The organism is Planococcus liqunii, from assembly GCF_030413595.1.
GTDB lineage: Bacteria > Bacillota > Bacilli > Bacillales_A > Planococcaceae > Planococcus > Planococcus liqunii.
The window spans coordinates 1,614,805-1,672,305 of sequence record NZ_CP129238.1 but is presented as its reverse complement, the minus strand read 5'-3'; the positions used below and the strand labels follow the sequence as shown (position 1 = coordinate 1,672,305).

General features: G+C 47.4%; 59 protein-coding genes (2 of these 59 cut by a window edge). 9 read left to right on the top strand and 50 right to left on the bottom strand.

Going from position 1 to position 57,501, the window contains the following annotated elements; all coding sequences use genetic code 11:
- Positions 1-614, bottom strand: partial view of a competence type IV pilus ATPase ComGA gene (comGA, locus tag QWY22_RS08455; protein WP_300983970.1) — the 5' portion only. It extends 430 nt beyond the left edge of the window; 614 of the gene's 1,044 nt are visible here — the first part of the coding sequence; it begins with the start codon at positions 612-614; its stop codon lies beyond the left edge, outside the window.
- A 305-nt stretch (positions 615-919) separates the two neighbouring features.
- Here comGA and QWY22_RS08450 point away from each other — a divergent pair, with 305 nt between their 5' ends.
- On the top strand, positions 920-1,162 hold the full coding sequence (locus tag QWY22_RS08450; protein WP_036809349.1) for a DUF2626 domain-containing protein: 243 nt from the start codon (positions 920-922) through the stop codon (positions 1,160-1,162).
- 60 nt (positions 1,163-1,222) lie between these two features.
- Here the strand turns inward: QWY22_RS08450 and QWY22_RS08445 are convergent, their stop codons facing one another.
- Positions 1,223-1,858 (bottom strand): MBL fold metallo-hydrolase, encoded by a 636-nt coding sequence (locus QWY22_RS08445; protein ID WP_300983969.1) that lies wholly within the window; start codon positions 1,856-1,858, stop codon positions 1,223-1,225.
- A gap of 140 nt (positions 1,859-1,998) precedes the next feature.
- Between QWY22_RS08445 and QWY22_RS08440 the strand changes: the two genes are divergently transcribed.
- A complete protein-coding gene (locus QWY22_RS08440) occupies positions 1,999-2,178 on the top strand; it encodes a DUF2759 domain-containing protein (RefSeq protein ID WP_036809368.1) in 180 nt (59 codons plus the stop codon).
- A gap of 90 nt (positions 2,179-2,268) precedes the next feature.
- On the opposite strand, the gene QWY22_RS08435 is transcribed toward QWY22_RS08440, so the two are convergent.
- From QWY22_RS08435 to QWY22_RS08375, 13 genes are all read right to left on the bottom strand, one after another.
- A complete protein-coding gene (locus tag QWY22_RS08435; protein ID WP_300983968.1) occupies positions 2,269-4,212 on the bottom strand; it encodes an LTA synthase family protein in 1,944 nt (647 codons plus the stop codon).
- Positions 4,213-4,375: 163 nt separating this feature from the next.
- Entirely contained in the window at positions 4,376-4,561 is a 186-nt protein-coding gene (locus tag QWY22_RS08430; RefSeq protein ID WP_300983967.1) for a YqgQ family protein, read from the bottom strand.
- Positions 4,558-5,133: a 5-formyltetrahydrofolate cyclo-ligase gene (locus QWY22_RS08425; RefSeq protein ID WP_300983966.1), complete on the bottom strand. Its 576-nt coding sequence runs from the start codon at positions 5,131-5,133 to the stop codon at positions 4,558-4,560. Before QWY22_RS08425 ends, QWY22_RS08430 begins: the two co-directional genes overlap by 4 nt.
- Before the next feature lie 148 nt (positions 5,134-5,281).
- Entirely contained in the window at positions 5,282-5,431 is a 150-nt protein-coding gene (gene rpmG, locus QWY22_RS08420; protein ID WP_036809376.1) for a 50S ribosomal protein L33, read from the bottom strand.
- 166 nt (positions 5,432-5,597) lie between these two features.
- Positions 5,598-6,257: a phosphate signaling complex protein PhoU gene (phoU, locus tag QWY22_RS08415; RefSeq protein WP_300983964.1), complete on the bottom strand. Its 660-nt coding sequence runs from the start codon at positions 6,255-6,257 to the stop codon at positions 5,598-5,600.
- 18 nt (positions 6,258-6,275) lie between these two features.
- Positions 6,276-7,091: a phosphate ABC transporter ATP-binding protein PstB gene (pstB, locus tag QWY22_RS08410; RefSeq protein ID WP_300983962.1), complete on the bottom strand. Its 816-nt coding sequence runs from the start codon at positions 7,089-7,091 to the stop codon at positions 6,276-6,278.
- Between the two features lie 28 nt (positions 7,092-7,119).
- On the bottom strand, positions 7,120-7,998 hold the full coding sequence (gene pstA / locus QWY22_RS08405; protein WP_300983960.1) for a phosphate ABC transporter permease PstA: 879 nt from the start codon (positions 7,996-7,998) through the stop codon (positions 7,120-7,122).
- Position 7,999: 1 nt separating this feature from the next.
- A complete protein-coding gene (pstC, locus tag QWY22_RS08400) occupies positions 8,000-8,926 on the bottom strand; it encodes a phosphate ABC transporter permease subunit PstC (protein ID WP_300983958.1) in 927 nt (308 codons plus the stop codon).
- Positions 8,927-8,992: 66 nt separating this feature from the next.
- Entirely contained in the window at positions 8,993-9,946 is a 954-nt protein-coding gene (locus QWY22_RS08395) for a PstS family phosphate ABC transporter substrate-binding protein (RefSeq protein ID WP_300983956.1), read from the bottom strand.
- Between the two features lie 276 nt (positions 9,947-10,222).
- A complete protein-coding gene (locus QWY22_RS08390) occupies positions 10,223-12,406 on the bottom strand; it encodes a peptidoglycan D,D-transpeptidase FtsI family protein (protein ID WP_300983954.1) in 2,184 nt (727 codons plus the stop codon).
- A 108-nt stretch (positions 12,407-12,514) separates the two neighbouring features.
- Positions 12,515-13,123, bottom strand: a complete 609-nt coding sequence (locus QWY22_RS08385; protein WP_036809395.1) for a superoxide dismutase — start codon at positions 13,121-13,123, stop codon at positions 12,515-12,517.
- Positions 13,124-13,232: 109 nt separating this feature from the next.
- Entirely contained in the window at positions 13,233-13,712 is a 480-nt protein-coding gene (locus QWY22_RS08380; protein ID WP_036809399.1) for a DUF456 domain-containing protein, read from the bottom strand.
- Positions 13,713-13,814: 102 nt separating this feature from the next.
- Entirely contained in the window at positions 13,815-15,446 is a 1,632-nt protein-coding gene (locus tag QWY22_RS08375) for a Na/Pi cotransporter family protein (protein ID WP_300984356.1), read from the bottom strand.
- Between the two features lie 170 nt (positions 15,447-15,616).
- Between QWY22_RS08375 and QWY22_RS08370 the strand changes: the two genes are divergently transcribed.
- The 3 genes from QWY22_RS08370 to QWY22_RS08360 all read left to right on the top strand — a co-directional run bounded on the left by QWY22_RS08370 (position 15,617) and on the right by QWY22_RS08360 (position 17,998).
- Complete coding sequence (locus tag QWY22_RS08370; protein ID WP_300983953.1) at positions 15,617-16,135, top strand: DUF1189 family protein; 519 nt, start codon at positions 15,617-15,619, stop codon at positions 16,133-16,135.
- A 132-nt stretch (positions 16,136-16,267) separates the two neighbouring features.
- On the top strand, positions 16,268-17,395 hold the full coding sequence (gene ispG / locus QWY22_RS08365; RefSeq protein ID WP_036809401.1) for a flavodoxin-dependent (E)-4-hydroxy-3-methylbut-2-enyl-diphosphate synthase: 1,128 nt from the start codon (positions 16,268-16,270) through the stop codon (positions 17,393-17,395).
- A 12-nt stretch (positions 17,396-17,407) separates the two neighbouring features.
- A complete protein-coding gene (locus QWY22_RS08360) occupies positions 17,408-17,998 on the top strand; it encodes a hypothetical protein (RefSeq protein WP_300983951.1) in 591 nt (196 codons plus the stop codon).
- A gap of 140 nt (positions 17,999-18,138) precedes the next feature.
- Here the strand turns inward: QWY22_RS08360 and QWY22_RS08355 are convergent, their stop codons facing one another.
- The 5 genes from QWY22_RS08355 to QWY22_RS08335 form a co-directional block, all read right to left on the bottom strand.
- Positions 18,139-18,549, bottom strand: coding sequence for a Fur family transcriptional regulator (locus QWY22_RS08355; RefSeq protein WP_036809407.1), 411 nt, complete (start codon positions 18,547-18,549; stop codon positions 18,139-18,141).
- Complete coding sequence (locus QWY22_RS08350; RefSeq protein WP_300983949.1) at positions 18,546-19,400, bottom strand: metal ABC transporter permease; 855 nt, start codon at positions 19,398-19,400, stop codon at positions 18,546-18,548. Before QWY22_RS08350 ends, QWY22_RS08355 begins: the two co-directional genes overlap by 4 nt.
- Positions 19,393-20,166 (bottom strand): metal ABC transporter ATP-binding protein, encoded by a 774-nt coding sequence (locus QWY22_RS08345; protein WP_300983947.1) that lies wholly within the window; start codon positions 20,164-20,166, stop codon positions 19,393-19,395. Before QWY22_RS08345 ends, QWY22_RS08350 begins: the two co-directional genes overlap by 8 nt.
- A 213-nt stretch (positions 20,167-20,379) precedes the next feature.
- The gene (locus QWY22_RS08340; RefSeq protein WP_300984355.1) at positions 20,380-21,276 is read right to left on the bottom strand and encodes a deoxyribonuclease IV; all 897 of its coding nucleotides are present in this window, start codon (positions 21,274-21,276) and stop codon (positions 20,380-20,382) included.
- A gap of 9 nt (positions 21,277-21,285) precedes the next feature.
- On the bottom strand, positions 21,286-22,581 hold the full coding sequence (locus tag QWY22_RS08335; protein WP_300983945.1) for a DEAD/DEAH box helicase: 1,296 nt from the start codon (positions 22,579-22,581) through the stop codon (positions 21,286-21,288).
- 125 nt (positions 22,582-22,706) lie between these two features.
- On the opposite strand from QWY22_RS08335, the gene QWY22_RS08330 reads away from it, so the two are divergent.
- The gene (locus tag QWY22_RS08330) at positions 22,707-23,687 is read left to right on the top strand and encodes a 4-hydroxy-3-methylbut-2-enyl diphosphate reductase (RefSeq protein ID WP_300983943.1); all 981 of its coding nucleotides are present in this window, start codon (positions 22,707-22,709) and stop codon (positions 23,685-23,687) included.
- Positions 23,688-23,833: 146 nt separating this feature from the next.
- Complete coding sequence (locus QWY22_RS08325) at positions 23,834-24,364, top strand: DNA topology modulation protein (RefSeq protein WP_300983941.1); 531 nt, start codon at positions 23,834-23,836, stop codon at positions 24,362-24,364.
- Positions 24,365-24,423: 59 nt separating this feature from the next.
- Here the strand turns inward: QWY22_RS08325 and QWY22_RS08320 are convergent, their stop codons facing one another.
- The 8 genes from QWY22_RS08320 to ccpN all read right to left on the bottom strand — a co-directional run bounded on the left by QWY22_RS08320 (position 24,424) and on the right by ccpN (position 33,083).
- Positions 24,424-25,533, bottom strand: a complete 1,110-nt coding sequence (locus QWY22_RS08320; RefSeq protein WP_300984354.1) for a Nif3-like dinuclear metal center hexameric protein — start codon at positions 25,531-25,533, stop codon at positions 24,424-24,426.
- On the bottom strand, positions 25,520-26,233 hold the full coding sequence (locus tag QWY22_RS08315; RefSeq protein ID WP_300983939.1) for a tRNA (adenine(22)-N(1))-methyltransferase: 714 nt from the start codon (positions 26,231-26,233) through the stop codon (positions 25,520-25,522). Before QWY22_RS08315 ends, QWY22_RS08320 begins: the two co-directional genes overlap by 14 nt.
- A gap of 423 nt (positions 26,234-26,656) precedes the next feature.
- Positions 26,657-27,043: a cytochrome c550 gene (gene cccA / locus QWY22_RS08310; RefSeq protein ID WP_300983937.1), complete on the bottom strand. Its 387-nt coding sequence runs from the start codon at positions 27,041-27,043 to the stop codon at positions 26,657-26,659.
- 128 nt (positions 27,044-27,171) lie between these two features.
- Entirely contained in the window at positions 27,172-28,311 is a 1,140-nt protein-coding gene (locus tag QWY22_RS08305; RefSeq protein WP_036809436.1) for an acyl-CoA dehydrogenase, read from the bottom strand.
- 134 nt (positions 28,312-28,445) lie between these two features.
- Positions 28,446-29,600 (bottom strand): RNA polymerase sigma factor RpoD, encoded by a 1,155-nt coding sequence (gene rpoD / locus QWY22_RS08300; RefSeq protein WP_074510989.1) that lies wholly within the window; start codon positions 29,598-29,600, stop codon positions 28,446-28,448.
- 30 nt (positions 29,601-29,630) lie between these two features.
- Complete coding sequence (gene dnaG, locus QWY22_RS08295; protein ID WP_300983936.1) at positions 29,631-31,433, bottom strand: DNA primase; 1,803 nt, start codon at positions 31,431-31,433, stop codon at positions 29,631-29,633.
- 188 nt (positions 31,434-31,621) lie between these two features.
- Positions 31,622-32,434: a pyruvate, water dikinase regulatory protein gene (locus tag QWY22_RS08290; protein ID WP_300983935.1), complete on the bottom strand. Its 813-nt coding sequence runs from the start codon at positions 32,432-32,434 to the stop codon at positions 31,622-31,624.
- Positions 32,435-32,444: 10 nt separating this feature from the next.
- Entirely contained in the window at positions 32,445-33,083 is a 639-nt protein-coding gene (ccpN, locus tag QWY22_RS08285) for a transcriptional regulator CcpN (RefSeq protein ID WP_036809447.1), read from the bottom strand.
- A 314-nt stretch (positions 33,084-33,397) separates the two neighbouring features.
- Here ccpN and QWY22_RS08280 point away from each other — a divergent pair, with 314 nt between their 5' ends.
- Positions 33,398-34,774 (top strand): glycine--tRNA ligase, encoded by a 1,377-nt coding sequence (locus QWY22_RS08280; RefSeq protein ID WP_300983934.1) that lies wholly within the window; start codon positions 33,398-33,400, stop codon positions 34,772-34,774.
- 202 nt (positions 34,775-34,976) lie between these two features.
- On the opposite strand, the gene recO is transcribed toward QWY22_RS08280, so the two are convergent.
- The 21 genes from recO to lepA form a co-directional block, all read right to left on the bottom strand.
- A complete protein-coding gene (recO, locus tag QWY22_RS08275; protein ID WP_300983932.1) occupies positions 34,977-35,771 on the bottom strand; it encodes a DNA repair protein RecO in 795 nt (264 codons plus the stop codon).
- 12 nt (positions 35,772-35,783) lie between these two features.
- Entirely contained in the window at positions 35,784-36,701 is a 918-nt protein-coding gene (gene era, locus QWY22_RS08270) for a GTPase Era (protein ID WP_300983930.1), read from the bottom strand.
- On the bottom strand, positions 36,685-37,095 hold the full coding sequence (locus tag QWY22_RS08265) for a cytidine deaminase (RefSeq protein ID WP_300983928.1): 411 nt from the start codon (positions 37,093-37,095) through the stop codon (positions 36,685-36,687). Before QWY22_RS08265 ends, era begins: the two co-directional genes overlap by 17 nt.
- A gap of 20 nt (positions 37,096-37,115) precedes the next feature.
- Positions 37,116-37,469, bottom strand: coding sequence for a diacylglycerol kinase family protein (locus QWY22_RS08260; protein WP_300984353.1), 354 nt, complete (start codon positions 37,467-37,469; stop codon positions 37,116-37,118).
- The gene (gene ybeY / locus QWY22_RS08255; protein ID WP_300983926.1) at positions 37,456-37,938 is read right to left on the bottom strand and encodes an rRNA maturation RNase YbeY; all 483 of its coding nucleotides are present in this window, start codon (positions 37,936-37,938) and stop codon (positions 37,456-37,458) included. Before ybeY ends, QWY22_RS08260 begins: the two co-directional genes overlap by 14 nt.
- 14 nt (positions 37,939-37,952) lie before the next feature.
- The gene (locus QWY22_RS08250) at positions 37,953-40,073 is read right to left on the bottom strand and encodes an HD family phosphohydrolase (RefSeq protein WP_300983925.1); all 2,121 of its coding nucleotides are present in this window, start codon (positions 40,071-40,073) and stop codon (positions 37,953-37,955) included.
- Between the two features lie 120 nt (positions 40,074-40,193).
- Positions 40,194-41,153 (bottom strand): PhoH family protein, encoded by a 960-nt coding sequence (locus tag QWY22_RS08245; RefSeq protein WP_300983924.1) that lies wholly within the window; start codon positions 41,151-41,153, stop codon positions 40,194-40,196.
- Positions 41,154-41,301: 148 nt separating this feature from the next.
- Entirely contained in the window at positions 41,302-41,739 is a 438-nt protein-coding gene (locus tag QWY22_RS08240; protein WP_300983923.1) for a YqfB family membrane protein, read from the bottom strand.
- Positions 41,740-41,769: 30 nt separating this feature from the next.
- A complete protein-coding gene (floA, locus tag QWY22_RS08235; protein ID WP_036809479.1) occupies positions 41,770-42,756 on the bottom strand; it encodes a flotillin-like protein FloA in 987 nt (328 codons plus the stop codon).
- 3 nt (positions 42,757-42,759) lie between these two features.
- Positions 42,760-43,605 carry an NfeD family protein gene (locus QWY22_RS08230; RefSeq protein ID WP_300983921.1) on the bottom strand — a complete coding sequence of 282 codons (846 nt, stop codon included), beginning with the start codon at positions 43,603-43,605 and terminating at the stop codon, positions 42,760-42,762.
- Positions 43,606-43,939: 334 nt separating this feature from the next.
- The gene (rpsU, locus tag QWY22_RS08225; protein WP_008431605.1) at positions 43,940-44,113 is read right to left on the bottom strand and encodes a 30S ribosomal protein S21; all 174 of its coding nucleotides are present in this window, start codon (positions 44,111-44,113) and stop codon (positions 43,940-43,942) included.
- Between the two features lie 95 nt (positions 44,114-44,208).
- The gene (gene deoC, locus QWY22_RS08220; RefSeq protein WP_300983919.1) at positions 44,209-44,877 is read right to left on the bottom strand and encodes a deoxyribose-phosphate aldolase; all 669 of its coding nucleotides are present in this window, start codon (positions 44,875-44,877) and stop codon (positions 44,209-44,211) included.
- 31 nt (positions 44,878-44,908) lie between these two features.
- Positions 44,909-46,243, bottom strand: a complete 1,335-nt coding sequence (gene mtaB, locus QWY22_RS08215) for a tRNA (N(6)-L-threonylcarbamoyladenosine(37)-C(2))-methylthiotransferase MtaB (RefSeq protein ID WP_300983918.1) — start codon at positions 46,241-46,243, stop codon at positions 44,909-44,911.
- Between the two features lie 15 nt (positions 46,244-46,258).
- Positions 46,259-46,996, bottom strand: coding sequence for a 16S rRNA (uracil(1498)-N(3))-methyltransferase (locus QWY22_RS08210; protein ID WP_300983917.1), 738 nt, complete (start codon positions 46,994-46,996; stop codon positions 46,259-46,261).
- Positions 46,997-47,008: 12 nt separating this feature from the next.
- A complete protein-coding gene (gene prmA / locus QWY22_RS08205) occupies positions 47,009-47,950 on the bottom strand; it encodes a 50S ribosomal protein L11 methyltransferase (RefSeq protein WP_300983916.1) in 942 nt (313 codons plus the stop codon).
- Positions 47,951-47,967: 17 nt separating this feature from the next.
- Positions 47,968-49,086, bottom strand: a complete 1,119-nt coding sequence (gene dnaJ / locus QWY22_RS08200) for a molecular chaperone DnaJ (RefSeq protein WP_300983915.1) — start codon at positions 49,084-49,086, stop codon at positions 47,968-47,970.
- Between the two features lie 292 nt (positions 49,087-49,378).
- Positions 49,379-51,208: a molecular chaperone DnaK gene (gene dnaK, locus QWY22_RS08195; protein WP_300983913.1), complete on the bottom strand. Its 1,830-nt coding sequence runs from the start codon at positions 51,206-51,208 to the stop codon at positions 49,379-49,381.
- A gap of 21 nt (positions 51,209-51,229) precedes the next feature.
- Positions 51,230-51,853, bottom strand: a complete 624-nt coding sequence (gene grpE, locus QWY22_RS08190) for a nucleotide exchange factor GrpE (protein ID WP_300983911.1) — start codon at positions 51,851-51,853, stop codon at positions 51,230-51,232.
- A gap of 17 nt (positions 51,854-51,870) precedes the next feature.
- Positions 51,871-52,902: a heat-inducible transcriptional repressor HrcA gene (gene hrcA / locus QWY22_RS08185; protein WP_053165545.1), complete on the bottom strand. Its 1,032-nt coding sequence runs from the start codon at positions 52,900-52,902 to the stop codon at positions 51,871-51,873.
- A gap of 182 nt (positions 52,903-53,084) precedes the next feature.
- Complete coding sequence (hemW, locus tag QWY22_RS08180) at positions 53,085-54,224, bottom strand: radical SAM family heme chaperone HemW (protein ID WP_300983910.1); 1,140 nt, start codon at positions 54,222-54,224, stop codon at positions 53,085-53,087.
- 58 nt (positions 54,225-54,282) lie between these two features.
- Positions 54,283-56,112: a translation elongation factor 4 gene (gene lepA / locus QWY22_RS08175; RefSeq protein WP_053165543.1), complete on the bottom strand. Its 1,830-nt coding sequence runs from the start codon at positions 56,110-56,112 to the stop codon at positions 54,283-54,285.
- A 218-nt stretch (positions 56,113-56,330) separates the two neighbouring features.
- Between lepA and rpsT the strand changes: the two genes are divergently transcribed.
- Positions 56,331-56,582, top strand: a complete 252-nt coding sequence (gene rpsT / locus QWY22_RS08170) for a 30S ribosomal protein S20 (RefSeq protein ID WP_036809512.1) — start codon at positions 56,331-56,333, stop codon at positions 56,580-56,582.
- A 171-nt stretch (positions 56,583-56,753) separates the two neighbouring features.
- Here rpsT and holA read toward each other — a convergent pair whose 3' ends face one another.
- Positions 56,754-57,501, bottom strand: partial view of a DNA polymerase III subunit delta gene (holA, locus tag QWY22_RS08165; protein WP_300983908.1) — the 3' portion only. Its footprint extends 287 nt past the window's final position; only the last 748 of its 1,035 coding nucleotides appear in the window; its start codon lies off the right edge, out of view; its stop codon occupies positions 56,754-56,756.

The following is a 57,501-nucleotide window of genomic DNA, read 5'->3' as shown; positions in this document are numbered from 1 at the left end:
ATCGCTTTTAACCCGGCGGCATAGCTGAGGCCTGCCTTTTCGTTGACCTGGATTTGCAGAATCGATTGGTTTTTGCGTTCGACCGGATCTTCGAGCGTGATGATGTTGCGGTTCAGTTTTTCGCTGCAATGCTTTAGGAGCGAATACAGCGTCGTCGATTTGCCGCAGCCGGTCGGACCGGTGAGCAGGATCAACCCTTGCGGCGCTTCCGCCAGCTTTTCCAGCAAGCGTGCGGAATCCCGGAAAGCGGCAAGCTGATGGATCGATTCTGCGACGTTATCCGCCATTACGCGGATGACGATGCTTTCTTTTGTCAAAACGGAAGGAAGAGTCGATATTCTGAAATAATAAGGAAGGTCTTGAATTGGGAGGTGAAAAGATCCGGTTTGGGGTTTGCGCTTTTCGCTCATATCTAATAGGGAAAGATATTTGAAATAGGCTATCATGCGATCGCCCAGATCAAGGGGGATTTTGGCAACTTGCCGCAGCGATTGGAACGAGCGGTAAGAAACCGTGTAGCAGGCTGGTTCAGGTTTGATGTGGATGTCAGTTGTGCCATTTTCAACTGCATCTTGAAGCAGCTTGGCACATCGGCGTTCAACAATTTCTTGCATAGCCACCTCCTGTTTTGGTTTGAACAAAGGCCGCCGCTTTGTTCAATCCTAGTATAGCGAGCTGCTTTTAAAATTGGAATACTTTTACCAAAAATAATTATTTGACCCCCGGTTTTCGGGGCAAATCTCATTTTTGGCATGTGCTTTCCCAGAACGCCTTGTCGGAAAATCGAATCTTTGTTAAGCTTGAAGCAACAATACACGTGTTTGTCACAAAGAAAGACCAACTCGTAGTTTACACACCCGCTCAATTTCCTATATAATAAACAGGAGATTACTGTAGTGTGGCAAAGGAGGGATTACCCATGGACAAGATGTTTAAATTAATGGGATGGTGGACTGGGATTTTCGCAGTTCTTTTTTATGTAGGCGACATGGTAGAAGTATCATTGATAATGGTTGCTAATACCGGCTTTTTTGTACTACTTGGATTCTTAAATATTTCTGAACGCATGTACTTGTATGTTTTTGGAGCTTACTTGACAGTATTTTTCGTCGGCTTTACTTACTACTCAACGTTCATCCATGTTCCTGGTGCTGGACACTAATCAACAACTTTAGAAAACAAAGAAAAAGCGGCCCTCGTGGCCGCTTTTTTTATTTGCTTGCTACGCTTTCAAGAAAGGGTTGCTCGCTTTTTCAATTTCAGGGGTCGTTTCTGGGCCGTGTCCCGGGTAAAGGATCATATGCTCAGGCAGGGTCAGCAAGGACTTACGGATTGACTGCAATAGTTTTTTCTCAGATCCGTCAATCAAATCGGTACGGCCGATGCTGCCGCGGAACAAAGTATCGCCGACAATCGCGAAGCCTTCATCGCCGAATGAAAAAGTTACGCTTCCCGGTGAGTGGCCCGGCGTATGGAATAAGTCCATTTTGAATGAACTGATTTCAAGTACATTTTCCTGGTCCAGCAAAACATCCGCTTCTTTCATCCGGTAATCCGGAAGCATGCTGTATTTGCCGGAGCCGTTCAAATTCGGGCGGCTCAGCCAATCTTTTTCCAATCGGTGCAAATAGACCGGAATGGCATAAATTTCCCGCAAATCGTCGATTGCCCCAATATGGTCAAAATGCGCATGGGTTAACAGGATGGCCAACGGCTTCAATTGTTTGGATTTCAGGAAAGACACAATCTTGCCGCTTTCTTCGCCCGGATCAAAAATCAGGCATTCTTTTTGGTCGTTCACTATGATATAGCAATTCGTCTGGACGGGGCCCAGCTCCATTTGGTTGATTTTCAGCATTTTGTTCACCTCATTTAAAGTATAGCATTCCAACTGTTCAACGGAATGACATTTTTAGCGCTCGACAAACTTAGCCAAATTCTTTACAATAAAAGAGAACGCGACGGCACTGGCTGTTAAAGTTGAAGGGAGTGTCATAGATGAACTTGCTTATGGTTATTTTTGGTCTTATTGCTATTTTAGCAGCAGTAGGCTCTGTGCAAACCATTAAAAACAAACAAATTTTAGGATTTCTTTTTAACTTCGGTACGTTTGTGATTTTCGGTGCTTTCACAGTAGCGACAATCATTTTCCAAGGTTACCCACCAAGCCTGCACTAATCCTTAAAAAACTGATGCATCCATGCATCAGTTTTTTTCTTTCTCCCCAAAACAAAAAGGATTCCGTAATTTTACGGAATCCTTTTTGTTTTAATTTTGCAGATCCTCTTTCAGCTTCTGCTGTTCTTTTTCGAGTTTTTTCAATTCATCTTCCGACAGGATCAATTGGCCATTTTCTTCGTCATAGAACCGCAGCAGGTCTCCATTGATGATGGACTCGGAATACTCCAGCTCGGTCAATGCAGGCTCGATAAAGGGCTCACAAGCCGCTTTGTCCGTCTCTATACCTGTCTCGATGTCGTAGCAGACATTTCCTGCATAGACATGCTTGTCGGTGATGAAACGGCCGTCCCTGAAGGCGACAAACTCTTCGTGTTCTTCGGAGAACAAATCCCCGCCAAACTGAATGTCTTGTTCAGAGTCAACTCCTAGCAAATGCATGACCGTTGGCCGAATATCGATTTGTCCGCCAATTTCTTCATCAACATGGCCTTCTCCGTACCCCGGGATATGGACAAAGAATGGAACTTTCTGCAGCTGTGCGGATTCGTAAGGCGTAATTTCTTTTCCAAGATATTGCGCCATCGCTTCGTTGTGGTTTTCAGAAATGCCGTAATGGTCGCCGTACATGACTATGACGGAATTTTCATAAAGTCCTTGGTCTTTCAATTCCTCAAACAGGACTTTAATGGACTCATCCAAATAGCGGGCAGTCTGGAAGTACCGGTTGACCGTTCCGGAATTGGAATCAAATTCATCAATCAATTTGTCTTCCTCATCCAAATAGAAAGGATGGTGATTGGTCAAGGTTAGCAGACGCGTATAGAAAGGCTGCGGCAAATCGGCCATATGTTCAACCGACTGCTCCATGAACGGGATGTCTTTCATCCCCCAGTTGACGGCGTCTCCTTCGCCGATCGTATAGCTCTCGATGTCAAAAAACTGGTCGATGCCCAATGACTGATACATAATGTCCCGGTTCCAGAAGCTCTTTGTGTTGGCGTGCTGGACAGAGGTATGGTAACCCTTGTTGCCCAGGCTTTCTGCCATCGAATTGAAGGTGTTGCCGCTGTGCGTAAAGAAAACTGCTCCGCCGCTTAACGGATACAGCGAGTTTTCCACCAGGAACTCGGAGTCAGAAGTTTTCCCGAGACCCGTCTGGTGATAAAAGTTCGGGAAGTAAATGGTGTCTTCGTCTTTTGTCAGTTCACTGAGGAAAGGCGTAATCGGTTTGCCGCCCATTTCTCCATTAATCGTGAACGACTGCAAAGACTCCAGTGTTACGACGATCAAGTTCCGTCCTTCGGCTGCGCCAAACATCTCCTTTGACGGGTCCGGCTGGTTGGCGCGGATGTAGTTGTTCACTTCGACCAGTTCAGAGCCGTTCGCAAGGGCTCGCTGCGCCTGTGACTTCGACTGCACATACATATCGTATAAATGGTAGTTGTACATGCCGATGTTTTTGACGAGCATTTCCCGGTCAAAGCCGCGCGTCAACAATTGCGGACGTTCCATTTCTGCCAATCCCAAATTAAAGAACAGGACAGCGGCCGAGATGACGAAATACGCTTTTCGCTGAACCGCAAGATTCAAGCTGGAAGCCGGATTGATGCGGACAAACTTAATCGCCAGCAGGATCAGGATGACATCCGTAAAATAGACAAGGTCGGTGATAAAAACGCTTTCGGAAGCGCTCGATCCCAAATCCCCGAAATTGTCTGTCTGAAACAGGACAGGCAGTGTAATAAAGTCACTGAAAAAACGGTAAAAAGCCACATTTGCGTACAATATAATAGAAGAAATAAGTGCAATAGCAAGTACATAACGGTTTCTGGCTTTTTCCTTTTTAAAGAACAATGCAAATCCGTAAACAAACAACAGCATGCTCAATGGATTAATGAACAAAATGAACTCCTGCAACGCATTGTCTATGGTTATCGAAAAACTGGTTTTATAGGTCAGATAAGTCTTTAACCAGGTAGCGACGATGGCAATTACAAGAATAGAATGCTTGGGCCATTCTTTCTTCCACATCTCCTGCACCTTCCTTTTGGAATTCGAATTTCAACATAGCTTAACATAAGCGTGATGATAGTAGACAGAATTGTCACAATCTTAATGTTGGCTCAACATAAAAGATACCCGTTCTGATACGCATCAAACGCTTTTTGGTTTCCTTTTTTTATTTTTTTTGCATTTATTGGCGTTTTTTCTGGCGCAAAATGAGCATTGCAGTCGAGTATTCTTTGGCGCTGATGAATTGCAGCCGGTACAACTCCCGCACTTCTTCTTCCATGAGTTCAAGGTCCGCAATTGGATCGCCTGTATAGATAATGGTGCCGTAGCGCTTCAGCAGCTGCATGACGTCGTATAAGTTCTTCATCCGCTCACCTTCCCTGTCGCAATCGATTCGCTTTCTGTATGAATTGCATCCACCGGTATGTCATGGGGCTCCACAAGTATGCGGTCAGCCAGTTGGACGTCAAATGCCAGCGACTGGGCCGCTCCGTTATAAGTTGCCAAATAGCGGTCATAATAGCCTCCGCCAAAACCGATCCGGTAGCCTTCTCTTGTATACACCACCCCCGGCACGATGAGCAAATCGATGTCATCTGCTTCCAAGCGTACCGTCTCTTCCACTTTTGGTTCTTTCAAGTGCATATAAACCGTTTCCAATTGATTAAAATCCGTAAGAGCATAAAAGTCCATCGTGCGGTCCTTGCGCCAGCATTTCGGGACAGCGACTCTTTTTCCGGCTTCCCAGCATGCCTGGATCAGTTCGTGGGTGTCGACTTCCGGAAACGCCGAAACGGTGACGCCGACTGTCCCAGCTTGTTGGAACGCAGGATCTTTCATCAAACGGCCGACAATGACACGTGATTTTTGCTGGTGTTCCGCCTTCTCCATGTTGTTCAGGTGATCTAGTACTTGCTTGCGCTGAATCGCTTTATCCAATTGATTGTCTCCTTTCTTCTGTTAAAAGCTAAAGTGAAAATCTATGTATGTAACTGAAGTATGTGTCTCTAGTTTGAAAGATTCGTTCCTAGTTTGTCCTCTATAAAGAAAAAAGCCAAAACCCGTTAAGGTTTTGGCAGTCAATGAATTACTTCGTTTCACGGTGTAAAGTCATTTTCTTTTCACGTGAGCAATATTTTTTCATTTCAAGACGCTCAGGGTTGTTGCGCTTATTTTTAACAGTGCTGTAGTTACGTTCGCTACATTCTGTACAAGCTAAAGTGATGTTAACACGCATCGGTATCCCTCCTAATTCTTTCAAAGATCATTTGTTTATTTAAGCGGTTGATCTATACGACTTAATTATTATAGCATATTTCGCACCAAAGTCTACTGCTAGTGACTAACTTTTATTTCCTTTCCATAAAAAATTCTCCGGCGAAAAGCTCAGCCGGAGAACGGGTTTATTTGTTCAAATCGTAATGGCTGCCGCGCACCAGGTAAAATAGCTGTTCGGCTATATTGGTGGCATGGTCGGCTGAACGTTCCATGTAGCGGCAAATAAATGCCAACTGAGTGATCTGGCTCAATTTATCGGGGTGCTGAGCGCCAGATTTCATCAGCTTATTGATCACGACGCCGTACAGATTGTCCACTTGGTCATCCAGTTCTGCAATTTCTTTCGCTTTGACGATGTCTTCTTCAACGAATGCTTCAATCACTTGCCGCAGCATCGCAGTAGCAAGCGCGTGCATCTGCTTGATTTCATGAATGGGCGACAGCAATTCCTCTTTGCCGATCCGAATCGTTTCTTTTGCGATATTCACGGCATAATCGCCGACCCGCTCCATATCCGTCGCCACTTTGATGATGACAATCAGCCTTCTGAGATCCGTCGCGACCGGAGATTGCTTGGCGATCAGCAAAATAACTTTGTCGTTAATTTCTTCTTCGAGCTGATTGATCGCTGCATCGTCTTCAATCACTTCCAGGGCAGCGTCAATGTCATGGTCTGTCAGCGCATTTACCGCTTTCGTCAAGGCATCGACTGCCATATTGCTCAATGTAATGAGCTGTTCTTGTGCAGATTGGAGTTCATAATCAAATTTTTCGCGTACCGACATACTGGTTTCCTCCTTCTATTAGCCGAACCGGCCTGAAATGTAATCTTCCGTCCGCTTGTCTGAAGGGTTGGAAAAAATGTTATCCGTTTGGTCGTATTCAATGACTTCCCCGTTTAGGAAGAAAGCGGTTTTGTCCGAAATGCGTGCAGCCTGCTGCATATTGTGGGTCACGATGATGATGCTGTAATCCTGTTTTAGTTCCTGCACCAATTCCTCGATTTTCAATGTTGAAATCGGATCAAGCGCCGAAGTCGGCTCGTCCATTAAAATAACATCCGGTTCAATGGCAAGTGCGCGTGCGATACAGATCCGCTGCTGTTGGCCGCCGGAAACGCTGTAGGCATTTTCCGTCAAACGGTCTTTCACTTCATCCCAAATTGCGGCGCCGCGTAAACTTTTCTCGACAATTTCATCGAGGATCTTTTTGTTTTTGATGCCATGGATGCGCGGCCCGTAAGCGATGTTGTCATAAATTGATTTCGGGAACGGATTCGGCTTTTGGAACACCATGCCGACGCGTGTACGCAATTCTTCGACGCTGTAATCCGCATCAAAAATGTTGCGGTCCCGATATAAAATTTCTCCCGAGGTTTTGACCGACGGCACCAATTCCACCATCCGGTTCAAGGTTTTGATATATGTCGATTTCCCGCAGCCGGACGGCCCGATAATCGCTGTAACTTCGTTTTCTTTAATATCCAGGTCGATATTCTTCAATGCGTGCTTTTCCCCGTACCATAAATTCAGCTGCTTTGTCAGATAAACCGAGTTGGTGTTTTCCACTTCGTTCAAGTTGGACCCCTTTTTCGCTTTTGGTATGCTTACTGTTGTCATAAATGAATCCCCTTCCGCATGAATAAGATTAATAACGTTTTTGGAATTTGTTCCGGATGACGGCTGCGACGGTGTTCATCAATAGGAGGACCACCATCAAGACGATGATTCCTGCTGCGGCTACAACCTGGAATTCCTGTTGCGGGCGGCTGGACCAGTCATAAATCTGCATCGGCAAAGCGGTAAATGTATCCATGACGCCTGACGGCAGGAACTGAATGATCACCGGTACGCCGATTACGATCAGCGGTGCAGTCTCTCCGATTGCGCGGGACAATGCCAAAATGCTTCCTGTCAGAATTCCAGGAATAGCAGCCGGCAAAATGACTTTGACAATCGTCTGCCATTTCGTGGCGCCCATGCCAAAAGAGGCATCTCGCAATTCTCCTGGAATAGCCCGTATGCTTTCCTGTGCTGCCACAATGATGACCGGCAAAATGAGCAAGCTCATCGTAAAGCCCGCAGCAAGAACACTGTTGCCGAGAGATAACGCACGGACAAAAATGGTCAATCCAAGCAAACCGAAGACCACTGATGGAACCCCTGCCAAGTTGGAAATATTGGTGCGGATAAAAGCAGTGATGCGGTTCTTTTTCGCGTATTCTTCCAGGTAAATCGCTGAGCCGACACCGAGAATAATTGAAGTCGGAGCCACTACAGCCATTAACCACAAGGAGCCGACCAGCGCAGCTTTAATGCCGGCTTTTTCCGGGAAACGGGAAGCAAAATTTTTCAGGAAATCCCATGATAAGTGGCTGATCCCTTGCGTACCGATGCGGTACAGAAGAATCGCCAGAAACAACAGCGACACTAGAGTGGCCAGCATAAAGATTCCTTTGAAAAGCTTATTGACTAAATTTCTGCCGTTCATTCGTTTAACAACTAATTGTTGATCAATGTATTTCATCTTAATACTCCTCTCTGAAACGTTTTGACACGTAACTTGCGAGGATGTTCATCACCATCGTAAAGACGAACAGTGTAAATCCGACTGCATAGATGGAGTAGTAAATGGTCGTGCCGTACCCTGCATCCCCTTTGGAAACCTGGACAATATACGAAGTCATTGTTTGGATGGAACCGGTAAAGTCTCCGTCCATCTTCGGCGTGGAACCTGCCGCAAGCGAAACAATCATCGTTTCCCCGATTGCCCGGGAGATTGCCAAAACGACAGAAGCCACGATGCCGGATAAAGCCGCCGGCAATGTTACTTTCATCGCCACTTCAAATTTCGTCGAGCCCATGGCGAGTGCGCCTTCGCGTATTTGCTTCGGTACGGAACTCATTGCATCTTCTGATAAAGAAGCGATCATCGGGATGATCATGATGCCCACCACAATCCCCGGTGATATGGCATTAAAGATTTTGATTTCCGGAAAGAAGCTTTGCAGAACCGGAGTCACAAAAGTCAAAGCGAAGAAACCGTAAACAATGGTTGGAATGCCGGCCAGAATTTCCAGCACCGGTTTGACGATGCGGCGGACGGTTTCACTGGCATATTCGCTCAAGTAAATCGCTGCCCCGATGCCGATTGGCACAGCCACGATGGTCGCGATCAATGTCACTTTTAATGTCCCGATAATCAACGGCCATATGCCAAACATCGCTTCTTTATTTGAGAACGGCAGCCACGTCGTGCCGAACAGGAAGTCGGTGATCGGTACACGGGTGAAGAATGTGATGGTTTCAACGATCAATGTCAAGACAATGCCGATTGTCGTCAGTACAGATACCGACGCAATCAGAAACAAAATGACAGGTACAAACTTTTCTACATTTTTTTTAAACTTTTTACCTTTCGACTGCGCGATCATTTCTTGCACAGATGGACGCATATGGAATCCCCTTTCAACCGCAAAAGGCAAGCAGCGGCTGCTCACCCTTTTACATGAACTTCAGTATTATTTTTTCAATGCCTCTAGATCAGCTCTATCTTTTTCGTACTCTTCTTCAGGAACTGCTACATAACCGACAGCTTCTGCCATCTCTCCGGCATTTTCAATGGTGTATTCCATGAAATTATAGGCTGCTGGATCTTCTGCAAGTGCTTTGTTGCTTGCATATACAAATAACGGACGCGACAATGGTGCGTATTCCCCGGATTCAATCGTTTCATCGGTCGGTTCAATGCCTCCGATTTTCACTGCTTTTAACGTATCCTGGTTTGCTTGGTAATAAGCAAATCCGAAAAATCCGATGGCGTTTGGATCCGCTTGGATCCCCTGGACAAGAACATTGTCATCTTCAGATAAAGTGGCAGAACTTACTAAGTCTTCGTCTTCAAGGATGACTTCATTGAAATAATCGAACGTTCCTGAATCTGTCCCCGGTGCATAGAACACCACTTCTTCATCCGGCCATTCGGGATTAATGTCTGACCATTTTTTCGTTGTGCCGTCTTCCACCCAAAGCTTTTTCAAATCTTCGACTGTCAAATCTTCCACCCAGTCATTTTCCTTGCTGACTACTACAGACAATCCATCATAGGCCAAAAGGAATTCGGTATAGTCAATGCCGGCTTCTTCGAGCTTGGCTGCTTCTTCTTCTTTAATAGGACGTGATGCATTTGAGAAAACCGTTTCGCCCTGGATGAATTTTTCAAATCCTCCACCAGTACCAGAAACACCAACTGTCACTTGAACGTTTGGCTGAGCTCCTGCGTATTCTTCCACAATGCCTTCCATGATTGGAGCTACTGTAGATGACCCGTCACCTGAAACCGAGCCTTCCACTTGTGCAGTTTCTTCACCAGCAGTTTGTGAGCTTGTCTCTTCTTGAGCGCCTCCACCACAAGCTCCAAGAACTAAAGTCGATCCAAGAATAGTTGATGCCATAGCGTATTTCCAGATTCTCATTGTGCAGTTCCTCCTAATGTATGTTTGCTTTACTCTTATTACTATATAGAGAGATTATTGAGGACATATAAAGCGATTGTTAAGAGATTGTAAACGGGAGATGCAATTATCAAAAAAATGTTTTTAATAATCAGAAGCCGGGTATCTTTTATCCCTTCAGTTGCGGCGTTTGGCCTTTAACTATGCTTCGAATCCACCGTTTCAGACACTTAAACAAACTTAAGTACTAGAAAAAAGCCAAATAAAAAACGGAAGCCGCTAATGGCTTCCGTTTTTTCATTGCCCTGCCCCTTCTTCCACTTCAATTGCAGTGTAAGGCGGCAGGATTTCACTTGTTGAATCGTTCACTCGTGACTTAGTCAGCTCGAAATACTTGTCGGCTGCCGCACGTGCGATTTCGTTATTCGCTTTTGGCACATTTTTATAATCCGTTGTCACGTACGGAATAACAACCGCATAAGCAATTTCCGGATTTTCAAATGGCGCAAATCCGATATGCGCAATATTGATGGAAGATTCCCCGTTCAACGGGTGGTCTTTTTCATAAAACTGCACTTCTGCAGTTCCCGTTTTACCGGCAGCAGTGTAAGGGGCATCCTGGAAATAGGCTCGCGCAGAACCTTGGGCACCCGTATACACGCGCCGCATGCCTTCTTTGACCTGGTTGATTTCTTCTTGTGTGTTATTGATGCGGTTCAGGACCTTCGGCTCGACAGTTGTTTCAATCGGTCCAAGATTTCTTCCATCTATAGATGGTTGGCGGATTTCTTTTACCAGATGCGGCTGCATCCGGTAGCCGTTATTCGCGATGGTGGAAATATATTGCGCCAATTGCAGCGGCGTATACGTATCATACTGCCCGATCGCCATGTCCAATAACGAATAGCCATTAGCAGAGCCGCCGGCATATCCGGTTGCTTCATTCGGCAAATCAATGCCGGTTTTGACGCCAAGGCCGAATTGGGCATAGGATTTACGCATCGTCGTAAAACTTTCTACCGGCACCCGCAAACCGCGGTTGTACTGATACGTAGCACCAGCAATGCGAAGTGCAATTTTAAACATATACACGTTCGAGGAGCGCTCGATGGCCTGCAGGTCGCTCATTGGGATGCGGTTGAACAAACGTGTATTAAAAATCGAATTTTTTTGTGTTGATGATGCGAATTTCAATGGTTCATCGATCATGACTTCATTCAGCTCAACGGCATCTTGCGAATAGCCTGTAAGCAAAGTTGCCCCTTTTACTGTCGATCCCATTTCATGGCTTGCCGTAAAAGCGCCGAATGCATAGTCATTGACGACGGTTTTGCCGTCCCGGTCTTCGCCAAGGCGTTTGCCGACCAGGGAAATGATTTCCCCGTTCCGCGGATTCATCATGACGAGATATGCGTCTTTCACCAGCTGCGAATTCGGACCGCGCTTTAATGCCAGCAATTTGTCTTCGACGATTTTTTCCATGGCGCTCTGGATTTCACTGTCAATCGTCAGCACCAGGTCTTTTCCTGGCTTGCCTTCATCGACAGGAACCGTATCCACTACCCGGCCTCGTCCATCGGTAATGTTTTTAACAACCGATTTTTGCCCTTGCAGCACTTCTTCGTATTGTTCTTCCAAAAAACTCGTGCCGACACGATCATTGCGGGAATAATCCCGGGCCAAGTAATAATCCAGTTTGCTTGCCGGGATTCCCTGGTCCGGAGTGGTTGTACTGCCAAGGATTGTCAGTTCAGTTGATTTTACGCGCTTCCAATCGGTCACAGTATTGATGCCTTTTAGCTTTGGATCAGTCAAGCGCTCGGAAACACGTGCAAATTCTTCATCGGTGACTCCTTCATTTTTGATGATTTGAGGAGACAACGCATAGCCGGAGGTCATTTCCCTGTAAATCGCCAGAATCTCCAGTTCTTCTGCCGTCAGGCTGTTCAATTCTTTTTCGGTGATTTTTTCACGGATCAGTGCATCCAGTTTGCGCTGTTTTTCTTTTTCCTGGATGTTTTCGTTTTCAATGGCTTGCTTCTCTTTATCAGTCACTTTTGCTGCCGCTTCTTCGCCGTGGAGCAAAATATAGAAATCCTGCTTGTCGCGCAGGGTTACCCGGTCGGTTTCTTTTTGGATCAATTTTGCCAATTCGGATGCCACTGTCAGCATCTCTTCTCTTTTTGTGGTCTGCATTTTCGTATATGTAATCGCGTTGACAGGGTTGTTGTCTACCTGTACGCGGCCTTCGCTATCAAAAATCCGGCCTCTAGGCACGCTCGTATTCACCGGTACTTCTTCGGTTCTCGCCAATGCCCGGGTAAAATCTTCCCCTTTGACAATTTGAAGGTAGCCGAGGCGCAGGATCAGGACGGAAAACAGCAGAAAAATGGAGAAAAAGAGGACATTCATCCGAAAGACGGTATGTGACTTCAGTTTCGCCCTTGCAAGCGAAACACGTCTTTTCTGAGGGGTATTCATTGTTTGCACTCCTTCCGCCAAAATTACTTTGTTAGTATATCATCGAAACAAAAAAAACACACACTTTTTCAGACGAAAAAGTGTGTGCAAAGTTTCAATTTATGATAATTATTTAGCAGCTGTGAAGCGTTTTGAAACTTCTTCCCAGTTGACTACATTCCAGAAAGCTGCAAGATAGTCAGGGCGTTTGTTTTGGTATTTCAAGTAGTAAGCGTGCTCCCAAACGTCTACACCGAGGATCGGCGTTTGGCCGTCCATCAATGGAGAGTCCTGGTTAGCTGTTGAAGTTACTTCCAGCTCGCCATTGTTTACCACTAGCCAAGCCCAGCCAGAACCGAAACGTGTTTTGCCTGCGTTTTCGAATTTTGTCTTGAACTCGTCAAAGCTGCCGAACTTTGCATCGATTGCTTCTGCAAGTTCGCCTGAAGGAGCGCCGGTGCCGTTTGGCGTCAGCAGCTGCCAGAACAACGAGTGGTTAGCGTGTCCGCCGCCGTTGTTGCGTACTGCTGTACGGATGTCTTCCGGTACTGCCTGCAAATCAGAAATCAATTCTTCAACTGATTTTGATGCAAGGTCTTCGTGGCCTTCTAATGCCGCGTTTACGTTTGTTACATATGTGTTGTGGTGTTTCGTGTGGTGAATGTTCATCGTTTCTTTGTCGATGTGTGGTTCAAGTGCGTCATACGCGTAAGGTAATTCTGGTAATTCATAAGCCATAATCAAATTCCTCCTTGAGTCTATTGTTCTACTTTCTTAGCGTAACAAAGTTTTCAAAACCTTACAATTAAAATGCACGGCTTTTAGAGCGAATCAGCCTAAAGGCTGATTAAACAAGGAAAAAGAACAACGCGACCATCACGATTTGGATGATTCCTTTTGTGAAGACCGATGTGATAAACCCGACCACCGACCCAATGCCGGAACGAATCGATTGTTTCAGGCTCGACCGGTTGAAAATCAGTTCTGCGATGATGGCCCCTAAAAACGGCCCTACCAAAATTCCTGCAATCGGAATGACGAACGGCCCGATAATCAGCCCAATGGTGCTTCCCCACAAACCGGCTTTAGAGCCGCCGAATTTTTTGACGCCGAATGCATTGGCAAGGGCATCCGCTCCAAACAGCAGAATGACAAACAGCGTTTGGATCAGCCAGAACCACCAGGGCAAGTCACTAAAATCAAAAAACAGCCCATAAATCAGAAAACCGCCGAATATAAACAGCACTGCTGGGATGATGGGGTAAACCAGGCCGACAAAACCGATGATAAAAAACAAGACAATAAGTATCCAGCCAATCACTTCCATTTTTCAGCCTCCTAAATAAAAAACTCTCTATCATCGTGCCCTACATTTAAAAAAATGTAAAGCGATGAAAGAGAGTGGTTTAGAACTGTATAAACTTTTTTGTTACGAGCGGTTTCCAAGAATCGCTTCAGCGATGTTCACGGAATGGTCGCCGATCCGTTCCAAGTTGCTGACAATGTCCACAAAGACAATTCCTGCCTGAGCGGAGCACTGGCCTTCATTCAAACGCAAAATATGTTTTTTCCGGAATTTGCGTTCCATTTTGTCGATCAAATCTTCCTGCTCGGCTACTTCCCTTGCCAGTTCATGGCTGTTCGTATCCAGCGCATTCAATGCTTTCTCAACGGTTGCAATGGTCAATGTAAACATTTCAGCCAAATCTGCCATCGCATCTTCCGTGATTTTCACCCGGTTGTTTTCCTGGTAGTCGATCAATTCAATGATGTTTTCAAAATGGTCGCCGATGCGTTCAATGTCGCGCACAGTTTCCATCAACATCGTGTGGCGCGTGGAATCCGCTGCCGAAAGGGATTCTGCTGAAATCAACACCAAGTAGTCGGTGATTTTCTGATCCAAGTTGTTGATGGCATCTTCCAGCTGGTAGCCCATTTCGGCATCTTTTTTGCTCTTTGTTTTCAAATATTCATAAGTTTCCTGTAGCCCTTGTACCGCAAAATGGCCCATGCGAAGCACTTCTTCTTTTGCCTGTCCAAGCGCAATCGAAGGCGATTGTTCGATAAAGTGGACATCCAGGTGCTTCGGTTTGAATTCAATCGTTACATCTTGCCCCGGAATAACGCGTGTCACCAGGTATGCCCAAGCCCCGATCAACGGGAACTGGATGATGGTGTTGACTACGTTAAACGTACCGTGGGCAAATGCAATCTGCATTTTCGGCTCTAAATTCAGTACTCCAGAAATCCATTCAACGTACATCGTGAACGGAGTTAACAGAATCATAAAGATAATGGTCCCCAGCACGTTAAAGAGTACATGTACCGCTGCGGCACGCTTTGCTGCAATCGAAGCGCCCAGCGCTGCCAGAACCGCTGTAATGGTCGTCCCAATGTTATCGCCGAACAAAACCGGCAAAGAAGCACCAAGCGTTAAAATGTTTTCAGCATAAAGACCCTGCAAAATGGCTACTGTTGCACTGGAACTTTGGACGATTAATGTAAACACAGTTCCGACAACTACGCCCAGAATCGGCATATCGCTCAAGCTGATGGTCAGGTCAATAAACGATGCGGATTCGCGGAGCGGCTTCATGCCGTCGCTCATCAGTTCAAGCCCGAAGAACAAGCCGCCGAACCCGAAAATTACTTGCCCCATATTTTGGATCTGGTTTTTCTTGAAGAAGAAAATCAGAACTGCTCCAAGCGCCATAATCGGCAAGGCATATGCACCAACGTCCAGCCCAATGATGAACGCTGTAATGGTTGTCCCGATGTTCGCACCCATGATTACGCCGATGGCTTGGCGCAAGGTCATAAATCCTGCACTTACCAGGCCTACAACAATAACGGTCGTACCGGAACTTGATTGGATCAGCACAGTTACGGCAATACCGACGAGCACCCCCATGAACGGGTTGGTCGTAAAGCGGTCCAAAATGCCGCGCAGTTTATCGCCTGCAGCTTTTTGCAAGGCATCTCCCATATACTTGATTGAGAATAGGAAAATCCCTAATCCGCCAAAGAAGGTAAAGAGCATTTCTTGCCAGTTCGTTTCCACGATTATCATTCATCTCCTAATATATACGATTTCACACCTAACCTATTATGAAGACTTTAATAAGAGCTTGTAAACACCTTTAACGAAAATTTACAATCCCGTAACAAAGCAGCCTTTTTTGAGCGCCGAGGCGTGGTACGATACTCTTATAGCTTGAAAGGAAGATTGCTGTGAACCTATTTCAATTATTTAAAGCCAGTTTGATGGAACCTCGAAAGCAGGCAGCCGTCCGTATTATGAGCATCGGAAAAATCCTGCGCTATGTGTTTGTGCTGGTCTTATTGATGACGATTGTTTCTTTCGCCGAACTCGCCGTGGGCCTTGGCGATACGGGCAATGACACGGAAGGCTTGCTGGAATTCGTAGAGGACATCAAATGGCTCCTGTACCCGTTTGCCTTCATCTTTTTATTCGTCTCGACCACGCTTTATCACTTTGTAAAAATCAGCCTTTTTGCCTTGGTAGGCCTTGTTTTCATTCAGATGAAAAAACGCAAAGGCGAGTATCGGCATCTATGGCGCACGACGGCCCTTGCGGTCACCATTCCGACACTTTTGTCGTTTGCCTTCAGTTTTTTTGATGTTCCCATGTGGGCAACCTTCGCACTGGGCTTGCTGACAATCATTTATCTGCATTTTGCGACAAATTATTATCCGAAGCAGCCTCCGGCGAAAAAGAAGCCGGCCTGACCGTTCTTCTTGTCTTTTCCCGTAATACACTGCTAAAATGGCTATAGGTAACGGAACAAGCTAGCATTTGTCCTAGTTGAAGAAATGGGGAACTGGAGATTTAACCAGCTATCCCAAAAGGAGAGAATTTTAATGAGTGAAAGTATTCACCGTACGAAAACACGCCCTGTTAAAGTCGGAGACCTGACTGTAGGCGGAAGCAATGAATTATTCATTCAAAGTATGGCGACAACAAAAACACATGATGTAGAAGCGACAGTGGCGGAAATCCTGCGCCTCGAAGAAGCGGGCTGCCAAATTGTCCGTGTCGCTTGCCCGGATGAGCGTGCAGCTTATGCAATCGGTGAAATCAAAAAACGCATCAATATCCCTCTTGTTGTAGACATCCATTTTGACTATAAATTGGCGTTGATCGCCATCGAGCAAGGCGCCGACAAAATCCGCATCAACCCGGGCAATATCGGGCGCCGCGAAAAAGTGGAAGCCGTCGTGAACGCAGCGAAAGCAAAAGGCATTCCAATCCGCATCGGCGTTAACGCCGGTTCACTGGAACGCAAAATCCTTGAGAAATACGGCTACCCGACTGCAGACGGCATGGTTGAAAGTGCCCTTCATCATATCAAAATTCTTGAAGACCTCGACTTCCATGACATCATCGTTTCCATGAAAGCATCGGACGTCAGCCTGGCGATTGAAGCCTACGAAAAAGCTTCAAAAGCATTCGACTACCCGCTTCACTTGGGGATTACGGAATCCGGCACACTGTTCACCGGTACCGTGAAAAGTTCGGCTGGCCTTGGCGCCTTGCTGGCAAAAGGCCTCGGCAACACCATGCGCATCTCTTTGAGTGCTGACCCTGTCGAAGAAGTCAAAGTGGCGCGCGAACTGTTGAAAGTGTTCGGCTTGTCTTCAAACGCTGCTACCTTGATTTCCTGCCCGACTTGCGGACGCATCGAAATCGATTTGATCTCCATTGCGAACGAAGTGGAAGAGTATATCTCCCATATCAAAGCACCGATCAAAGTAGCAGTTCTTGGCTGTGCAGTTAACGGTCCGGGAGAAGCACGCGAAGCAGACATCGGCATTGCCGGTGCCCGCGGAGAAGGTTTGCTGTTCATGCACGGGAAAACCGTACGCAAAGTCCCTGAAGAAACAATGGTAGACGAATTGAAAATTGAAATCGATAAGCTCGCACAAGAGTATTTCGACAAACAAGCTGCTGAGAAAGCCGAAAAAGAAGCGCTTGAACAACAAGCATAAGGTTGTGAAGCTATGAGATACCGTTTTGGCATCGATATTGATGGAACTGTGACGTCCCCGACTTCACTGATTCCTCATATCAATGAAGCATTCAATAGTACATTGACGCTCGACGATATAAAAGAATACGATTTGACGGCTGCCCTTCCCCATTTGCCGCAAGGCGAGTTCTATAACTGGTTCCGCGATTCGGAAGCGAAGATTTATGCCGCTTCCCCGGTTTCGGAAAATGCCAAGAACATCCTCGACAAATGGAAAGACCAGTATGAACTGTATTTCATCTCGGCACGAGGCGAAAATGTGCGCGACATCACGATCGATTGGTTTGCGGAACATGCGATTGCCTATGACCATATCGAACTGATCGGCACACACAAAAAAATCGAAACCGCAAAACGCCACAATGTGGATTTGTTTTTCGAAGACAAGCACGACAATGCTGTAGAAATTTCAGAAGAACTGGATATTCCGGTTTTACTGTTCGACACCCCTTATAACCGCGAACCGATTCCGAAAAACGTCATCCGCGTTTACAACTGGCTCGAAGCGGAACAATGGGTTAAGAACGAATTCGCTTTGCAAAATGCCTTAAACGGCAACTAACACATCGAAAAGCCATCAGCGCCCTATGCGCTGATGGCTTTTTTGATGCATTCATATCGTCCGGCCATTTTATTTGCTTTCCCCATTTCCCGGCGACTGATAAAGCGCCAGCAGAAAATTTTCTGCTGGCGCTTTATTGTTTATTGGCATTCCGGGCATGTGCCGTAAATTTCGAATTTATGGTTGGCGATCTGGTATGCTGGCAAAGCCGCACCGATCATATCCATCGGACATACCGGAATTTCTTTTACATTGCCGCAATCCATACAGATAAAGTGATGATGGTGATGGTCGCTTTCGCATTGCATACGGAAATGGCGTTCGCCCGACAGTTCTGTTTCTTCCAATATGCCAAGTGACACGAAAGTGGCCAAATTGCGGTAGACGGTATCGAAACTCATGCTTGGATAATCTTTTTGCATGACGTCAAGCAAATCACGCGCCGTCAGATAGCGGTCATCTTCTGCAAACAGCTCCAATATCTGCGAGCGCTTGGAAGTTTCTTTGTAGCCATTTTCCTTTAGTATGTCCCATGCTTTCGTGATGTTCATGCAACTGCCCCCTTTTTCATTGAAACCGAAACTTTTTTATAGCCAATGACGATTAACAGCAATAAAATCGATGTCACAACAATGGTGCCTCCAGGTGCCAAATTGAAATAGAATGCGGTGATGAGCCCTGAGATCACGGAAAATTCCCCGAACAAAATCGACAGCCAAATAGTCTGTTTGAAGCTTTTGGATATGCGCATTGCGGCGGCTACTGGAATGGTCATCAGCGACGAGACCAACAGAATCCCAACGATCCGCATAGAGCCGGCAATGACAAGCGCCGTCACAATCATGAACAGGAAATGAATCCATTTTGCAGGCAGACCGGAAGCTTTCGCATACTCGTCGTCAAAAGACAACACGAACATTTCCTTGAAAAACAGGAAAATGAACAGCAGTACGACGACGGCAATGCCAAGAACGATAAAGAGATCTTCCCGGCTGACCGCAGAAACCGATCCGAACAAGTAGCCGAACAAATCATTCGAAAAGCCTTGTGCCAACGAAATGAAAATGGCACCAAAGCCGATGCCGGCAGATAGGATAATCGGAATCGCCAGTTCTTCGTAATGCTTGTATAAACTTCGCAAGCGCTCGATCAAGATAGAACCGCCGACCGATGCGGCAATCCCAAGAAATAAAGGATTCAGCATCGCAAAAGCCGCTACGCTCTGGCTTAAATACAGGCTTCCGGCAATACCGGCAAGCGTGACATGGCTTAAGGCATCCGCAATCAGCGACAAGCGCCTGACAACGATAAACACACCGAGAAGCGGTGCGATAACGCCGATGATAATGCCGGCAGCAAACGCATTTTGTAAAAATTCATAGGTAAATATCGCATCAATCATGGGAATGGACTCCTCCGATATGGTGAATTTTCCGGACAGAATGGCCATACCATGCTTCGCGCTGGGCGTCGCTCATTGTATGGAGCTGGTCTTTAAATCCGTGGAAATGGATGGTCTGGTTTAGACATGCCACATGCGTGATTTTGTCTGTGACGGTATCGACGTCATGCGTTACGAGAACCAATGTAATGTTTTGGTCCCGGTTGAGCGAGGCCAGCATATTGTAGAACGCCTGGACATTCTGATGGTCAATGCCGACCGTCGGCTCATCCAGGATCAACACTTTTGGTTTGGCTACCAGCGCGCGTGCGATAAAGATGCGCTGCTGCTGGCCCCCCGACAATTCGCTGACGCTGCGTCCACTGAAAGCTTCCATACCGACTGAGACCAAAGCCTGTTGGACTTGTGCTTTATAGTCTTTCGGCAAGCGATGAAACAAGCCGGATTTTTTTGCAAGCCCTCCTGCCACCACTTCTTCAACCGTTGCCGGAAAACCGGAGTTGAACGAATTGGATTTTTGCGACACGTAGCCGACCCATTCCCGGTGCTTGAAGTTTTTGGCGTCGACACCGAACAATTCTATCGAGCCTTGTGTCGGTTTGATCAAGCCAAGCATAATTTTCAGGAGCGTCGATTTGCCGGAGCCATTTGGCCCAAGAATCGCCAGGAAATCTCCTTCTTCCACTTTCAGCGAGATATTTTCGAGCGCTTTTGTTTGTTCATATTCAAAACTGATGTCTTTAATGTTGATCAATGGCGCGTCCATGAAGCCGCCTCTTTTCTAATTAATAATGATTACGATTTACAACCATTAAGAAAGTATAGAGGAGTCTTACGTGAATGTAAATAGATAGGACTTAATTTAGTATCTTCTGATAATCTTAAGACTGCTGTTTTGGTACATATCAAATTTAGGGAGCATAAATTCCCTTACATATAAAAAAGCCGCAGGCGAACCTGCGGCTTTTCTGTCTCTCTCTTAAAGAGGCGTTTTCAGTTCTTCGATGACGCCCGGCGTGAAAATGCCGTTTTTGAACATTTCAATTTCAAATGCGTACGGCGCTTTTTTGTTTTTGGCATCAAGGCCGACGTAAGGCGTTTCCAGGATTTTCGGAACGTGCATCAGATCAGGGTGATGGACGATGCCATTTAACGCTTCAAAGCCGATTTCCCCGAATCCGATGTTTTCGTGGCGGTCTTTTCCGGCACCGCAGACGTTTTTGCTGTCGTTGATGTGCAGCACCTGGATCCGGTCCTTGCCGACGATGCGATCAAATTCCTCCAAGACGCCGTTAAAATCTTCTTTGACGTTGTAGCCGGCATCATGGGTATGGCAAGTGTCGAAACAGACCGACAAGCGTTCATTATGGGTGACGCCGTTGATGATCGCGGCGATTTCCTCGAAGCTGCGGCCGATTTCCGTACCTTTGCCCGCCATGGTCTCAAGCGCGATATTCACCGGATAATCCTGTGACAGCACTTCGTTCAGGCCTTCGATGATTTTCGCTGTGCCCACTTCCACTCCGCCGCCGACATGGGCGCCGGGATGAAGGACGATCTGCTTCGCTCCCAGCGCTGCTGTGCGCTCGATTTCCTTTTGCAGAAATTCGACGCCGTGGGCGAACGTGTCCGGCTTCAAGCTGTTGGCGATATTGATGATATAAGGAGCGTGAACCACGATATTCGACAGATTGTTCGCTGCCATATGCGCCTGCCCCGCTTCGATGTTCAATTCGTCAATCGGTTTGCGGCGGGTGTTCTGAGGCGCCCCGGTATAAATCATGAAAGTAGTAGCTCCGTAGGAACTCGCTTCTTCACTGGCTGCAAGCAGCATTTTCTTGCCGCTCATTGACACATGTGATCCTAATAACATGATAAAATCTCCTTACTTTTTGCGGTTTTTGCGGCGTTCGACTTTTTTGATTTCGTCCATTTTCCACTTCATTTTCTTTTTATAGCCCGGTTTCACGGCTTTCGGTTTATGGACCATTGTCTTCGCTTTGGCATCTGCTTCATTCGGCGTTCTGGTGCGGGATTTCCGGCTGTGGCGGTTTTTCAAGTCGACAAATTCGCCTTTGACAATGTCTTTCTGCTGGAACGGAATGCCCATTTTCTCAACGCGGACAATCGCATCTTCTTCTTCCGGATTGAAAATCGTGATGGCCAGGCCTTTCATTCCCGCACGGGCTGTACGCCCTACACGGTGGATAAAGAATTCCAGGTCTTCCGGAAGTTCATAGTTGATGACGTGGCTGACCCCTTGGATATCAATTCCGCGGGCGGCCAAATCGGTTGCGACAATGTACTGGTACTCCAAATCGCGGATCTGTTTCATCATTTTCACGCGTTCACGAGGCGCCAAATCGCCGTGGACGCGGCCGACGCGGATGCCAGCCTTGCCAAGTTCACCGGCTACATAATCGGCGTTGGTCTTCGTGTTGACGAAGATGATGCACAAATACGGATTGATGATGCCCATTACTTCTTTCAGGCGTTCAACTTTGCGCTTGCTGCGCGCTGGAAGCAAGTAGAAATCTAAGCCGTCTGCAGTCGGACGCTTGTCGCCGATTTTCACATGGACCGGTGACTCCATGTATTTTTTCAAGAACGGCTTTAATTTTTCAGGAATGGTTGCAGAGAAAACGTACATTTCCAAGTTCTCCTGCATTTTGCCTGCCACTTGGTCAATTTCTTCGATAAAGCCCAAGTCAAAAGCAAGATCTGCTTCATCGACTACCAGGATTTTGCTGGTATGGACCAAAAGTGCGTTTTCTTTTACTAGATCTCTTAAACGCCCAGGTGTACCGATGACGATATGTGGCTGTGTTTTCAATTTATTGATCGACCGCTGTTTGTCCGTTCCGCCAATGAAGCTTTTCACTTCAATGTCGGATCCTTCCACAAGTTTCATCATTTCTGCATAAATTTGTGTGCCCAGTTCACGAGTCGGCGCACAAATGACTGCCTGTACTTCTTGGCGGCTTGTATCGATGCGTTCCGCAATCGGGATGATAAAGCTGTGGGTCTTCCCTGTTCCTGTATGGGATTGCCCGATTGCTGAGTTGCCTTTCAATATATGAGGCATGATTTCTTTTTGGATTGGCGTCGGTTCTGTAAATCCTAATTTTTCTACCGCTTCAAGTATAAACGGCTTTAAATTATATTCGTTAAATTTTGTCATGGGATTGAATCCCCTCCTTATGCTCTTGACATTATAGCACGAAATCGCATTTTCCGTATTGCAACTTTTGTAAAGCTGCGCCGTCTCCGTTATAATGAAAGTATGTTTTTGAAAGGAGTGCGGTTATGAAAGTAATGAAGATATCTCCAAGAGGGTATTGCTATGGAGTGGTAGATGCAATGGTCATTGCAAAAAATGCGGCCATGGATGAAACTTTGCCCCGCCCTATTTATATATTAGGCATGATTGTACACAACAAACACGTAACGGATGCATTCGAACAAGACGGTATCATTACGCTGGACGGCAAAAACCGGCTGGAAATTCTGGAGAAAGTCGAAACCGGAACCGTTATTTTTACAGCACACGGTGTTTCACCGCAAGTGCGTGAACTAGCGAAACGCAAAGGTTTGGTTTCAATCGATGCGACTTGCCCGGACGTGACTGTAACCCATGATTTAATCCGCGAGAAGACAGCAGAAGGCTATCAGATCGTCTATATCGGAAAAAGCGGACACCCGGAACCGGAAGGCGCCATTGGCGTTGCTCCCGACATGGTCCACTTAGTGGAAACCGTGGAAGACGTCAACCAGCTGGATCTGGTTTCGGATAAAATCATCGTAACGAACCAGACAACGATGAGCCAGTGGGATGTTGTCGATATGATGAAGCGGCTAAAAGAAAAATACCCGCATTCAGAAGTCCATAAAGAAATCTGCCTGGCGACGCAAGTGCGCCAGGAAGCCGTGGCTACACAAGCTACGGAAGCCGATTTACTGATTGTCATCGGCGATCCGATGAGCAACAACTCAAACCGTCTGGCTCAAGTGTCACAGGACATCGCCGGAACTCCGGCCTACCGCATTTCGGATCTTTCCGAATTGAACTTGTCATGGCTTGATGGCGTTGAGACTGTGGCAATTACTGCCGGCGCTTCAACTCCGACGCCGATCGTCAAAGAAGTGATGAACTTCCTGGACAAGTACGATCCGGAAGATCCAGCTACCCATGATTTGGCGCGGAGCGTACCGCTTAATAAAATTCTTCCAAAAATCAAGCATCCGAAACCTTCGGATCGCATTGAACCTTATCCGGTCAGTGAATAAAAGCATTGTCACGTTCACCCGATAAGGTTTAAAATAAGGCAAGTGGAAAAAGACCGTCCCTGCCCCTAGCGACAAGTAAACCGTGAACTTTTAAATAAGTCTCACGGTTTTTCTGTACATTACATCTTGGATATGGAGTGGTTAGGATGAAAAAAATTGCCGTGATTGGTTCCGGAGGCTCTGGCAAATCAACTCTTTCAAGAAAACTCGGCGAAAAGCTGTCCATTGACGTCTTCCATTTGGATGCGATTTTGTGGAAGCCCGACTGGGAAGCTGTTGCAAAAGACCAGCAAAAACTTATCCAACAGCAATTGGTCGCAAAAGACCGGTGGATCATTGACGGCAATTACAACGGCACACTCGATATCCGGCTGCAGGCAGCCGATTGCATCATTTTTATGGACATGCCCCGTTCCCTTTGCCTTTACCGCGTCATCCTGCGTACATTCCGCCACCGCCGCCAGCCCCGGCCAGATATGGCGACCGGCTGCGAAGAACGCTTCAACTTCAGTTTTTTGAAATGGGTATGGGATTACCCGACCGACAAACGGCCGGAAGTCCTAAAAAAACTCGAGCGCTTCCGTGGACAAAAAGAAATCATTATTTTAAAATCCCCTAAAGAAGCCCAGCTTTTTCTGGAGAACATAAAAAACGAGAGCACCGTCACTATTCCATAATAGTTCGGGCTCTCGTTTTTATTTGGCTGTCTGTGAATGGAGCCAAGCAATTTTTCCTTTTACTTGAACCGGAACGGTTCGGTATTGACTTCGGACGGCAGAAATTCACATTGCCAATTCTGCTCGTTCGACATATGGTCGACAACACCTTGGATCATGACTTTTTCAACGTGATGGCCAGGATCAACAACGGCCAGATCCATCGCTTCCGCATCCTGGGCGACATGGAAGTACAAGTCGCCGGTTACGTAGACGTCTGCCCCGGAACGTTTTGCTGCCTGGATGTATTTGTTGCCGTCACCGCCAAGCACCGCCACTTTCTGGATCCTTTTGGCCAGATCTCCGACAACGCGGACTGCCGGTACATCGAGCCGTTCTTTGACCAGCTCTGTAAACTCTTCCAAGCTCATGTCGCCTGGCAAAGTTCCAATCCGGCCGAGTCCCATTGCTTCTTCTTTATTCTCAAGCGTAAACACATCATACGCCACTTCTTCGTATGGATGCGCGGCAATCATAGCACGGATCGCCCGGTCTTTTTCGTATTTCCGGATCACCACTTCAATTTTCGATTCAGCGGTGACTTCCATCTTCCCTGCTTCGCCGATATACGGATCCGCTGCTTCAGTAGGCCGGAATCGCCCGGTGCCCGATAAAGTATAGCTGCAGAATTCGTAATCGCCGATGGCTCCTGCTCCCGCTTTCCCTAACGCTTCCCGCACTTGTTCTTCATGGCTTTCCGGAACAAACACGGCAATTTTCACCAATTCCGCTTCATATGTAGGGACGAGCACTTTTGTTTCGGCAAGCCCGAGCGCATCTGCCAACAAATCGTTGACACCGCCTTTGGCGACATCGAGATTGGTATGGGCTGCATAGACGGCAATATCATGCTTAATCAGCTTTTCGATCATGCGCCCCTGCGGAAAATCCGTCTGCAGGTTTTTTATCGGACGGTAAATCGGCGGATGATGGGCAATAATCAAGCCTGCGCCTTTTTCTATTGCTTCGTCCACCACGTGTTCATTGACGTCCAGCGTTACTAGCACTCGTTCAACTTTTTTGTTCAGTGTTCCGACATGCAAGCCGATCGGATCGCCTTCCATTGCCAGGAATTTCGGTGACCATTTTTCAAACTCTTCGATGATCTGCTGTCCATTAGGAATTTTCACCATTCAGCACCTCTTCAACCAGTTTTATTTTTTGCACCAGTTCGTTTTTCTTATCGACAATTTCCAGCGTCTGTTCTGTAGATTCAATGGAGGCAATGATATTTGTCCACTGCGCGCTTTCTCTTTGCCATTTTTCCCTGAACGCTTCTGTCTGCTGTTTCATGAGTACTGGCCCCATCAGCAATTGGGCTGGCGTCAGGACAACCGGCTGGCTGCTGCGCTCCAGTACGAGAATTTCATAAATTTTATTGTTTTCCTTGATAATTTCTTCTTCCACAATGGCCCATTGATGGGTTTGTGCCCATTCACGGATGGCTTTGGCATGGACATTCGGCTGAAGAATCAAGCGGCTGACACCCGCCAATTTTTCAAGTCCGTGGTCCAGAATCGAAACAATCAACGGACCGCCCATTCCAGCTATGGTAATAGCAGTAATGCCATCTTCCGGATGGATGGCTTCGAGCCCGCTAGCCAACCGGACCTCAATTTTGTCTTCCAATTGTTCTTGCTTAACCTGTTTTTTTGCGGATTCGTAAGGTCCTTTAACCACTTCCCCGGCAACTGCGCGTTCAGCCCGTCCCTGGGAAACGAGGTAGCACGGCAAATAGGCGTGATCGCTGCCGATATCCGCCACGGTTGCCCCAGTCGGCACATGGCTCGCTACCCGCGTAAGCCGCATTGATAATTGTTGAGCATTCATTTTTAAATCCTCCTAATCTAGAAAAGCGGAAACGGCCGTTTAGGTTCGACAGGCATAAGTCAACCCAGCGAAGTGGCGTTCTTTGCCACATAGCTGGGTTGACTTATGACCCGAGAACCTGGCCGTTGCAGCTGGACAATAAGAAAAGCGCAGGCGCCTTATTCAGCCCCGAAAAGCGTTGGAAGGTCGGCCAGTGATGGCGCTTTTTGCCATCGCTGGCTGACCTGAAACGACTCGAGGGGCTAGGCGCTGGAGCTGGACAATGAGAAAAGCGCAGGCGCCTAGCTCAGCCCCGACAAGCGTTGGAAGGCCGGCCAGTGATGGCGTTTTTTGCCATTGCAGGCTGGACAGACCGCGACTCGACGGTCTAGGGGCCAGCTAAAGAAAAACCCTTAGCTCGTTTTGAACTAAGGGTTTTTAATACTATTCGAGTGAAAGTACCCACTCAGCCATTGCTGGAATGTTCTCACCTTCGATGAGACCACCTGGCATTGCGCCTTTACCATTTGCAATAATGTCTTCGATTGCTGCTTGGTCCATTTCAGTTGCGACTAGTGAAGGACCTACTCCGCCTTCATAGCTTGAACCGTGGCAAGATACACAGCTTTGCTTCGCTTGTGCTTCAGGATCGAATTCAGCCGACTCCGTGCTGCCGCCGTCTTCGCCTTGAGCTTCGCCGCCAGCGCCTTCTTCTGCATGTTCTTCAGCAATTTCAGCTTCGTTATTGGCGCCTTCCAAAGACAAGAAGAAAATCAGACCAATACCGAACGCCATGATTAAGATGTAAGGTACAATTGCATTTTTTTGCATCCGTTACCCCTCCCTCTATAAGTTCTGCTTGATGATAGTGTTCGTATCATTCATTATTGTACTGTATTATTAGCAAAACGAAAAGCCATAACGGATAACTTTTACTCGATTGTGACAAATTCAGCAATTTAACAGCCAATTTGGCGGGCGATAACCATTTTCTGCACTTCCGAAGTTCCTTCGCCGATTTCAAGCAATTTGGCATCGCGCATATAGCGTTCCACTTCGTACTCTTTCATATAGCCGTAGCCGCCGTGGATCTGGATGGCTTCATCCGCCACTTCCATGGAAATTTCAGAAGCGTATAACTTTGCCATGGAGGCTTCTTTCGTGAACGGGCGTCCCTGGTCTTTCAGCCAAGCCGCTTTGTACACCATATTCCGGGCCAATTCAATCTTCAAGGCCATATCGGCTAATTTAAATTGCGTAATTTGGAATTCGGAAAGAGATTTTCCGAATTGCTTGCGTTCTTTTGAATAATTCAAGGCGCGGTTAAATGCCGCCTGCGCGATTCCAACCGCCATTGCAGCGATTCCAATGCGTCCGCCGTCCAAAGTTACCAGGAACTGCTTAAAGCCTTCTCCGCGCTTGCCAAGCAGGTTTTCTTTTGGCACACGTACATTTTCCAGCACCAATTCAGTGGTGTTCGATGCATGAAGCCCCATTTTTTCATAATTGTCGATGATGGTGAAGCCTTCTGCATCCGTCGGCACAATGATCGCCGATATTTCTTTTTTGCCGTCGTTCATGCCTGTAATGGCCGTGATTGCCAAGTGTTTCGCATAGCTTGCGTTTGTGATATACACTTTTGATCCGTTTATGACCCAGTCATCGCCGTCTTCAACTGCACGCGTTTCCGTACCGCCTGCATCCGACCCGGCATTCGGTTCCGTCAATCCGAACGCTCCGAACGATTCACCTGTACAAATCGGCGCCAAGTATTTTTCTTTCTGCTCTTCTGTGCCAAACAAACTCAGCGGTGCACCGCCCAAGGAAATATGCGCCGAATACGTAATTCCCGTGGAAGCACAAGCACGGCTCAATTCTTCGGTGACGATAGCAAAGCTCGTTGTGTCAGCTCCTGCTCCGCCGTACTTCTCGTCAAACGGCAACCCCATCATCCCCATGTCGGAAAGCTGTTTGAAGATTTCTTTTGGAAATTCATTGGTGCGGTCACGATGGACGGCTCCTGGAGCTACTACCTTATCGGCAAACTCTTTGATGGTTTTCTTGATCATTTGCTGTTCTTGCGTCAAATCGAAATTCATTTCACTACATCCCCTTTGTTGTGAATACGCTTACAACTTTCATTATATAGGAAAAATTTAGACAAACTCAACTGTTATCCCAAAATACATAAAAAAACGCTCTTGTGCACAAAGCACAGGAGCGTTTTCAATTATTATTCCAAGAAATCTTTTAGGCGCTTGCTGCGCGAAGGGTGGCGAAGCTTGCGGAGCGCTTTCGCTTCGATTTGGCGGATCCGTTCACGGGTCACACCAAATACCTTGCCTACTTCTTCAAGTGTGCGTGTGCGTCCATCATCAAGGCCGAAGCGCAGGCGAAGCACATTTTCCTCACGGTCGGTTAACGTATCCAAAACGTCTTCAAGCTGTTCTTTCAATAACTCGTAGGCTGCGTGGTCGGACGGAGACTGTGCATCCGAATCTTCGATAAAATCGCCAAGATGCGAGTCGTCTTCTTCACCAATCGGTGTTTCAAGCGATACCGGTTCTTGTGCAATTTTCAGGATTTCACGCACTTTTTCCGGAAGCAAGTCCATTTCTTCCCCGATTTCTTCAGGCGACGGCTCACGGCCAAGGTCTTGAAGCAGCTGGCGTTGAACACGGATTAATTTGTTGATCGTTTCAACCATATGCACCGGAATCCGGATGGTCCGCGCCTGGTCGGCAATCGCACGGGTGATCGCTTGGCGGATCCACCAAGTGGCATACGTACTGAATTTAAATCCTTTGGAGTAGTCGAATTTTTCAACGGCTTTGATCAAGCCCATGTTCCCTTCCTGGATCAAATCCAGGAATAGCATGCCGCGGCCGACGTAGCGTTTGGCAATACTTACAACGAGGCGCAAGTTGGCTTCTGCCAAACGTTTTTTCGCTTCTTCATCGCCTTGTTCGATCAATTTCGCCAAACGGACTTCTTCTTCCGCTTTCAACAGATCGACTCGGCCGATTTCCTTCAAGTACATGCGAACCGGGTCGTTGATTTTTACGCCTGGCGGTACGCTCAAGTCATTCAAGTCGAATTTTTCTTCTGTCGGCTTCATCAGGCGGTCCAAATGTTCTTCGTCGTCCGATTTGCGTTCAAGTTCTATGCCATGGCCTTCAAGTTGTTCGATAAATTCTTCAACTTGATCGGATTCCAGTTCAAAAACCGCTAATTTATCGGCTATCTGTTCATAGTTAAGTTCACCGGTTTTCTTACCTGTTTCGATTAATTGTCGTTTTGCTTCTTCTACAGTTACTTCCGGGCCTTCTGTGCTTAATGAAACATTGCTTGCTTCAACTTTGTTTTTGCGTTCTGATTTCTCAGCCATACGACTTCCTCCTTTTAAAACCGGATAAACTTACAATGATTTGCGCAAAGCAATCACTTCTTGCGCAAGAAGTAAAGCGCGTTGTAGATCATGCTGTTTTTCCGCTTCTTTTGATTGCTGGATTTTCAAATTTATCTGCTGCTCTATCCGGTGCTTATCAAGATGCTTGATGCAATCCGCTATTTCTTCATCCACATGCTCCGGATCGCGTTCGGAAAGCGTCGTTTCCATGACCAGTTTCCGGAGTTCTGCGTCCTGGAGCGTTTCCAGGAATTTATGGAAATCCGCTTTGTCCCACTCTTCATAAAATCCGAGCAGCTGAACATACAGCGCTTTGAATTCTTCACTGACAAAAGGCATTCCCGATTCAACTTCAGCGAGCTTCCTCGTCACATCCCGGTTGGCTAAGGCATGCGAGAACAGCAGCCGTTCGGCCCGGTGAAAAGAGGTGATCCGCTTCGGCTCCCGCTTTGCGGTTTTGGCCACCCTTTCCGGACGGCTTTGTTCAATTGAGCGATTCTCCAGTTTGCGGTACTGCTGCAAAATTGCTTCTTCTGACAATCCGGTTTCATTAGCCAATTGCTTGATATACAAATCACGTTCAATCGGGGATGAACGGCCAGCCAAGAGCTGCAGCACTTCCTGGACATATTGCAGCAGATCATTTTCGTACTGGAAATTCTTATGCCTGCGTGCATGCATCATGGCAAACGCGATAAACGCGTGCGGCTTGCCGATGACTTGCTCCCGAAATGCGTCTTGGCCATGCTCGCGGACATAATCGTCCGGATCCATTTTCCCCGGAAGAACAGCAACTTCCACTTTGAATTTATCTTCATTGAGTGCAACGGCAGCCCGCTTGGCCGCTTCCCATCCGGCATCATCTCCGTCAAAGCAAATGACGATTTCCTGCGCAAAACGCTTCATTGCACGGATATGCTGCGGGGTCAGCGAAGTGCCCATTGTCGCAAGAGCATTGTCGACGCCGGCTTTTCCGGCCGCAATGACATCCATGAATCCTTCAAACAGGATGATTTTCCGATTTTTCCGGATAGCGCTCCTTGCCTGGTGGACGTTGTACAGCACTTGGCTTTTCTGGAAAATCGGCGATTCCGGGCTGTTCATATATTTTGCTTCCGTTTTCGTATTTTCCAAAATCCGTCCTGAAAAGGCAATGACTTTGCCGCTTTCGTTCATAATCGGAAACATTACACGGCCGCGAAAGCGGTCAAAAAAGCCATTGCCCTGTTCGCGCTGGATTGCCAGTCCGCTGTTCATCAATTCTTCTTCACTGTATCCTTTTCGCTGCAATGCTGTCGCCATATAATTCCATTCCGGCAGGGACCATCCGATGCGGTACCGTTCAATCATCTCCCGGGTAAACCCCCTGTTTTCCAGGTAATCCAGCGCTGCTTGGCCTTCTTCGGTATTGAGCAATATATGATGGTACATGTCTGCCGAAAATTCGTGCATCAAGATCAACTGATTGTCGCTTTTGGAAGGTGCGGTTGCTGCTTCTCCAGAAGCATGCGTGTTCACTTCCACTTCGATTCCCGCCCGGCTTCCCAGACGGGCTAATGCTTCTTGAAACGTAATATTCTCTATATCCATAAGGAACGTAATGGCGTTTCCGCCGGCGCCGCAACCGAAGCAGTGAAAAATCTGCTTATCGGAAGTGACCGAAAATGACGGTGTGCTTTCTCCGTGAAACGGGCAAAGCCCGAACCAGTTGCGCCCTCTTTTTGTTAATTGGACGTATTCTCCGACTATGTCCACAATATCCGTTGTTGACCGGATTTTTTCAATCACTTCTTCAGGAACTCGATTGGACACGCTATCACCATCTTTTTTTCTTAACTTACTGTATTCGAGATATTCAGGTGAATTCCTTCATCTTTTCGCAAAAAGATGAAGCCAAATAAATAGACCTTAATATAATTTATCCACAATTCTTCATTATAAAACGTTTCCGTGAAAAAATCCACAAATAAAATAGAAAAACCGCCCTCTCAGGTGGTTTTTCAAAAACGGTTATTTCGTTTATTCAAAATCAGGTTAGCGGTTTCTTCAACCGCCCGGTTGGTGACGTCCACCACTTCACAGCCGATGCGCTCTACCACTTTTTCAAAATGTGCGATCTCTTCGTGGATCCGGTTGATTCTGGCGTAATTCGCATCATCGCTTAAACCAAGCGCAATTAGCCGCTCTTTGCGGATGTGATTCAGTTTTTCCGGCGAAATGACCAGGCCGAAGCATTTGGAAGGATCCACTTTAAACAGTTCTTCCGGAGGATCCACTTCCGGCACCAGCGGCACGTTCGCCACTTTCAGCCGTTTGTGCGCCAAGTATTGGGACAGCGGGGTTTTGGATGTGCGCGAAATGCCGACTAGGACGATATCCGCCATCAAAATGCCGCGCGGGTCTCTGCCGTCATCGTACTTCACTGCAAATTCAATGGCTTCCACTTTCTTAAAGTAATCGTCATCAAGTTTGCGGACCAGGCCCGCTTCTTCCAGCGGCACCGATCCCAATTCCCTCTCCAATGCGTCCATCAACGGCCCCATCAAATCGACTGCCGTCACTTTATATTTAATTGTTTCTTTTTTTATATAGCTTCGCAAATCGTGAGACACCAGGGTGTACACGATAAAGGCATTTTGCTGCGCAGCCAATTTGATGATTTCCTGCAAATGATCCACCGAATCAATGTATGGAAATCTTTTTAAAACGGCATTTTGATCCGCATATAAATACTGGCTGATCGCCGCCTTTGCGACAAGTTCCCCTGTTTCTCCGACGGAATCGGAGACGATAAACAAGCGAAGCTGTTTCATACTATGCACCTCACAATTCATGGCTTTCCGACAAGGATAAAAATGCCCGTGTAATATTCGTTTTTGTCAATCGGCCAATCACTTTAAAACCTTCCGGCTGCTCATCGACCACCGGCAATGCGTCAATCTGCTGATTGATCAAGCGATGCGCAGCCTGGATCAACGATTCGTTTTTCACGCAATAAGTAATGTTCGGCATCCGGGTCATAATGATATGTACTGGGATGGCAGCCAAATCCTGATTGCCGAGACTGGTTCTGAGCAGGTCTTTGCGCGACAATACCCCTGTCAAAAGGGAGTTTTTGTCTACAACAAACAAAGTGCCGACATCGTCCAGGAACATCTGGCTGATGGCATCATAGACACTGACGTCTTCCCGCACAACAACAGGAATCGATTGGAAATCTTTCACTTTCATGTTGTTCATTGTATCCGAAATATCCTGCCCCGGTTTTTTTCCGGAATAAAAATATCCCACACGCGGGCGGGCATCCAAAAAGCCGGCCATCGTCAGGATGGCTAAATCGGGTCTTAATGTCGCTCTTGTCAAATGCAGACGGTCTGCAATCTGCTCACCCGTAATCGGGCCATTGCCTTTGACAATCCGCAAAATCTCTTCTTGCCGTTTATTGAGTTCGATCGGACTCACCGCCTCAAAATATGTTATACTCAATGTTAATTATTATATACTAATTAAAGCGATATTGCGAAGAAAAGTTTAGCGTGGTACAATACTTATCGAATCGAATATCAGGCTATGATGGAGAAATACAGTACTGTCACAAAAAGCGAGCGGGGATGGTGAAAGCCCGCACAGACAGGAAACAGGCGCTCCGGAGCTATTATCTTTTAAGAGGGCTGAGCATTCAGCCAATCGGGGTGGAACCGCGGGTTATAACGTACTCGTCCTCGGACTATATGTCCGGGACGTGTACGATTTTTTATTTTATGGAGGTAATTTTTATGTCAATGGAAGATGTAGTATCGTTAGCGAAACACAGAGGATTTGTTTTCCCGGGCTCTGAGATCTACGGCGGTCTGGCAAATACATGGGATTACGGCCCGCTTGGCGTCGAACTGAAAAACAATATCAAAAAAGCTTGGTGGAAAAAGTTCGTCCAGGAATCCGTCCACAACGTCGGCCTTGACGCGGCAATTTTGATGAACCCGAAAACTTGGGTGGCATCCGGACACGTCGGCAACTTCAACGATCCAATGATCGATTGCAAAAGCTGCAAGACACGCCACCGCGCCGACAAACTGATCGAAGATGCACTCGATGCAAAAGGCATTGAAATGATCGTCGACGGCCTGTCTTTCGAGAGAATGGCTGAGTTGATCCAGGAACATGATATCAAGTGCCCAACTTGCGGCGCGCAGGATTACACCGACATCCGCCAGTTCAACTTGATGTTCAAAACCTTCCAGGGAGTGACCGAATCTTCTACAAATGAAATCTTCCTTCGTCCGGAAACGGCGCAAGGGATTTTCGTCAACTATAAAAACGTCCAGCGTTCAATGCGCAAAAAAATCCCGTTCGGAATTGCACAAATCGGCAAAAGTTTCCGAAACGAAATCACTCCGGGGAACTTTACGTTCCGTACGCGTGAATTTGAACAAATGGAACTTGAATTTTTCTGCAAACCGGGTGAAGACTTGGAATGGTACGCTTACTGGCGCGATTTTTGTAAAAACTGGCTTTTGAACCTGAATATGTCTGAAGACAATATGCGCCTTCGCGAACACGACGCAGACGAATTGTCCCATTACTCCAATGCAACTGTCGACATCGAATACAAATTCCCATTCGGCTGGGGCGAGCTCTGGGGCATCGCGGACCGCACCGATTTTGACTTGAAGCGCCATATGGAACATTCCGGCGAAGACTTCAACTACATCGATCCGATTACAAACGAACGTTATGTTCCGTATTGCATCGAGCCTTCCCTTGGTGCTGACCGTGTAACGCTGGCCTTCCTTGTCGATGCTTACAACGAAGAAGAACTTGAAAATGACGACAAACGCACCGTCTTGAAATTCCATCCGGCGCTAGCGCCTTATAAAGCGGCTGTTCTGCCATTGTCGAAGAAATTGGCTGAAGGCGCAACGGAAGTATTCGCTGATTTGGCGAAGCATTTCATGGTGGATTACGACGAATCCCAGTCCATCGGCAAACGCTACCGCCGCCAGGATGAAATCGGTACTCCTTTCTGCATCACCTACGACTTTGATTCCGTGGAAGATGGCCAAGTAACCGTGCGCCACCGCGATTCCATGGAGCAAGTGCGCATGCCGATCGGCGAAGTGCAAGCTTATATCGCTAAACACATTGAGTTTTAATAGATGAACGATCCGGAGCATCCGCATGATGCTCCGGATTTTTTTGTCCTTGGGACCGGCGGCTTTTGCTGCGGCCAGTAAGGAGCCGGTTTGGGACAGTATTTGCCCCTGTCCGGACAGTATTTCGCCTCAAGCGGATAGTATTCCCTGCCTTTCCGACAGTACCCGCTTCCCAGTACCTTTTCTACAAAAAAAGACCCGCTCAGGTGATTTCATCCTGCTGCGGGTCTTGTTCTTCTTTTTTCGGCAAAAATTCAGGCGTCCGTTCGAGCTGTTCCAGGAATTTGCGCGATTTCAGCCGGATGCCGGCCTGTTCTTCGTAAATCGTCCGCACAATTCCCTTCAGCAGCGACTTCGATTCCTTTTTCAGCTTCAGCGAACCGACGCGTTCGATCGGCACAAAATAAAACGTGCGGATCAGCTTGACGAGCGCCGGGCTCAACCGGATGATGTAGCGGTCAATGTGGAAACAGCGATGGCATAAAAAGCCGAGTTCCTCGAACGAAAATGCGAATTCGCCGTCGGTGGCGCCGCAATTTGCACATTGGTGCAAAGTCGGCGTCAAACCTGCGGACGGCAGCATCTTCCATTCAACGAACAGCGAAATCGCTTCCGGGTCATAGCCTTCTTCGATTGCATGAAGCGCCTGGTACAACATATCGTATATCGCCGGCTGCGGCTCGTCCTGTTCGGTCAGCCGGTCAATCAACTCGGTGATATAGCTGGCGTAAGCTGTTTTCATGATGTCTTCCCGGATATGCCGGAGCGACTCCAGCGGATCCCCGCTTTGCAGCGTGCCCATGCCTTTGCCTTTAAAAATCGAATAGCTGCCATGCGTAAATTGTTGGGTGACGGCTGCCAGGCGGCTCGAAGGCTTTTTCGCGCCTCTTGCCATGCAGGTGATTTTTCCTGCTTCACGGGTGAACAACGTGACGATTTTGTTGTTCTCGCCGTATGCCTGCGTCCGGATCACAATCCCCTCTAATTGATTCAGCATGAAACCGACTCCTTAATATTCGTCGTCTCTGAAACCGAAATCACGCAAATGCACTGCTTTGTTGCGCCAATCCTTCTGGACTTTGACCCATAGCTCTAAATACACTTTAGAACCAAGCAGGTTTTCAATGTCTTTCCGTGCACGGGAGCCGATTTCCTTCAGCAAAACGCCTTTTTTCCCGATAACGATGCCTTTTTGGGAATCGCGTTCGACCATGATCGTTGCCTGGACGCGGATCATGTCTTTGTTTTCGCTGTCCGGTGCAATTTTCTCAATGACGACCGCAATGGAATGCGGAATTTCTTCCCGCGTCAAATGCAATGCCTTTTCACGGATCAATTCCGAAATGATAAAGCGCTCCGGATGGTCGGTGATTTGATCGGCCGGGTAATACTGAGGCCCTTCCGGCAGGTATTCCGTAATTTTGGCCAGCAAGTTCTCGACGTTATTGCCTTGCAGCGCCGAAATCGGAATCGCTTCTTTAAAGTCAAATTCATTGCGGTAGCCTTCAATGATTTTCGGCAAATTGTCCGGATGAACCTGGTCAATTTTGTTCAATACCAAAAAGACCGGCACATCGATGCCTTTTAGCATATCCAGTACAAAACGGTCCTGTTTGCCGATGCGGTCATCTGCGCTCGCCACAAACAACAAGACGTCCACTTCGCGGAACGTGTTTTTCGCTACCCGCAGCATGAAATCGCCCAGTTTATGGCGCGGCTCGTTGATGCCCGGTGTGTCGATAAAGACCATTTGGCTATCGTTTGTTGTCACGACTCCCTGGACTTTGTTGCGCGTCGTTTGCGGCTTATCGCTCATGATGGCGATTTTCTGGCCGACGACACGGTTTAGAAACGTTGATTTGCCGACATTTGGGCGTCCAATGATCGAGATAAAGCCCGATTTGAATCCGTTATTTCCCTGTTGCATACTCTAGATCCTCCGTTGAAAACGCACCTGGCAACAGTTCGCTGACTGTCGTTTCCTGGACGTCGCCATTTAAATTTGTTAAATAAACCGGCATGTTCGGCGCGCAGAATTCTGCGATCACTTGGCGGCATGCGCCGCACGGCGATACCGGGCCTTTCGTATCTGCTACTACAGCAAGTGCTGTGAAGTTTCGTTCGCCTTCTGAAACGGCTTTGAACATCGCCGTGCGCTCTGCACAGTTTGTCATGGAATAGCCGGCATTTTCAATATTGCAGCCATGGTAAACTTTGCCGTCAGCTGTCAGGAGTGCTGCGCCGACCTTGAATTTCGAATACGGCACATATGCCCGTTCGCGTGCAGTTTTTGATTCTGTCATCAATTGTTCTTTCTCCATTACGAATCACCTCTATAAAGTTATAACCATTTTGGGATAAAGATTAATAAACCAATTATAGCACTTGCGGCGGCAAATACCAAAACGGCGCCCGCCGCTATGTCTTTCGCTTCTTTTGCCAGCGGGTGAATGGCTGGCGACGCCAAGTCGACGACCCGTTCAATCGCCGAATTCATCATTTCCAGCGCCAGCATGCCGCCGATCACCAACAGGACGATGAGCCATTCACTTTTGGAAAGGCCTGTCCAAACACCGGCTGCCAGGACAATAAGAGCAGCCAGGATATGAAGCCGCATATTTTGTTCCCGCTTCAATGCAAACCCAATTCCCTGCACCGCAAATTTGAAGGACTTGAAAAATCTACTCGCCTTCATAACCGTCACGGGTTATTCCAAGCGAAGACAGAATTTCTTCCTGCTTGGCGAACATTGTCTTTTCGTCTTCTTTGGTCATGTGGTCATAGCCCAACAGGTGCAAAAAGCCGTGCACGGCCAAAAAGCCCAATTCCCGTTCAAATGAATGGCCGTAATCCGCCGCCTGTTCTTTTGTCCGGTCGAGTGAAATGATGATATCGCCGAGCATACGCGGTTCCATCGAGCCGACGATTTCGACTTCCCCTTCGCCCAGTTCTTCCATAGCAAAAGAAATGACATCGGTCGGCGCATCCTTGCCCCGGTATTCTTTGTTGATATTTTGGATTTCATCATTGGTCACAAAAGTGACGGACACTTCAGCAGCTCCAATATTTTCAGCTTCAGCCGCATGCTGCAAAATTTTCTCCACAAATTGCAGTTCATTTTCGCCTAAACTTTCAGTTTCGTCCATAAAATCAATCGACATCATACCTATTCCTCCAGTCATGTGGGTTCTTTTGGATACTCAATGCGCGAATGGAAAATGCCATTCAGCGTCTCGCACATGATGTGCTTGATTGTCTTGAGTTCTTTCATCGTTAAATCGCATTCTTCGAATTGCCCATCTTTCAGTTTATCCTCTACAATTGCATCGACCAAATTTTTTATTTTTTCTGATGTCGGTTCTTTCATCGACCTCACGGCTGCTTCCACACTGTCTGCCACTGAAATGATGGCAGTTTCTTTTGTCTGCGGCTTCGGTCCGCTGTAGCGGTACATCGCTTCGTCCACTTCCGGATTTTGTTCTCTCGCTTTATGGTAGAAGAATTTCAGCAAACTGGTGCCGTGGTGCTGGGCCGCCACGTCGACGATTTCTTTTGGCATCTTGTGCTTTTTCAGCAATTCTGCACCGTACGCGCCGTGCTCCAAAATGATGCGGCTGCTCGTTTCCGGCGGCAGCGAATCATGGGGATTGCGCATATGCATCTGGTTTTCAATGAAGAAATGCGGATGCTTTGTCTTTCCAATATCGTGGTAGTAGCAGCCAACGCGGGCAAGCAGCCCGTTTGCGCCAATCGCTTCACAGGAAGCGTCCGCCAGATTGGCGACCATGACGCTGTGGTGATAAGTACCGGGCGTTTCAGTCAGAATTTTCTTCAATAAAGGATGGTTCGGATTGGACAACTCAATCAGTTTCATCGTCGACAGCAAGCCGAAAGCCGATTCAAAAAACGGCAATAAGCCGATCGTCAGCGCACCGGACAACAAGCCCGAGATGACAGCCGCTGAAAAATAAAAGCCGATTTCGGTCCAATCGTATTGGCTTTGGCCAATAAGCAGATAAAAACCAACGTATAAACCATTCACAATCGCCACCGCAAGGCTCGTCTGGAGCAAGCGGGTGCGCCGGTCGTCCTGCTGGATCAAATAGACGCCAATCAAGCCGCCAAATATAATATAAAGAGCAAGATCCATCCGGATCATGGCGCTGCCTTCTTGCAACAACATACCCCCCAATGCCCCTGTAAGAAACGTCACGCAGACTGCAATCCGTTCATTAAGCAGCATTCTGGCAATCATTCCTGCCAGCGCAGTCGGAAACAGGAAAGCGATGACGACATCAAAATTGCCGCTCACCACATGGATGATTTCCATTATGGCCATCGAAAGTCCAAGCACGGAAACGACTACTAGAAGAGCCGTAATTTTTTTCTGCTCGGTCGTATCGGTTTGGCGGATCATGACCGCCAGAACCGCCACAGCAATCAAGACAAACAGCAGCAACCCAAAAAGCGGCTTGTAATCCTGCTGGTCTTCCGTCATGCCGGCAAGTTCCAGCTGGCGGTATACTTCGCGGTCCACGACTTGCCCCTCCTGAACCAAAACCTGCCCTTGCAGAATGCGCGTCGGCTCCACGCTGGCTCTGGCCTGTTCAATCTGTGCGTTCGTCAATTCCTCATTGACTACTTCATTAGGAATAATGCTCGCGCGGCCGATCATTACTGCAGCCTGCAGGATCGACGCGGGTATTTTTGTTTCTTTCCGTATTTCCTGCTCCGCTGCGTTGCGGAAAGCCCCCACTTCGCCTTCACGGATTGGGTGTTCCAATGTATCCAAAACAATTCCCGTTAAGAATTGCTGCACTTCCTCCAGTTTGCCCTGCGGCAGCACCAGCAAGGCACGAAGCATGTCATCGGTCAGTTTCAGGCCGTTATCGCTCGTTTCCATCAGACGGATATTTTCCTGCAGCGATTCAACCATCTGTTCAGTTTTAACCGGTTTGCCGTCTTTATTATCCGGCAAGTTTTTAGCTTCCAGAATATATCCAAACAGCGAATCAACTACCGCTGCCTGATTGGCAGCGATTTCTTCATTGTACTGGTAACTGGGCTGCACTTCCGAAGCTGCCCGTTCCCGTTCCCGTTCCGTCTTGAAGGGATCGACTACCGTTTTCGCCGAACGAATCGGCTCTTCTGACAGCTGAAAAAGTTCGATGGAATACTTGTCAGTTTGCAGTGAACTGTATAAAAACGCATACATGACGGCTCCGATTGCCACTATCAAAATGGCGGACATCATTTTATATCCTGCTTTTTCGTAAAGTTGTTCCGCTTTTTTTCTCATCCCGAACACCCCACTCTAGTACTTCTATCATATCAATTACCGAATGGGATTTCACGGATAACTTGAAATTATTTGAAATTGCAGAACTCTTTTCACAAGACCGACATAAAAAACCAGCCCTCAAGAAGGCTGGTCATCGTATGCTTCGATAATTTTTGCAACAAGTGGATGGCGAACCACATCGCCCCGTTCCAAGTATTGAATATGGATGCCGCTAACGCGCTGAAGAATCGTTTCAGCTACAATCAGGCCAGATTCAGCGCCTCGCGGCAAATCGATTTGTGTTTTATCGCCGGTAATGATCATTTTCGAACCAAATCCAAGGCGCGTCAAGAACATCTTCATTTGCGCTTTGGTCGTGTTTTGCGCTTCATCCAGAATGACAAAGGCTTCATCCAACGTGCGGCCTCTCATATAGGCGAGAGGGGCGATTTCAATGGTCCCGCGCTCAATCAACCGATTGGTCTGTTCAAGCCCCAACACGTCATGCAACGCGTCGTACAACGGACGTAGATAAGGATCCACTTTTTCTTTTAAATCGCCGGGCAAAAATCCGAGGCTTTCGCCTGCTTCCACCGCCGGGCGCGTCAGGATGATTTTTTTGACTTGGCCGTTTTTCAGTGCCTGTACTGCCATGACAACCGCCAGATAGGTTTTGCCTGTTCCTGCCGGTCCAATCCCGAACACGAGGTCCTTGCTGCGCACAGCGTGGATATAATGGCGCTGGCCGATTGTTTTGGCACGGATTGCTTTGCCGTTGGCATTGCGGGCCACTTCTTCATCATACAGTTCGGCAAAATATTCTATGGTGCCGGCTCTAGCCATTTCAATTGCGGAAACGATGTCGCGCTGATCAATATTGATGTTTTTGCGGATCACTTTCAATAATTGTTCAATCAGCAATTTCCCGATTTGTTTGCCTTCTTCCGAACCAGACAGCCGGATCACATCGCCGCGGGTGATTATTTGAATTTGGAACGCTTCTTCGATTAAGGTCATGTGACTATCAGATATCCCGAGCAGCAGCACCGCTTCATTAGGGTCTTTCACATGAAGTTCAAGTAATTGGTTTTCTGTCATGTAGTCGCTCCTTGGAATGTGAATTTACTATAAATTCACTGTATCATTAAATGTGAATAGTTGTAAAACATTTTACAGCATTTTTTGTTTACATAATTATGTTATGAGACACTAAAAACCGGCCAGCAGGCGCTGGCCGGTTTGCATGTTATCTTTTTGATTTTGGCGGCATTAAAATCTCCGCTAAAATAATTCCACGCTGCACGTCTTCTGCATCAAGCGGCAGCAGCTCTTCTCGGCTGTTTTCTTTCTGCGGGCTTAACGGAACTGCGTTATGCGCCGACAACCTGCCCGGCGAGGCCATTTCTTTAGCCTGTCTCTGCACTTTCTGGACCGGCAAACGTTCAGCAGCTTTTTCGGCAGCCCGTTTAACTTGCTGGGTTCTTTCCGGCTGCTGTTTCATCTGGGTTTGAAGATCGCCGTAAATTTCCTTGGCATAATCCTCCGCCCGCTTTAAAGTCCGTTGTCCGGTTTCTCTCGCAGGCGTTCTCCGCTGCTGCGGTGCATCGGTATCCCCATCGCCTTTTTTGTTGTTAAAGAAAGCGCCGATGGCCATTACAATTAAACCGAATATGAGAGCTTCCATGCGAAAAACCTCCCTTGCGGCTGCCCGTTGTTATTTTGCATCCACTTTTTCTGAGCCAGTACGGGCAATCGAATCTCTCATGCTGGTATCCGCCTGGACGTTTTTGTAATTGATGTAATCCATCACGCCCATATTGCCGTTGCGAAGCGCTTCGGACATGGCAAGCGGCACTTCTGCTTCCGCTCCCACAACTTTCGCTCTCATTTCGACAACTTTCGCTTTCATTTCCTGTTCGCTTGCTACCGCCATAGCTCTGCGCTCTTCCGCTTTTGCCTGGGCGATTTTCTTATCCGCTTCCGCTTGCTCCGTTTGAAGTTCAGCACCGATGTTTTTGCCGATATCAACGTCTGCAATGTCGATGGATAAGATTTCAAATGCCGTACCGGAATCCAAGCCTTTGCTTAAAACCGTTTGCGAAATCAAGTCCGGGTTTTCAAGAACTTTTTTGTGGCTGGTGCTTGAACCGAGTGTCGAGACAATCCCTTCTCCAACACGGGCAACAATCGTTTCTTCCCCTGCACCACCGACTAGACGGTCGATGTTGGCGCGGACTGTGATACGCGCTTTTGCTTTTACTTCGATTCCGTCCATGGCTACACCTGCAATAAACGGTGTTTCAATCACTTTCGGGTTAACGGACATCTGTACCGCTTCCAGCACGTCACGGCCTGCCAAGTCAATGGCTGCTGCCCGTTCAAACGGCAATTCAATATTCGCCCGGTGTGCCGCAATCAATGCGTTCACGACGCGGTCGACGTTACCGCCCGCCAAGTAATGGCTTTCCAGTTGGTTGATAGTGACCGTCAGACCCGCTTTTGATGCCTTGATCAACGGATTTACGATGCGCGATGGAATTACACGGCGAAGGCGCATCCCGACTAATGTAAAGATGCTGATGCGGACACCTGCTGCTAACGCAGAAATCCATAATGTGATTGGCACGAATGTAAAGAAAATCGCTAAGACAACGATAATACCAATTATCGCGGCGCCAAGACCAATTGCTTCAATTCCCATTCTTTATTCCTCCTCTTGTTTTTCTAATTCACGGACAACAATCCGAGAACCTTCTACTTTAATGATTTTCACTTGCTTGTTCGGATCGATGAACCGGCCTTCCGACACGGCATCAATCCGTTCGTCGCCCAGTACGATTGTTCCGGATGGGCGCAGAGCCGTAGCAGTTACGGCAATTTGCCCAATCAGTTCCGGGCGGTTAACAGCTGAAACATAGCCGCTTTCCGTATCGGTGGCATCCGTTAAAATCAGCCGTTTGAACAATTGCGGCCGTTTGCCAAAAAATTTCACTATGATCACCATCCCTGCTGTAGCTGCGATTAATGCGATAAAAATTGAAATGGCAGTAGACATTAAACTTCCTCCAGCCAGGAAAACACTGACCAGAATCGACGTAATGCCGAGTATTCCCAAAATGCCTCCGGGAATAAGAAATTCAGTAAACAGCAAAGCGAGACCGATGATCACTAAAGCAATGGATCCAAATCCCGCGTATCCTGCAACAAAATGCCCGTAAAAAAACAGCACAAGTGAAATGAGGCCGATGATTCCCGGAACGCCGACACCCGGCGTGAAAAACTCCAGCAGCAGCCCAAGTGCAGCTATCGTCAACAAAACCGGCACGACTAAAGGATGAGTCAAAACAGCAGCCGCTTTGCTGGAGAAAGTGTCAGGGGCTTCTTCATTTTGCAAAACCGGAGCCGCGCCCGCAGAATCTGTATCTGCAAAAACCGCACTCTCCGCTGCAAAAACAGAAAATCCATCCGCAGCCTCAGGTACCGCATCTAAAAACAGCAACAACGATAAGAACAAAAGACTGAATGCCAGGAAGCCTTTCAAGCTGTGCATAGGACCCGCCCCTTCCACTTAAACCCGCTTTTCCAATCAATTGAGCATTGGCTCCGCTGATCGGGACTCTTTTTACTGTTCTATTGTATATACGGACAAACACGCCAATGGTTTCATTTTTCTCGCTATTTTTATTATAGACTATTTCTTCGTGTTACTTAAAGAATGCGCTTACAGGATTCTCTTAAGCTTGCTTGGTGTGACGATCTGATGGCGCCTGTTTGTCATGTGCCGGCTAAAAAATAGAAATAGAAAACCGGCTGTACGATTAATCGTACAGCCGGTTTTTGCTGGTCGTTCATATTTTTTAAAAGTCATTTAAAATTAAAGTCAATTAAAATTTACGTTTACGCGCAGCTTCTGATTTCAGTTTGCGTTTTACGCTTGGCTTATCATAATACTCGCGCTTTCTTACCTCTTGCATTGTTCCGGACTTAGAAACAGTGCGTTTGAAGCGGCGAAGAGCATCTTCAATTGATTCGTTTTTACGAACAGTTGTTTTTGTCATCTCTTTTTCCCTCCCTCCGAACACACGTTGAAGCAAATAACAACAAGTGTTATATATTAAGAAATTATAACGTATAAACCTATATAGGTCAACACTTAATAATCAGAACTTGCTGTTAGCCCCTGCATAATTTTTACGCCGGAACTTGCGCCGATGCGTGTTGCACCAGCTTCCACCATTGCTTCGAGATCTTCCAGGCTGCGCACTCCGCCTGAAGCTTTAACGCCTAAATCCGGCCCGACAGTTTCACGCATCAATTTAACGTCTGCCACAGTAGCGCCGCCTGTTGAAAAGCCGGTTGATGTTTTCACAAAATCAGCTCCTGCTTCTTTAGTAAGGCGGGACGCCGTCACTTTTTCTTCGTCTGTCAAAAGGCTTGTCTCGATGATGACTTTGACAATCGCTTTGCCTTTTGCCGCTTCGACAACTGCAGCAATATCATTTTTAACCCATTCCGTATCGCCGCTTTTCAATGCGCCGATGTTGATCACCATATCAATTTCGCCTGCTCCTTTGGCAATTGCATCTTTTGTTTCAAATGCTTTTGTCTCAGAAGTGGACGCACCCAGCGGGAAACCGATAACGGTGCAGACCTTCACTGTGCTGTCTGCCAATTCTTTTGCTGCTGTTTCTATCCAGGCAGGGTTGACGCAAACGGAAGCAAAATTGTATTGTGCCGCTTCTTTGCAGATTTGGATGATTTGTTCTTTTGTAGCTTCAGCTTTTAATAGCGTGTGGTCAATATAAGATGCAATGTTTGACATGTTGAGAAACTCCATTCTGATTTTAAATTAATTAGACGACCAGTTCTTCCATCACTCGGACAAATTGCCCTTCGTTGTATGGATAACCGGCTTTCGTAATTTTCACTTTGACGATTTTGCCGATCAGCGACTCATCACCGGGGATAACAACTCTCAAATAATTATCCGTATAGCCTTCCATTAACCCGCTATCCGGATCTTCTTTGAATCGCTCTTCCGGAATGATTTCCAGCAATTCACCTTCAAATTGGGAAGCATACTCTTTTGCCAATTGATCATTTAGCGCAATCAGCCGGTGGACGCGTTCGTTTTTAATGTTTTCATCAATCTGGTCTTCCATTCGGGCAGCCGGAGTGCCTGTGCGCTGCGAATAAGGGAACACGTGAAGTTCGGAAAATTTATGGTCGTTGATGAAATGATAGGTCTCCATAAATTCCTCTTCCGTTTCTCGCGGGAATCCGACAATGACGTCGGACGTAATCGCAAGATCCGGCAAAGCTTTCCGCAGCTGGATCAACCGGTCAGCGAAAAATTCCATCGTGTACTTCCGCCGCATCCGTTTCAGCACCGTGTTCGATCCAGATTGAATCGGGATGTGAAGATGGCGGACCACGATATTGGATTTTTGCAGCACATCAATCACTTCATCCGTCAGCTGGCTTGCTTCAATGGATGAAATGCGCAGCCGCTTCAGCCCTGTGACTTCCATTTCCAAATCACGCAGGAGCTGAGCCAAGTTGTAGTTTTTCAAATCTTCTCCGTAGCCGCCTGTATGGATGCCGGTCAGAACGATTTCCTGATATCCTGCGTCCACCAGCTGCTGGGCTTGGCGGACCACTTCTTTCGGGTCGCGGGAGCGCATGAGCCCACGTGCCCAAGGAATGATGCAGAACGTGCAGAAATTATTGCAGCCTTCCTGAATCTTCAAAGACGCCCGTGTGTGGTCCGTGAACGACGGCACATCCAATTCTTCGTACACCCGGTTTTTCATGATGTTGCCAACCGCATTGATCGGTTTCCGCTCCCTTTTATACTGCTCGATGTAGCCGAGCAGTTTGGTTCGGTCTTGCGTCCCGACGACAATGTCCACTCCGGGAATCGCCATTATTTCTGCAGGTGAAGTCTGCGCGTAGCAGCCTGTCACGCAAATGACGGCATCCGGATTTTGGCGGACAGCCCGGCGGATGACCTGGCGGCTTTTTTTGTCTCCTGTATTGGTTACTGTGCATGTATTAATGACATAAACATCGGAATGACGATCAAACTCGCTGCGCTCGTAGCCTTGTTCTTTGAACAATTGCCAGATTGCTTCTGTTTCGTAATGATTCACTTTACAGCCTAAGGTATGGAACGCTACCGTTGACATAAGTGGCCACCTCTTTCATTCGAATTCATAGGACATTGCAGATAATGCATATAACGGAGCCGTTTCGGTTCGTAAAATCCGCGGGCCGAGCGACGTGAACAACGCGCCGCTTTCTTTTAAGAGCGCTATTTCCGTGTCAGAAATCCCGCCTTCTGGGCCGAACACAAACAAGATTGAGTCTTTATCATACAATGATTTCAAGGTTTCAGCAAACCGCGTCCGGCTCTGTTCGCGGGCTTCTTCCTCATACGCTACGACGACGGCATCAAAGCTTTTTGCCGCTTCCATCAGCTGTTTGAATGTATGCGTATTATGTATTTCTGGGATGCGAGTCCGGTGAGACTGCTCCGCCGCTTCTTTGGCGATTTTCTGCAGCCGCGCCCGTTTCTTTTCACTTTTCGAGCCATCCCATTTGACGATGGACCGTTCTGCCGCAAACGGGATCAGTGCATGCATCCCAAGTTCAGTCGCCTTTTGGGCAATCAATTCCAGCTTATCGCCTTTTGGCAATCCGCAGGCAATCGTCACTTTTTTCGGCATTTCCACATCCCTATGAAGTTCTTCCTCCACCTCGACCTCGACGTCAAATTCCGCCGTTAAGATGGTCGAAAGAAAAGCCTTCCCTTCACTGACGATGATTAACTGGTCTCCCGGTTCCTGGCGCATAACTTTGGCGATGTGCTTCGCATCATCGCCAGTTATCGCCACTTTTCGGTTTTCAGGAACTGGGCCATCAATAAAATATCTTTGCATTACAGCACCCCGTTATTCCGGTTTTTTAGAAATGATCGTTACCCAGTCTTCCATCATCATAACGTCCTCGATAACAAAGCCGGAAGCTTCCAGCGCTTCCTTTACATCGTTTTTCTTCGCAGAAATAATGCCGGAAGTGATGTAATGCCCACCCGGTTTTACTACCTGGAACGCATCATCCGTAAAGGACATGATGATTTCCGCAAGAATATTCGCTACCACAACATCCCCCGGCTCATCGATCGTATCAAGCAAATTCCCTTGGACGACGTTGATTCTGTCCTGCGCTTTGTTCAATTTGACGTTGATGCGTGCAGAACGGACCGCTACTTCATCAAGATCAAGTGCATGCACTTCTTTTGCGCCCAATAGTGCAGCACCGATTGCCAAAACACCAGAGCCGGTTCCGACATCGATGACCCGCTGGCCGTGCTTCACTGTTTTTTCCAAAGCTTGCAGGCTCATGACCGTTGTCGGGTGAGTCCCCGTGCCAAATGCCATGCCCGGGTCCAGTTCAATGATCAATTCGTCGCTTGATACCGGTTCGTATGTTTCCCAAGTCGGCACCACCGTAAAGCGCTGGGAAATTTTGACGGGGTGGTAGTATTTCTTCCACGCAGTCGCCCATTCCTCTTCGTTCACTTCGCTGATGGTTACCAGATTGGCGCCGATATTGATATCAAATTTCACGAGATTGCTGATGGCGAGTTTAATTGCTTCGACGGTTTCCCCCAAAAAGGAATTGACCGGCAAATACGCTTTCACAATAACGCCTTCAGCCGGAAAGTCTTCCGGATCCAAAGAATAGATTTCCCCAAACTGGTCTTCCCGTTCTTTCGTCAAATCTTCCGAGTCTTCAATTACAACACCGCTCGCTCCTGCTTCATGCAAAATATTCGAGATTGGCTCAATCGCTTCGTTTGTTGTACGGACCGCTAGTTCTGACCATTTCATTTTAAAAACCGGCTCCTTTACTCACCTTTAATGGTGCGCTTGATTTTATCAAACAATGAACTGCTTTGCTCTTCCGGAATATCTCCGCTGATCTCAGCAAATTCACGGAGCAGTTGTTTTTGTTTTTCGTTCAATTTGGTTGGCGTTTTCACGCGGATGATGATGTGCTGATCTCCGGTGCCGTAGCCATGGACGTTCTTGACGCCTTTTCCTTTTAGGCGGAAACGTGCGCCGCTTTGCGTGCCAGCGGGAATTTTCAGTTTCACTTTGCCGGAAACCGTCGGCACTTCAATTTCATCGCCAAGTGCCGCTTGTGCAAACGTAATCGGAAGATCCAAGTATATATCATCGCCTTCGCGTTCAAACTGCTTATGCGGTTTTACGCGGAACACGACGTACAAGTCTCCAGCTGGTCCGCCGTTGACGCCTGGGCCGCCTTGGCCGCTGACGCGCAATTGCTGTCCGTCATCCACACCTGCCGGAACCGTAACTTTGATGGTTTTGACTTTGCGGACTGTTCCTTCGCCGCGGCAAGTCGCGCATCTTTCTTCGATGATTTGGCCGGTGCCTTGGCAGTGGTGGCAAGCACGGCGATTGACCATGCGTCCGAAAGGCGTATCCTGCGTCACATTCAATTGGCCGGAACCTTCACAATGCGGACATGTTTTCGGCTTGGTTCCAGGTTTTGCCCCTGAACCGTGGCAAGTTCCGCACGTTTCGTCTTTAGGAATTTCCACTTCTGCTTCTTTCCCGAAAACAGCATCCATAAAGTCGATGTTCATGGAATACTGCAGGTCATCGCCTTTTCTCGGCGCATTCGGATCGCGCCGTCTCGTGCCGCCGCCAAAGAATGTGCTGAAAATATCATCAAAGCCGAAGCCTTCAGCGCCGCCGCCGAAACCGCCAAAGCCCTGGTTCGGATCCTGGTGGCCGTACTGGTCATACTGTGCTCTTTTTTGGTCGTCGCTCAGCACTTCGTAAGCTTCTTTTACTTCCTGGAATTTTTCGGAAGCATCTGCTGCTTTATTGATATCCGGATGGAATTGTTTCGACAATTTCCGGTAAGCTTTTTTAATTTCTTCTTTTGAAGCGGTCTTGGACACACCCAACACTTCATAATAATCTCGCTTGTTCATATGTCACTCTCCCTCTTGCAGTCACCTGTAATTGTACACGGTTTAAATTGCCGTTGCAAAGACTCTTAGAAAAGCGGAAGCGCCCATGTAGATTCGACGGGCATAAGACGCTTTGGCGAAGTGGCATATTTTCAGCCACACAGCCAGAGTGGCTTATGACCCTAGAATCTGGGCGCTGGAGTCTAGACATAAATCCGCTATTAGCAAACCATAAAAAATTACAGACACAATGTTCTTTTAAGTGTGAAAAAGCCAAAGCATGTTGCTTTGCTTTGACTTTTCCGGGTCCTGCTTATTTATCGTCGTTTACTTCTTCGTATTCAGCGTCAACGATGTCATCGTTGCCTGGCGCTCCGCCAGCTTGTGCGCCTTCAGCGCCCTGCTGTGCTTGCGCAGCTTGCTCGTAGGCTTTCATTGCCAATCCTTGAAGAATTTCGTTCAATTTGTCTTTTTTCTCACGGATGTCTTCGATGCTGTCGCCTTCTAGAGCCGCTTTCAATTCATCACGTGCTGCTTCAGCCTGGCGTTTTTCTTCGTCAGTTACAACTTCGCCAAGGTCTTTGATCGTTTTATCTGTTTGGAAGACCGCTTGGTCCGCTTCGTTGCGGATTTCCACTTCTTCTTTCACTTTCGCATCCGCTTCAGCGTTTTCTTCCGCTTCTTTGATCATGCGTTCGATCTCATCTTCAGTCAATGAGGTGTTTGACTGGATCGTGATAGTTTGTTCTTTTTGCGTTCCAAGGTCTTTCGCTTTAACGCTGACAATACCGTTTTTATCGATATCGAATGTTACTTCGATTTGCGGAATGCCGCGCGGTGCCGGTGGAATATCCGCCAATTGGAAACGGCCAAGCGTTTTGTTGGCTGCAGCCATCGGACGCTCCCCTTGAAGAACATGGATATCAACAGCCGGCTGGTTGTCAGCAGCAGTTGAGAACACCTGCGATTTTGATGTCGGGATTGTTGTGTTGCGTTCGATCAATTTTGTGAACACGCCGCCCATCGTTTCGATACCAAGCGATAGTGGTGTTACGTCAAGAAGAACAACGTCTTTTACGTCACCAGTCAAGACGCCGCCTTGAACTGCCGCACCCATTGCCACTACTTCATCCGGGTTAACGCCTTTATGCGGTTCTTTGCCAGTTTCTCTCTTCACCGCTTCTTGAACAGCAGGGATACGAGTAGATCCGCCGACCAAGATAACGCGGTCAAGTTCAGAAGCTGAGATGCCTGCATCTTTCAATGCCTGGCGAGTTGGCCCTAAAGTACGCTCTACTAATGAATGAGTCAATTCATCAAATTTCGCACGTGTCATCGTCACTTCCAAGTGAAGCGGTCCAGCTTCTCCCGCAGTGATGAACGGCAATGAAATTTGTGTAGAAGAAACACCTGAAAGGTCTTTTTTCGCTTTTTCAGCAGCATCTTTCAAGCGCTGAGTAGCCATTTTATCTTTTGACAAGTCGATGCCGTTGTCTTTTTTGAATTCCTGCACCAAATAATCGATGATGATTTTATCAAAGTCATCTCCGCCCAGACGGTTGTCGCCGGCAGTAGATTTTACTTCGAATACGCCATCGCCAAGTTCAAGGATGGAAACGTCGAATGTACCGCCCCCAAGGTCATAGACCAGGATGGTTTCGTCAGTTTCTGTTTTATCCAAACCGTATGCAAGCGCTGCTGCAGTCGGCTCGTTGATGATGCGTTCCACTTCAAGTCCAGCGATGCGGCCAGCGTCTTTTGTAGCTTGGCGCTCTGCATCGTTAAAGTAAGCTGGAACTGTGATAACCGCTCTTGTTACTTTTTCGCCTAAGTATTCTTCGGCATAGCCTTTAAGATATTGAAGGATCATTGCAGAAACTTCCTGCGGCGTATAGTCTTTGCCTTCAGCAGAAACGGTTTGCGTAGTTCCCATTAAACGTTTAACGGATTGGATGGTGTTCGGGTTTGTAATCGATTGGCGTTTTGCTACTTCCCCAACCTGGCGTTCACCGTTTTTAAATGCTACGACAGAAGGAGTTGTACGGTTGCCTTCTGGATTTGGAATGATTTTTGGTTCGCCGCCTTCTAATACTGCGACTGCTGAGTTTGTTGTTCCTAAGTCGATACCGATAATTTTGCTCATTTAAATTCCTCCATTACCAAATTATTCGTTAACTTTTACCATAGATGGACGAAGCACTCTGCCTTTAAGGGTATACCCTTTTTGAAGTTCCATTAACACGGAGCCCGGCTCTGCATTTTCGTCTTTTTCCTGCATAACTGCCTGATGGAAGTTCGGGTCGAAAGGTTTTCCAAGCGCCTCGATTTCTTCCAAGCCTTCGCGTTTTACCGCTTCAAGCAAGTTGTTCTGCACCATTTGAAGCCCTTTAAGGATCGAAGCGGCTTCATCGCTTTTCGCTTCAACAGCAAGCGCCCGGCCGAAGTTATCCAGCACCGGCAATAAATCCGTCAAAAGAGATTGAGAACGGAATTTTTCTGCGTCTTGTCTGTCTTTTTGGGCACGGCGTTTGAAATTGTCGTAGTCCGCCAACAGGCGAAGGTATTTGTTCTGCTCCGCTTCAAGCTGCTCGCGAAGTTCAGCTGCTTCATCAACCTGTTCTTCAGCAGGCGATTCTTCAGCTTGCTCATCCGAGGATTCTAATGCCTCTTCTGATGCCGCTCTTCGCGCTGCTTCCGTTTCAGGGTCCATTTGCGCCTGGAACTCCTCGTCCACTTCGACATCGTTTACCATTTCTTCAGTTTGTTGAGGTTTTTTTTCTTTAGACAAATCTGTTCCTCCTTTATTCACTTACCCCGGATCATTCGGGTCAATTCTTTCGACAATTCGCCGCTGAGCGTATCCAATAAAGTAACGACACGTTTGTAATCCATGCGTTTTGGACCCACAATAGCGATTGAACCCGTTTGTTCTTCTCCAATGTCGTATGAAACGGTGATCACACTGCAATCTTCCATCGCGGAAAGCGTGTTTTCAGAACCGATCCGGATATGGAGACCTTGGCTGCCGACCGGCAGAATCATCGGGATATGCTTGTGTTCTTCCATGACATTCATCAAATCCCTGATTTTCTGAAGATCATGGAAATCAGGCTGTTTGAGAATATTCAGCTTTCCGCCGAAAAATACATTGTCGTCATGCGGCATAATCACCGCCTGCCTGAATGTGGAAAACAACTCTCCGTAGCGATTGACATGCTGTTTAAACACCGTCAGGGTTTCCTGCTCCAGCCGGAGATGCAGATCGTTCAGCGAGACACCTGCAAGGCGGTCATTTAGTATATTGACCATCTTTTCAATATCCGCCGGATCCAACCCTTCCGGAATGGTAAACACCCGATTTTCTACGTGGCCGTTATCTGTGACAATGATGGCCACTGCCGTATCCATCGTCAGCGGGACAATCGACAATTTTTTCACCGTATGCTTCCGGACATCCGGGCCAAGCAAGATGGCCGTGTAGTTCGTCAGCTCCGATAAAATCATCGCCGACCGCTTGATGACTTCTTCGGTTTCAGCAATTTTATCTTCAAAAATGGACCGGAGCTGCTGGATATCCTGCTTCGGCAATGGCCGAGGCGTCAGCAAATGGTCAACATAATAGCGGTACCCTTTTTGAGAAGGGACCCGCCCCGATGAAGTATGGGTCTTTTCCAAAAATCCTAATCCTTCGAGATCAGCCATTTCATTACGAATCGTTGCCGGACTAAATGGAAGTTCGGATTTCTTTGATAGTTGGTTCGATCCTACCGGCTGAGCTGATTGAATATAATCATCAACTGTCACTTTTAAAATGAGCAACTGCCGTTCTGTTAACATGATCATCACCTCTGTTAGCACTCTATGAGTGTGAGTGCTAATACTACATTAAAATTACCAAATTCCATTTAGCTTGTCAACGCAGACGCTTGAATTTATCAAAATAAGTCAAACTGACTCATTGCCTTGTTTTGCCTGCATTCACTGCCGGCATATTCAACTAAACTCCATGGACCGTTTCTTTAATTCAATAAAAACTGTTCGAATACTTCGTTGCCGACAAAGCGGCCTTGTTTCGTCAGTTTCACCCGGCCGTCTTCAATCTCCAGGTGCTCGTTCGCCACTTCTTTTTCTAAAATTGCACCATATACTTCTTCCAGCGACTGCTGAAATTTCTCCTGGAAGCCGCTGATGGAAACGCCTGCCGTTTTGCGCAAGCCGAGGAACATTTCTTCTTCCATCTTCTCATTGACGGGCACTTCGTGCGTATTCAAAATTGGACGGACGCCTTCTTCAAGCGGCGCCATGTATTTTTTCAAAGGCCCGTGGTTGGAATAGCGGATGCCGTTCACATAGCCATGGGCTCCTGCGCCGACGCCGATGTATTCCGCATTGTCCCAGTACAACAGATTATGGCGTGATTCAAAGCCCGGCTGGCCAAAATTCGATATTTCGTATTGCTTCAAGCCACGGTGTTCCATTTCGGCCATTAACTTTTCGTACATATCCGCTTCCAAGTCTTCTGTCACCGTATTGAGTTTTCCTTTGGTCATCAAATTATAGAAAACCGTTTTCGGTTCGATGATCAGCGAATAGGCGGAGAAATGCGGCAAATTGAACCCGAAGGCCTGCTCTAATGTATCTTCCCACTGCGCCATCGTCTGGCCGGGAAGTCCGTACATCAAGTCAAAACTGAGGTTCGTGAAGCCGACTTCTCTTGCTTCAGCGACTGCCCGTTTCACGTCGCCATTGCTGTGCGTGCGGCCGAGGCGCTTTAACAAATCCTCATCGAACGACTGCACGCCCATCGACAAACGGTTGACGCCGCCGTCGAACAACACCTGCATTTTTTCTTTCGTCAATTCATCCGGATTGGCTTCAGACGTCCATTCCAAATTGTCCGCCATGGGGACGTATTGATGGATATAGCCGAGCAATTTCTGCAATTGCGCCGGCGTCAACGAGGTCGGTGTTCCGCCTCCAAGAAAAATCGTTTCCAACGGCTGGTCAAGCGCGCCTTCCTGTTTCCAAAGCGCCAGTTCTTTTCCGACTGAATCGACGTAGGCATCTACAGGCTGGTCTTTAAAAAATACTTTATTGAAGTCACAGTAGTGACAGATCTGGTGGCAGAATGGGATATGGATATACAATCCTTTAACCATTGCTATTCCTTCTTTCTAATAAGAAAAGGAGGCGCAAGAAATCGGCCTCCTCCTTTGTTTATTTTGATTGGTCGTCCATTTTCAGGATGGCCATAAATGCTTCCTGAGGCACTTCTACAGAACCGACTTGCTTCATGCGCTTCTTGCCTTCTTTTTGCTTATCAAGAAGTTTCCGCTTACGGGAGATATCTCCGCCGTAACATTTGGCAAGTACGTTTTTGCGCATTGCGCTGATGGTTTGGCGAGCGACGATTTTCTGACCGATCGCTGCCTGGATCGGCACTTCAAACTGCTGGCGCGGAATCAATGACTTCAATTTATCCACAATGACTTTGCCGCGTTCGTACGCAAAGTCACGGTGCACGATAAAGCTCAAGGCATCCACTTGTTCGCTGTTCAATAGAATGTCCATCTTCACCAGTCTTGACTCTTTGTATCCGATCAACTCGTAGTCAAACGAGGCATAGCCTTTCGTTCCCGATTTCAATTGATCGAAGAAATCGTAGACGATTTCCGCAAGCGGCAATTCGTAAATGATGCTGACGCGCGTGGCATCGATATAGTCCATCGTCAGGAAGTTTCCGCGTTTCTTCTGGCAGATTTCCATAACCGCTCCGACATAATCGTTTGGTACCATAACGGTCGCTTTTACGTATGGCTCTTCCACTTTATCAATCTTCTGTGCATCCGGCATCATCGCCGGGTTATCGATTTTCAGCACTTCGCCGTCTGTCATATGCACATCATAGATAACGCTTGGCGCAGTGGTAATCAAATCGATATTGAATTCCCGTTCGATGCGCTCCTGGATGATTTCCATGTGCAAGAGCCCGAGGAATCCGCAGCGGTAGCCGAAGCCAAGCGCCTGGGATGATTCCGGTTCGAATTGCAGCGCGGCATCATTCAGTTCCAGTTTTTCAAGCGCGTCGCGAAGGTCATTGTATCTGGATGTATCAATCGGATACAATCCACAGTACACCATCGGGTTCAAGCGGCGGTAGCCGGGCAGCGCTTCAGCGGCTGGATTGTTCGCAAGCGTGATCGTGTCGCCGACTGTAGAATCGCCGACATTTTTGATGGCTGCCGTGATAAAGCCGACATCGCCGACTGTCAATTCTTCCTGAAGTGCGGTATGCGGAGTGAAAACGCCTGCTTCAATCACATCGAATTCTTTGCCGGACGCCATCATCTTGATGCGGTCTCCCGGTTTGACTGTGCCTTCGACAATCCGGATATAGGCGACAACGCCGCGATATGGGTCGTAAAGCGAGTCAAAAATCAAAGCTTTCAGCGGAGCGCTCGGGTCTCCGGTCGGCGCAGGCACTTTCTCGACCACCTGCTCCAGAATTTCTTCGATGCCGATGCCGGCTTTTGCTGAAGCAAGCACCGCTTCTGAAGCATCGAGTCCGATCACGTCTTCGATTTCGCCTCTGACACGTTCCGGGTCAGCGGCAGGCAAATCAATTTTATTGATGACCGGCAGGATTTCCAATTCGTTGTCCAGTGCCAAGTATACGTTCGCCAGTGTCTGGGCTTCGATTCCCTGTGCTGCATCCACAACCAGTACGGCGCCTTCACAAGCGGCAAGGCTGCGGGATACTTCATATGTGAAATCGACATGCCCTGGGGTGTCGATCAAGTGCATGATATAGGTTTCCCCGTCTTTTGCTTTGTAGTGCAGCTGAACGGCATTCAATTTGATCGTGATGCCGCGTTCGCGTTCCAAGTCCATGGAATCCAATGATTGTGCTTTCATTTCACGGGAAGTCAAAGCTTCCGTTTTCTCTAATATGCGGTCAGCAAGCGTAGACTTTCCGTGGTCAATGTGCGCAATGATGGAAAAGTTACGGATTTTGCTTTGGCGTGCTAATCGTTCCTCATGATTCATTCTCTTCACTCCTAAATAAACTACTTTGAATTATAGCAGTGTAGCCGCCATCCGGCAATGAAAGCCTGTTGAAAACGTTTCACTGTCAAGGAAAACTTCTTTGCATGTATCTATTGCATTCTTTTCCTGGATTTGATAAAATAACTGATGTTGTATAGAGACATAAAAGAGTTGAGATGATTCCATCTCTGTTCCTAATTGTCTAGGAGGTGAAATACATGCCAAACATTAAATCTGCAATCAAACGTGTCCGCACGAATGAAACGAAAAACGCTCAAAACTCACATGTGAGATCGACTATGCGTTCTGCTGTCAAAAAAGCTGACCAAGCTCTTTTGAACAACGAAGAAAACGCTGGCGATACAGTTAAAGCGGCAATCAAACAAGTGGAAAAAGCGGCTTCTAAAGGTCTTATCCACAAGAACACTGCAGCTCGCAAAAAATCTCGCTTGATGAAAAAACAAGCGTAAAACACAAAAGGCCGATTCCTTTGGGAATCGGCCTTTTTACTTTTTCAACAAGTCGATGCGAACGTTTCGCCGTCCGGAAACTCCAGCAAAGAGCCCGGGAGTGTCCCTGCGTTCTTCACGTGGCCCTTTGGACACGCGCCTTTTTAAAAGCGACGGGTTTACTCGGAACTCTTACTGCGCTATTCCTGCTTTTCTCGCCTGCTTGCGTTTCATCAAAAAGAACTCCAGTATGCGTTCGCGGTTGCCGCTTTGAGTTTTCAGCTGCAAATCGATTTCCGCCAAGTCATTCAACACCTCGAGCAAACGCTGCTCCGGAATTTGCTGGCGTTTTTCAACCAGCAGCTTGACCCGGTACGGATGCGCTTTTAACTGCTTCGATATTTGCTGTGCGTGGTAGCCTTTTTTCTGCAAGTAATAGACGTGCACCATAAAGCGGATCTGGGAAGCAAGAAGTGCGGTCAAGGCAACCGGCTCTTCTTTTTGGCGGATCAAGTCGTAGTAGACGCTGAGCGCCTCGCTGATATCGCCGTCAAGGTAAGCCTGCAGCATTTTAAATGCATCCTGTTCTAAAGTCCGCGCCGTCATCTGCTCGATCAGTTCGTCCGTAATTTCTTCCTCTGCCCCAAGATACAGCGACATCTTCTCGATTTCAGAAGACAGCAGCGTCAAATTCGTGCCGGCCATTTCAATCAAGCGCTGGGCGGATGATTTTTCAATGTGCTTGCCGAACTGTTTGGCTTCGTGCTGCACCCATACTTCCAAGTCGTTGGCCTGCAGCGCCTTCGCCTCAACCATGACCGCATGCTGCTTGATCAGTTTGGTTATTTTTTTGCGCTCATCCAATTTTTCATAAGGCGCGACAAAAACGGTGACCGAACTCGAAGGCGGATTTTCGAGCCAGGCTTCCAGCGCCTTCAAA

Bases quoted from the DNA above. Each gene is read 5' to 3' on its own strand.
- QWY22_RS08450 (WP_036809349.1), top strand. From the start codon at position 920: ATGGACAAGATGTTTAAATTAATGGGATGGTGGACTGGGATTTTCGCA.
- QWY22_RS08445 (WP_300983969.1), bottom strand. From the start codon at position 1,858: ATGCTGAAAATCAACCAAATGGAGCTGGGCCCCGTCCAGACGAATTGC.
- QWY22_RS08440 (WP_036809368.1), top strand. From the start codon at position 1,999: ATGAACTTGCTTATGGTTATTTTTGGTCTTATTGCTATTTTAGCAGCA.
- QWY22_RS08435 (WP_300983968.1), bottom strand. From the start codon at position 4,212: ATGTGGAAGAAAGAATGGCCCAAGCATTCTATTCTTGTAATTGCCATC.
- QWY22_RS08430 (WP_300983967.1), bottom strand. From the start codon at position 4,561: ATGAAGAACTTATACGACGTCATGCAGCTGCTGAAGCGCTACGGCACC.
- rpmG (WP_036809376.1), bottom strand. From the start codon at position 5,431: ATGCGTGTTAACATCACTTTAGCTTGTACAGAATGTAGCGAACGTAAC.
- phoU (WP_300983964.1), bottom strand. From the start codon at position 6,257: ATGTCGGTACGCGAAAAATTTGATTATGAACTCCAATCTGCACAAGAA.
- pstB (WP_300983962.1), bottom strand. From the start codon at position 7,091: ATGACAACAGTAAGCATACCAAAAGCGAAAAAGGGGTCCAACTTGAAC.
- pstA (WP_300983960.1), bottom strand. From the start codon at position 7,998: ATGAAATACATTGATCAACAATTAGTTGTTAAACGAATGAACGGCAGA.
- pstC (WP_300983958.1), bottom strand. From the start codon at position 8,926: ATGCGTCCATCTGTGCAAGAAATGATCGCGCAGTCGAAAGGTAAAAAG.
- QWY22_RS08395 (WP_300983956.1), bottom strand. From the start codon at position 9,946: ATGAGAATCTGGAAATACGCTATGGCATCAACTATTCTTGGATCGACT.
- QWY22_RS08390 (WP_300983954.1), bottom strand. From the start codon at position 12,406: ATGAATACCCCTCAGAAAAGACGTGTTTCGCTTGCAAGGGCGAAACTG.
- QWY22_RS08385 (WP_036809395.1), bottom strand. From the start codon at position 13,123: ATGGCTTATGAATTACCAGAATTACCTTACGCGTATGACGCACTTGAA.
- QWY22_RS08380 (WP_036809399.1), bottom strand. From the start codon at position 13,712: ATGGAAGTGATTGGCTGGATACTTATTGTCTTGTTTTTTATCATCGGT.
- ispG (WP_036809401.1), top strand. From the start codon at position 16,268: ATGAGTGAAAGTATTCACCGTACGAAAACACGCCCTGTTAAAGTCGGA.
- QWY22_RS08360 (WP_300983951.1), top strand. From the start codon at position 17,408: ATGAGATACCGTTTTGGCATCGATATTGATGGAACTGTGACGTCCCCG.
- QWY22_RS08355 (WP_036809407.1), bottom strand. From the start codon at position 18,549: ATGAACATCACGAAAGCATGGGACATACTAAAGGAAAATGGCTACAAA.
- QWY22_RS08350 (WP_300983949.1), bottom strand. From the start codon at position 19,400: ATGATTGATGCGATATTTACCTATGAATTTTTACAAAATGCGTTTGCT.
- QWY22_RS08345 (WP_300983947.1), bottom strand. From the start codon at position 20,166: ATGGACGCGCCATTGATCAACATTAAAGACATCAGTTTTGAATATGAA.
- QWY22_RS08335 (WP_300983945.1), bottom strand. From the start codon at position 22,581: ATGACAAAATTTAACGAATATAATTTAAAGCCGTTTATACTTGAAGCG.
- QWY22_RS08330 (WP_300983943.1), top strand. From the start codon at position 22,707: ATGAAAGTAATGAAGATATCTCCAAGAGGGTATTGCTATGGAGTGGTA.
- QWY22_RS08325 (WP_300983941.1), top strand. From the start codon at position 23,834: ATGAAAAAAATTGCCGTGATTGGTTCCGGAGGCTCTGGCAAATCAACT.
- QWY22_RS08315 (WP_300983939.1), bottom strand. From the start codon at position 26,233: ATGAATGCTCAACAATTATCAATGCGGCTTACGCGGGTAGCGAGCCAT.
- cccA (WP_300983937.1), bottom strand. From the start codon at position 27,043: ATGCAAAAAAATGCAATTGTACCTTACATCTTAATCATGGCGTTCGGT.
- QWY22_RS08305 (WP_036809436.1), bottom strand. From the start codon at position 28,311: ATGAATTTCGATTTGACGCAAGAACAGCAAATGATCAAGAAAACCATC.
- rpoD (WP_074510989.1), bottom strand. From the start codon at position 29,600: ATGGCTGAGAAATCAGAACGCAAAAACAAAGTTGAAGCAAGCAATGTT.
- QWY22_RS08290 (WP_300983935.1), bottom strand. From the start codon at position 32,434: ATGAAACAGCTTCGCTTGTTTATCGTCTCCGATTCCGTCGGAGAAACA.
- QWY22_RS08280 (WP_300983934.1), top strand. From the start codon at position 33,398: ATGTCAATGGAAGATGTAGTATCGTTAGCGAAACACAGAGGATTTGTT.
- recO (WP_300983932.1), bottom strand. From the start codon at position 35,771: ATGCTGAATCAATTAGAGGGGATTGTGATCCGGACGCAGGCATACGGC.
- era (WP_300983930.1), bottom strand. From the start codon at position 36,701: ATGCAACAGGGAAATAACGGATTCAAATCGGGCTTTATCTCGATCATT.
- QWY22_RS08265 (WP_300983928.1), bottom strand. From the start codon at position 37,095: ATGGAGAAAGAACAATTGATGACAGAATCAAAAACTGCACGCGAACGG.
- QWY22_RS08260 (WP_300984353.1), bottom strand. From the start codon at position 37,469: ATGAAGGCGAGTAGATTTTTCAAGTCCTTCAAATTTGCGGTGCAGGGA.
- ybeY (WP_300983926.1), bottom strand. From the start codon at position 37,938: ATGATGTCGATTGATTTTATGGACGAAACTGAAAGTTTAGGCGAAAAT.
- QWY22_RS08250 (WP_300983925.1), bottom strand. From the start codon at position 40,073: ATGAGAAAAAAAGCGGAACAACTTTACGAAAAAGCAGGATATAAAATG.
- QWY22_RS08245 (WP_300983924.1), bottom strand. From the start codon at position 41,153: ATGACAGAAAACCAATTACTTGAACTTCATGTGAAAGACCCTAATGAA.
- QWY22_RS08240 (WP_300983923.1), bottom strand. From the start codon at position 41,739: ATGGAAGCTCTCATATTCGGTTTAATTGTAATGGCCATCGGCGCTTTC.
- floA (WP_036809479.1), bottom strand. From the start codon at position 42,756: ATGGGAATTGAAGCAATTGGTCTTGGCGCCGCGATAATTGGTATTATC.
- QWY22_RS08230 (WP_300983921.1), bottom strand. From the start codon at position 43,605: ATGCACAGCTTGAAAGGCTTCCTGGCATTCAGTCTTTTGTTCTTATCG.
- rpsU (WP_008431605.1), bottom strand. From the start codon at position 44,113: ATGACAAAAACAACTGTTCGTAAAAACGAATCAATTGAAGATGCTCTT.
- deoC (WP_300983919.1), bottom strand. From the start codon at position 44,877: ATGTCAAACATTGCATCTTATATTGACCACACGCTATTAAAAGCTGAA.
- mtaB (WP_300983918.1), bottom strand. From the start codon at position 46,243: ATGTCAACGGTAGCGTTCCATACCTTAGGCTGTAAAGTGAATCATTAC.
- QWY22_RS08210 (WP_300983917.1), bottom strand. From the start codon at position 46,996: ATGCAAAGATATTTTATTGATGGCCCAGTTCCTGAAAACCGAAAAGTG.
- prmA (WP_300983916.1), bottom strand. From the start codon at position 47,950: ATGAAATGGTCAGAACTAGCGGTCCGTACAACAAACGAAGCGATTGAG.
- dnaJ (WP_300983915.1), bottom strand. From the start codon at position 49,086: ATGAACAAGCGAGATTATTATGAAGTGTTGGGTGTGTCCAAGACCGCT.
- dnaK (WP_300983913.1), bottom strand. From the start codon at position 51,208: ATGAGCAAAATTATCGGTATCGACTTAGGAACAACAAACTCAGCAGTC.
- hrcA (WP_053165545.1), bottom strand. From the start codon at position 52,902: ATGTTAACAGAACGGCAGTTGCTCATTTTAAAAGTGACAGTTGATGAT.
- hemW (WP_300983910.1), bottom strand. From the start codon at position 54,224: ATGGTTAAAGGATTGTATATCCATATCCCATTCTGCCACCAGATCTGT.
- lepA (WP_053165543.1), bottom strand. From the start codon at position 56,112: ATGAATCATGAGGAACGATTAGCACGCCAAAGCAAAATCCGTAACTTT.
- rpsT (WP_036809512.1), top strand. From the start codon at position 56,331: ATGCCAAACATTAAATCTGCAATCAAACGTGTCCGCACGAATGAAACG.